Origin of the sequence: Nocardia sp. CA-135953 (genome assembly GCF_050955735.1) — a bacterium.
In the GTDB taxonomy this organism is placed as follows: Bacteria; Actinomycetota; Actinomycetes; order Mycobacteriales; family Mycobacteriaceae; genus Nocardia.
Genome location: NZ_CP192082.1, coordinates 745,356 through 800,188 on the forward strand (window position 1 = coordinate 745,356; position 54,833 = coordinate 800,188).

Annotated in this window: 58 protein-coding genes and 1 riboswitch (2 of these 59 cut by a window edge); of the genes, 35 read left to right on the forward strand and 23 right to left on the reverse strand. The window is 66.1% G+C overall.

Going from position 1 to position 54,833, the window contains the following annotated elements; genetic code table 11:
• From dmpG to ACQPXH_RS03495, 6 genes are all read left to right on the forward strand, one after another.
• Positions 1–50: the end of a 4-hydroxy-2-oxovalerate aldolase gene (dmpG, locus tag ACQPXH_RS03470; RefSeq protein ID WP_433600869.1), read on the forward strand. Its footprint begins 985 nt before the window's first position; the window shows 50 of its 1,035 coding nt (coding positions 986–1,035); its start codon lies beyond the left edge, outside the window; the stop codon is at positions 48–50.
• A 616-nt stretch (positions 51–666) separates the two neighbouring features.
• Entirely contained in the window at positions 667–1,647 is a 981-nt protein-coding gene (locus tag ACQPXH_RS03475; protein ID WP_433600870.1) for a hypothetical protein, read from the forward strand.
• A complete protein-coding gene (locus ACQPXH_RS03480) occupies positions 1,632–2,447 on the forward strand; it encodes a hypothetical protein (RefSeq protein ID WP_433600871.1) in 816 nt (271 codons plus the stop codon). The genes ACQPXH_RS03475 and ACQPXH_RS03480 overlap by 16 nt, the downstream gene beginning before the upstream one ends.
• 432 nt (positions 2,448–2,879) lie before the next feature.
• Entirely contained in the window at positions 2,880–3,365 is a 486-nt protein-coding gene (locus tag ACQPXH_RS03485) for a hypothetical protein (protein WP_433600872.1), read from the forward strand.
• 104 nt (positions 3,366–3,469) lie between these two features.
• Complete coding sequence (locus ACQPXH_RS03490) at positions 3,470–5,125, forward strand: asparagine synthetase B family protein (RefSeq protein WP_433600873.1); 1,656 nt, start codon at positions 3,470–3,472, stop codon at positions 5,123–5,125.
• A gap of 96 nt (positions 5,126–5,221) precedes the next feature.
• Positions 5,222–5,953 (forward strand): hypothetical protein, encoded by a 732-nt coding sequence (locus tag ACQPXH_RS03495; protein ID WP_433600874.1) that lies wholly within the window; start codon positions 5,222–5,224, stop codon positions 5,951–5,953.
• A gap of 205 nt (positions 5,954–6,158) precedes the next feature.
• On the opposite strand, the gene ACQPXH_RS03500 is transcribed toward ACQPXH_RS03495, so the two are convergent.
• Positions 6,159–6,701: a TetR family transcriptional regulator gene (locus ACQPXH_RS03500; protein WP_433600875.1), complete on the reverse strand. Its 543-nt coding sequence runs from the start codon at positions 6,699–6,701 to the stop codon at positions 6,159–6,161.
• 141 nt (positions 6,702–6,842) lie between these two features.
• Between ACQPXH_RS03500 and ACQPXH_RS03505 the strand changes: the two genes are divergently transcribed.
• Entirely contained in the window at positions 6,843–8,285 is a 1,443-nt protein-coding gene (locus tag ACQPXH_RS03505; RefSeq protein WP_433600876.1) for an MFS transporter, read from the forward strand.
• Positions 8,286–8,326: 41 nt separating this feature from the next.
• Here ACQPXH_RS03505 and hsaB read toward each other — a convergent pair whose 3' ends face one another.
• From hsaB to hsaA, 4 genes are read right to left on the reverse strand one after another with little or no spacing between them, the layout of a single operon-like run.
• A complete protein-coding gene (hsaB, locus tag ACQPXH_RS03510) occupies positions 8,327–8,902 on the reverse strand; it encodes a 3-hydroxy-9,10-secoandrosta-1,3,5(10)-triene-9,17-dione monooxygenase reductase subunit (RefSeq protein ID WP_433600877.1) in 576 nt (191 codons plus the stop codon).
• Between the two features lie 26 nt (positions 8,903–8,928).
• The gene (hsaC, locus tag ACQPXH_RS03515; protein ID WP_433600878.1) at positions 8,929–9,834 is read right to left on the reverse strand and encodes an iron-dependent extradiol dioxygenase HsaC; all 906 of its coding nucleotides are present in this window, start codon (positions 9,832–9,834) and stop codon (positions 8,929–8,931) included.
• Positions 9,834–10,712: a 4,5:9,10-diseco-3-hydroxy-5,9,17-trioxoandrosta-1(10),2-diene-4-oate hydrolase gene (hsaD, locus tag ACQPXH_RS03520; RefSeq protein WP_433600879.1), complete on the reverse strand. Its 879-nt coding sequence runs from the start codon at positions 10,710–10,712 to the stop codon at positions 9,834–9,836. The genes hsaC and hsaD overlap by 1 nt, the downstream gene beginning before the upstream one ends.
• Before the next feature lie 2 nt (positions 10,713–10,714).
• Positions 10,715–11,878 carry a 3-hydroxy-9,10-secoandrosta-1,3,5(10)-triene-9,17-dione monooxygenase oxygenase subunit gene (hsaA, locus tag ACQPXH_RS03525; RefSeq protein WP_433600880.1) on the reverse strand — a complete coding sequence of 388 codons (1,164 nt, stop codon included), beginning with the start codon at positions 11,876–11,878 and terminating at the stop codon, positions 10,715–10,717.
• Positions 11,879–12,076: 198 nt separating this feature from the next.
• Between hsaA and ACQPXH_RS03530 the strand changes: the two genes are divergently transcribed.
• Positions 12,077–13,417 (forward strand): Rieske 2Fe-2S domain-containing protein, encoded by a 1,341-nt coding sequence (locus ACQPXH_RS03530; RefSeq protein WP_433600881.1) that lies wholly within the window; start codon positions 12,077–12,079, stop codon positions 13,415–13,417.
• Positions 13,417–13,749 (forward strand): hypothetical protein, encoded by a 333-nt coding sequence (locus tag ACQPXH_RS03535; RefSeq protein ID WP_433600882.1) that lies wholly within the window; start codon positions 13,417–13,419, stop codon positions 13,747–13,749. Before ACQPXH_RS03530 ends, ACQPXH_RS03535 begins: the two co-directional genes overlap by 1 nt.
• A 30-nt stretch (positions 13,750–13,779) precedes the next feature.
• On the opposite strand, the gene ACQPXH_RS03540 is transcribed toward ACQPXH_RS03535, so the two are convergent.
• Genes ACQPXH_RS03540 through ACQPXH_RS03555 form a run of 4 tightly spaced genes read right to left on the reverse strand, consistent with a single transcriptional unit; the run spans position 13,780 to position 15,400 of the window.
• Positions 13,780–14,190: a cupin domain-containing protein gene (locus ACQPXH_RS03540; RefSeq protein ID WP_433600883.1), complete on the reverse strand. Its 411-nt coding sequence runs from the start codon at positions 14,188–14,190 to the stop codon at positions 13,780–13,782.
• Between the two features lie 7 nt (positions 14,191–14,197).
• Positions 14,198–14,446: a PIN domain-containing protein gene (locus ACQPXH_RS03545; RefSeq protein WP_433600884.1), complete on the reverse strand. Its 249-nt coding sequence runs from the start codon at positions 14,444–14,446 to the stop codon at positions 14,198–14,200.
• Positions 14,447–14,459: 13 nt separating this feature from the next.
• Positions 14,460–15,032, reverse strand: coding sequence for a methylated-DNA--[protein]-cysteine S-methyltransferase (locus ACQPXH_RS03550; protein ID WP_433600885.1), 573 nt, complete (start codon positions 15,030–15,032; stop codon positions 14,460–14,462).
• A gap of 53 nt (positions 15,033–15,085) precedes the next feature.
• Entirely contained in the window at positions 15,086–15,400 is a 315-nt protein-coding gene (locus tag ACQPXH_RS03555) for a hypothetical protein (protein WP_433600886.1), read from the reverse strand.
• Between the two features lie 62 nt (positions 15,401–15,462).
• On the opposite strand from ACQPXH_RS03555, the gene ACQPXH_RS03560 reads away from it, so the two are divergent.
• Both ACQPXH_RS03560 and ACQPXH_RS03565 read left to right on the forward strand, forming a co-directional pair.
• Positions 15,463–16,965 carry a PLP-dependent aminotransferase family protein gene (locus ACQPXH_RS03560; protein ID WP_433600887.1) on the forward strand — a complete coding sequence of 501 codons (1,503 nt, stop codon included), beginning with the start codon at positions 15,463–15,465 and terminating at the stop codon, positions 16,963–16,965.
• Positions 16,966–16,988: 23 nt separating this feature from the next.
• Positions 16,989–17,690, forward strand: a complete 702-nt coding sequence (locus ACQPXH_RS03565; protein WP_433600889.1) for an NUDIX hydrolase — start codon at positions 16,989–16,991, stop codon at positions 17,688–17,690.
• Between the two features lie 15 nt (positions 17,691–17,705).
• Here ACQPXH_RS03565 and ACQPXH_RS03570 read toward each other — a convergent pair whose 3' ends face one another.
• Both ACQPXH_RS03570 and ACQPXH_RS03575 read right to left on the reverse strand, forming a co-directional pair.
• The gene (locus ACQPXH_RS03570) at positions 17,706–18,806 is read right to left on the reverse strand and encodes a CaiB/BaiF CoA transferase family protein (protein ID WP_433600890.1); all 1,101 of its coding nucleotides are present in this window, start codon (positions 18,804–18,806) and stop codon (positions 17,706–17,708) included.
• Between the two features lie 140 nt (positions 18,807–18,946).
• Positions 18,947–19,435 carry a hypothetical protein gene (locus ACQPXH_RS03575; RefSeq protein ID WP_433600891.1) on the reverse strand — a complete coding sequence of 163 codons (489 nt, stop codon included), beginning with the start codon at positions 19,433–19,435 and terminating at the stop codon, positions 18,947–18,949.
• A 374-nt stretch (positions 19,436–19,809) separates the two neighbouring features.
• Here ACQPXH_RS03575 and ACQPXH_RS03580 point away from each other — a divergent pair, with 374 nt between their 5' ends.
• Positions 19,810–20,553, forward strand: coding sequence for a hypothetical protein (locus tag ACQPXH_RS03580; RefSeq protein ID WP_433600892.1), 744 nt, complete (start codon positions 19,810–19,812; stop codon positions 20,551–20,553).
• A gap of 169 nt (positions 20,554–20,722) precedes the next feature.
• Positions 20,723–21,379 (forward strand): hypothetical protein, encoded by a 657-nt coding sequence (locus ACQPXH_RS03585; RefSeq protein ID WP_433600893.1) that lies wholly within the window; start codon positions 20,723–20,725, stop codon positions 21,377–21,379.
• A 120-nt stretch (positions 21,380–21,499) separates the two neighbouring features.
• Here ACQPXH_RS03585 and ACQPXH_RS03590 read toward each other — a convergent pair whose 3' ends face one another.
• The 3 genes from ACQPXH_RS03590 to ACQPXH_RS03600 all read right to left on the reverse strand — a co-directional run bounded on the left by ACQPXH_RS03590 (position 21,500) and on the right by ACQPXH_RS03600 (position 23,779).
• Complete coding sequence (locus ACQPXH_RS03590) at positions 21,500–22,714, reverse strand: O-succinylhomoserine sulfhydrylase (RefSeq protein ID WP_433600894.1); 1,215 nt, start codon at positions 22,712–22,714, stop codon at positions 21,500–21,502.
• The gene (locus tag ACQPXH_RS03595; protein WP_433600895.1) at positions 22,711–23,127 is read right to left on the reverse strand and encodes a rhodanese-like domain-containing protein; all 417 of its coding nucleotides are present in this window, start codon (positions 23,125–23,127) and stop codon (positions 22,711–22,713) included. The genes ACQPXH_RS03590 and ACQPXH_RS03595 overlap by 4 nt, the downstream gene beginning before the upstream one ends.
• Positions 23,128–23,141: 14 nt before the next feature.
• Positions 23,142–23,258, reverse strand: a riboswitch (SAM riboswitch).
• Positions 23,259–23,323: 65 nt separating this feature from the next.
• Entirely contained in the window at positions 23,324–23,779 is a 456-nt protein-coding gene (locus ACQPXH_RS03600; RefSeq protein ID WP_433600896.1) for an Rv0361 family membrane protein, read from the reverse strand.
• Between the two features lie 305 nt (positions 23,780–24,084).
• Here ACQPXH_RS03600 and ACQPXH_RS03605 point away from each other — a divergent pair, with 305 nt between their 5' ends.
• Both ACQPXH_RS03605 and ACQPXH_RS03610 read left to right on the forward strand, forming a co-directional pair.
• Entirely contained in the window at positions 24,085–25,548 is a 1,464-nt protein-coding gene (locus ACQPXH_RS03605; RefSeq protein WP_433600898.1) for an FAD-dependent oxidoreductase, read from the forward strand.
• Positions 25,549–25,672: 124 nt separating this feature from the next.
• Positions 25,673–26,545, forward strand: a complete 873-nt coding sequence (locus tag ACQPXH_RS03610) for an amidohydrolase family protein (protein WP_433600899.1) — start codon at positions 25,673–25,675, stop codon at positions 26,543–26,545.
• A gap of 7 nt (positions 26,546–26,552) precedes the next feature.
• Here the strand turns inward: ACQPXH_RS03610 and ACQPXH_RS03615 are convergent, their stop codons facing one another.
• Positions 26,553–27,035, reverse strand: a complete 483-nt coding sequence (locus tag ACQPXH_RS03615; RefSeq protein ID WP_433600900.1) for a DUF456 domain-containing protein — start codon at positions 27,033–27,035, stop codon at positions 26,553–26,555.
• 205 nt (positions 27,036–27,240) lie between these two features.
• On the opposite strand from ACQPXH_RS03615, the gene ACQPXH_RS03620 reads away from it, so the two are divergent.
• The 4 genes from ACQPXH_RS03620 to ACQPXH_RS03635 all read left to right on the forward strand — a co-directional run bounded on the left by ACQPXH_RS03620 (position 27,241) and on the right by ACQPXH_RS03635 (position 29,030).
• The gene (locus tag ACQPXH_RS03620; protein ID WP_433600901.1) at positions 27,241–27,366 is read left to right on the forward strand and encodes a hypothetical protein; all 126 of its coding nucleotides are present in this window, start codon (positions 27,241–27,243) and stop codon (positions 27,364–27,366) included.
• Positions 27,367–27,455: 89 nt separating this feature from the next.
• A complete protein-coding gene (locus ACQPXH_RS03625) occupies positions 27,456–27,902 on the forward strand; it encodes an RpiB/LacA/LacB family sugar-phosphate isomerase (protein ID WP_433600902.1) in 447 nt (148 codons plus the stop codon).
• A 40-nt stretch (positions 27,903–27,942) separates the two neighbouring features.
• Entirely contained in the window at positions 27,943–28,581 is a 639-nt protein-coding gene (locus tag ACQPXH_RS03630) for a DJ-1/PfpI family protein (protein ID WP_433600903.1), read from the forward strand.
• Complete coding sequence (locus ACQPXH_RS03635; RefSeq protein ID WP_433600904.1) at positions 28,578–29,030, forward strand: MarR family winged helix-turn-helix transcriptional regulator; 453 nt, start codon at positions 28,578–28,580, stop codon at positions 29,028–29,030. The genes ACQPXH_RS03630 and ACQPXH_RS03635 overlap by 4 nt, the downstream gene beginning before the upstream one ends.
• Positions 29,031–29,056: 26 nt before the next feature.
• Here the strand turns inward: ACQPXH_RS03635 and ACQPXH_RS03640 are convergent, their stop codons facing one another.
• Positions 29,057–29,812, reverse strand: a complete 756-nt coding sequence (locus ACQPXH_RS03640) for an HAD-IIA family hydrolase (protein WP_433603291.1) — start codon at positions 29,810–29,812, stop codon at positions 29,057–29,059.
• Positions 29,813–30,189: 377 nt separating this feature from the next.
• Here ACQPXH_RS03640 and fgd point away from each other — a divergent pair, with 377 nt between their 5' ends.
• On the forward strand, positions 30,190–31,200 hold the full coding sequence (fgd, locus tag ACQPXH_RS03645; RefSeq protein ID WP_040696830.1) for a glucose-6-phosphate dehydrogenase (coenzyme-F420): 1,011 nt from the start codon (positions 30,190–30,192) through the stop codon (positions 31,198–31,200).
• A gap of 277 nt (positions 31,201–31,477) precedes the next feature.
• Here fgd and ACQPXH_RS03650 read toward each other — a convergent pair whose 3' ends face one another.
• Entirely contained in the window at positions 31,478–31,981 is a 504-nt protein-coding gene (locus tag ACQPXH_RS03650) for a nitroreductase family deazaflavin-dependent oxidoreductase (protein WP_433600905.1), read from the reverse strand.
• Positions 31,982–32,075: 94 nt separating this feature from the next.
• On the opposite strand from ACQPXH_RS03650, the gene pta reads away from it, so the two are divergent.
• On the forward strand, positions 32,076–34,148 hold the full coding sequence (gene pta / locus ACQPXH_RS03655) for a phosphate acetyltransferase (protein WP_433600906.1): 2,073 nt from the start codon (positions 32,076–32,078) through the stop codon (positions 34,146–34,148).
• A 117-nt stretch (positions 34,149–34,265) separates the two neighbouring features.
• On the forward strand, positions 34,266–35,501 hold the full coding sequence (locus ACQPXH_RS03660) for an acetate kinase (RefSeq protein WP_433603292.1): 1,236 nt from the start codon (positions 34,266–34,268) through the stop codon (positions 35,499–35,501).
• A 270-nt stretch (positions 35,502–35,771) separates the two neighbouring features.
• Here the strand turns inward: ACQPXH_RS03660 and ACQPXH_RS03665 are convergent, their stop codons facing one another.
• Genes ACQPXH_RS03665 through ACQPXH_RS03675 form a run of 3 tightly spaced genes read right to left on the reverse strand, consistent with a single transcriptional unit; the run spans position 35,772 to position 40,674 of the window.
• Positions 35,772–38,315, reverse strand: coding sequence for a tetratricopeptide repeat protein (locus ACQPXH_RS03665; RefSeq protein WP_433600907.1), 2,544 nt, complete (start codon positions 38,313–38,315; stop codon positions 35,772–35,774).
• A gap of 5 nt (positions 38,316–38,320) precedes the next feature.
• Positions 38,321–39,298 (reverse strand): glutamate ABC transporter substrate-binding protein, encoded by a 978-nt coding sequence (locus ACQPXH_RS03670; RefSeq protein WP_433600908.1) that lies wholly within the window; start codon positions 39,296–39,298, stop codon positions 38,321–38,323.
• Positions 39,295–40,674 carry a hypothetical protein gene (locus ACQPXH_RS03675; RefSeq protein ID WP_433600909.1) on the reverse strand — a complete coding sequence of 460 codons (1,380 nt, stop codon included), beginning with the start codon at positions 40,672–40,674 and terminating at the stop codon, positions 39,295–39,297. The genes ACQPXH_RS03670 and ACQPXH_RS03675 overlap by 4 nt, the downstream gene beginning before the upstream one ends.
• A 114-nt stretch (positions 40,675–40,788) precedes the next feature.
• On the opposite strand from ACQPXH_RS03675, the gene ACQPXH_RS03680 reads away from it, so the two are divergent.
• Positions 40,789–41,496 (forward strand): NUDIX hydrolase, encoded by a 708-nt coding sequence (locus ACQPXH_RS03680; protein WP_433600910.1) that lies wholly within the window; start codon positions 40,789–40,791, stop codon positions 41,494–41,496.
• 101 nt (positions 41,497–41,597) lie between these two features.
• Here the strand turns inward: ACQPXH_RS03680 and thiE are convergent, their stop codons facing one another.
• Positions 41,598–42,305 (reverse strand): thiamine phosphate synthase, encoded by a 708-nt coding sequence (thiE, locus tag ACQPXH_RS03685; RefSeq protein ID WP_433600911.1) that lies wholly within the window; start codon positions 42,303–42,305, stop codon positions 41,598–41,600.
• Positions 42,306–42,362: 57 nt separating this feature from the next.
• On the opposite strand from thiE, the gene thiO reads away from it, so the two are divergent.
• From thiO to ACQPXH_RS03705, 4 genes are all read left to right on the forward strand, one after another.
• Entirely contained in the window at positions 42,363–43,460 is a 1,098-nt protein-coding gene (gene thiO / locus ACQPXH_RS03690) for a glycine oxidase ThiO (protein ID WP_433600912.1), read from the forward strand.
• Positions 43,457–43,669 (forward strand): sulfur carrier protein ThiS, encoded by a 213-nt coding sequence (gene thiS, locus ACQPXH_RS03695; protein WP_433524411.1) that lies wholly within the window; start codon positions 43,457–43,459, stop codon positions 43,667–43,669. Before thiO ends, thiS begins: the two co-directional genes overlap by 4 nt.
• Positions 43,662–44,453: a thiazole synthase gene (locus ACQPXH_RS03700; RefSeq protein WP_433600913.1), complete on the forward strand. Its 792-nt coding sequence runs from the start codon at positions 43,662–43,664 to the stop codon at positions 44,451–44,453. Before thiS ends, ACQPXH_RS03700 begins: the two co-directional genes overlap by 8 nt.
• Positions 44,454–44,870: 417 nt before the next feature.
• Complete coding sequence (locus tag ACQPXH_RS03705) at positions 44,871–45,311, forward strand: hypothetical protein (protein WP_433600914.1); 441 nt, start codon at positions 44,871–44,873, stop codon at positions 45,309–45,311.
• Positions 45,312–45,368: 57 nt separating this feature from the next.
• Here ACQPXH_RS03705 and ACQPXH_RS03710 read toward each other — a convergent pair whose 3' ends face one another.
• Positions 45,369–46,556 carry a helix-turn-helix domain-containing protein gene (locus ACQPXH_RS03710; protein WP_433600915.1) on the reverse strand — a complete coding sequence of 396 codons (1,188 nt, stop codon included), beginning with the start codon at positions 46,554–46,556 and terminating at the stop codon, positions 45,369–45,371.
• 132 nt (positions 46,557–46,688) lie between these two features.
• Between ACQPXH_RS03710 and ACQPXH_RS03715 the strand changes: the two genes are divergently transcribed.
• The 5 genes from ACQPXH_RS03715 (at position 46,689) to ACQPXH_RS03735 (ending at position 50,797) form a co-directional block, all read left to right on the forward strand.
• A complete protein-coding gene (locus ACQPXH_RS03715; RefSeq protein WP_433600916.1) occupies positions 46,689–47,003 on the forward strand; it encodes a hypothetical protein in 315 nt (104 codons plus the stop codon).
• 249 nt (positions 47,004–47,252) lie between these two features.
• Positions 47,253–47,507, forward strand: a complete 255-nt coding sequence (locus ACQPXH_RS03720) for a hypothetical protein (protein WP_433600917.1) — start codon at positions 47,253–47,255, stop codon at positions 47,505–47,507.
• A gap of 231 nt (positions 47,508–47,738) precedes the next feature.
• Positions 47,739–48,746 (forward strand): ABC transporter ATP-binding protein, encoded by a 1,008-nt coding sequence (locus ACQPXH_RS03725; protein WP_433600918.1) that lies wholly within the window; start codon positions 47,739–47,741, stop codon positions 48,744–48,746.
• Positions 48,746–49,504: an ABC transporter permease gene (locus tag ACQPXH_RS03730; RefSeq protein WP_433600919.1), complete on the forward strand. Its 759-nt coding sequence runs from the start codon at positions 48,746–48,748 to the stop codon at positions 49,502–49,504. Before ACQPXH_RS03725 ends, ACQPXH_RS03730 begins: the two co-directional genes overlap by 1 nt.
• A 501-nt stretch (positions 49,505–50,005) precedes the next feature.
• Positions 50,006–50,797, forward strand: coding sequence for an adenylate/guanylate cyclase domain-containing protein (locus ACQPXH_RS03735; protein ID WP_433603293.1), 792 nt, complete (start codon positions 50,006–50,008; stop codon positions 50,795–50,797).
• A gap of 115 nt (positions 50,798–50,912) precedes the next feature.
• Here the strand turns inward: ACQPXH_RS03735 and ACQPXH_RS03740 are convergent, their stop codons facing one another.
• On the reverse strand, positions 50,913–51,056 hold the full coding sequence (locus ACQPXH_RS03740; RefSeq protein ID WP_433600920.1) for a hypothetical protein: 144 nt from the start codon (positions 51,054–51,056) through the stop codon (positions 50,913–50,915).
• 157 nt (positions 51,057–51,213) lie between these two features.
• Between ACQPXH_RS03740 and ACQPXH_RS03745 the strand changes: the two genes are divergently transcribed.
• The 3 genes in view from ACQPXH_RS03745 to ACQPXH_RS03755 are tightly spaced (each overlapping or abutting the next) and all read left to right on the forward strand, a layout consistent with a single transcriptional unit that may run on beyond the window.
• Positions 51,214–52,926 carry an acyclic terpene utilization AtuA family protein gene (locus ACQPXH_RS03745; protein ID WP_433600921.1) on the forward strand — a complete coding sequence of 571 codons (1,713 nt, stop codon included), beginning with the start codon at positions 51,214–51,216 and terminating at the stop codon, positions 52,924–52,926.
• On the forward strand, positions 52,923–54,071 hold the full coding sequence (locus ACQPXH_RS03750) for an acyl-CoA dehydrogenase family protein (RefSeq protein ID WP_433600922.1): 1,149 nt from the start codon (positions 52,923–52,925) through the stop codon (positions 54,069–54,071). Before ACQPXH_RS03745 ends, ACQPXH_RS03750 begins: the two co-directional genes overlap by 4 nt.
• On the forward strand, positions 54,068–54,833 hold the 5' end (the start) of the coding sequence (locus ACQPXH_RS03755) for an acyl-CoA carboxylase subunit beta (protein WP_433600923.1). The gene runs 833 nt beyond the window's last position; 766 of the gene's 1,599 nt are visible here — the first part of the coding sequence; the start codon lies at positions 54,068–54,070; its stop codon lies off the right edge, out of view. Before ACQPXH_RS03750 ends, ACQPXH_RS03755 begins: the two co-directional genes overlap by 4 nt.

Below are 54,833 nucleotides of genomic sequence, written 5' to 3' on the forward strand. Positions count from 1 at the left end.
TGATCGACATCGCGCTGGAGCTCCAGCGCGAGGCCTCCGTCTCCGCCTGACCCCCGGACCGCAAGGCCCCTTACCACCCGGTGCGCGGCCTTTGCGCGACGGTGTCGCACAGAGCTGGTGAGCGCCTCGCATAGGTTGCAGCTTGTGTGTGGCGCCCACTGGACCTGTGCGAGCCACGGGCCGCGGTGAATCCGGTACTGGGCAGCCGCGAAATGGCGGCGGCCGGAACTGCCAGCTGATCGATGGCGCTGGAGAGACCGCGCGGCCTCCGCGTTATCCATGGAAGGCCGCGATCGGGTTGGTCGCGGCCTCGAGAGGGCGGCGCATACCCGATGAACTCCTCGCGGGCTCTGCAGCTTGTGTGCGGCGCCCATTGGATGTGCGCGAGCCACGGGCCGCGGTGAATCCGGTACCGGGCAGCCGCGAAATGGTGGTGGCCGGAATGGCCAGCTGATCGAACGGGTACCGGGCAGCGGGGAAAAACGGCGGTGGCCGTGGGGGTGTCGCGTGCGCAATGTGTTCCGCGCACTGGCTTACAACGTGGGTTCGGTGCCCAATGGATATGCGCGAGCTACCGGCAAGTGAATATTGGAGTTCGGGGGTCGCGGATGGTGGGGGCATCGGCGATCATGAATTGTGATCTGTCCGCATTGCAATGCGAACCTGTTGCGCAAGGAGCGCGGCGGTCGGCGCTGTTCGACGTGTAAGCGGGAATTCGCGCTCGAACCGAAGGAAAGCCCGCTCGGGCTGCACGATATCCGGATGCGCAAGCTGGCCGAGCGGCTCGGTGACGGGCGCGGGCTGCGGTACACGCTGGTGCAGCTCTGGTATGCGGCCGGACGCAAGAAGGTTCCGGATGTGGCGCGCGTGTTCAAGCGGGTGCGTATCGGAGTCGGAGTGGCCATTGTGGTGGTCGCCTTTTTCCTGATGGTGAGCGGTGCGGCGCCGCCGGGTGTGGTGTTCCCGCTCGGTGCGCTGGTTTTTGCGCTGGCCATCGTCGGAATCGGCGCGGCGCGGCCGTGGTTCCTGAGCCGGGCGACAGTGCGAATGCCGGTGTCGTACGACATCTTCCGCCGGGATGTGGTCGGTCGGTGGACGCCGATTTACGGTGGCCAGCCGCCCGGCTCGGTCGACGAGGGGCTGGTGCGGCCACCGGCCGTGGACCGGCCTCGATTCGCGGTGTTGTGCCCGGATCGCAGCGTGCTCGCCTGCCTTGCCGCGAACAATGTGTCGCAGACCTGGGCCATGGCGTTGACCGACCGCATCGATCGGCTGCCGCCGGATGTGCCGGTGATCGTGCTGCACGATGCGAGCCTGCCCGGCATTGCCTTTGCCGGGAAGGCTCGCATCGCACTCGGGAACCGGGCGGTGGTGGTGGGCCTGTCACCGCGTGCGGTACTGGCCAATGCGTCGGCGCTGCGGTTGCGGGAGCCAAAGCCGCAGGACACCGCATTTCTGCATGGTGAACCGCTATCGGCGGCGGAGATCGAATGGCTCACCGAGGGTTGGTGGTCGCCGATCGCCGCGATTCCGCCCGCGAAACTGCTCATGGTGCTGGAACGGGCGGTCGAGCGGATCGAGGATGCGTCCGATCCGGATCGCCGCGCCGCCCGCGAGGTAGGTTTCCTCACGTGGCCGACCCGGTGAAGCAGCACATGCTAGATCGGCTGCTCCGCATCGCGGCCGATCGCGCCGCCGCCCCGAGCGGCATCCGATTCACCGAGCGTCAGCTCTATTACGAGGTCTGCCGCCTACTCACGCCGACGCATCGAGCGCCCCGCCGGTTCGCCTGCACGGTCCCAGCGCCGCTGAGCTACCACACATTCCGCGCCGCTCTCGACCGCCTGGAGATGCCCGGGCTACTGACACTCGCCCCACCCCGGACCAACCGCGCCGGACTCCACACCCCCGAGCCCGACCTCTTCGACTACGGCCTCCCGCGGCTGCTCGTCTGTGAATCGGACGCAATCGCACAAATGCTGCGCGCCAACGGATTACCGATGGAATCCGCCTGCCCGGTACTCAGCGCATCCGAACTGCCCCTCGACCCGGGCATCGCCGAAATGCTCTCCCGAGTCGACGGCACCATCTATCTCCTGCACGACGCGAGCCCCCACGGCCTCACCTTCCCGACACGGTTGGCGGACCTGACCGAGATCCCGGACAGCGTGCGAGTCGTCCCCCTGGGCTTGCGTCCGCGGCAAGCGGGCGCACTGCACCTGACCCACCTTCGCGGCCCGGTGCCGCGTGCTCAGGTCGCGCTGCTGGATCCGTGGGAATGCGCGTGGCTACGGCGCGGCCGGTTCGTCGAGGTCGAAGCGGTGCGCCCGGCAGCACTGCTACGCACCGTGCACCGTCTGGTCCGCGAGGTTCGCCCGACCCGCATCGGCCTGCCCGAGCTGCGCCGCGCCCGGACCACGGGCTTTCTGACCTGGCCCGCCGCATGAGGTCGCTCGCTGCCGTGTGGCAGCCGAGCGGTGTGATGGCCGAGGTCGGTCGCTCGAGCGCGGCTATCGCGTGGCGGTGGCGTCGAACTGGAAGCCGTCAGCCCGGCCTCGGTGTCGCGCAGCATGCGCCGCGTGGTCAGGCTAGTTCGCCGATCGCGAGTCGGTCTCAGGATCTCCGTGGTACGGGGAGGGTGCGTTCTCTGACTCGGCCCGTCGCGCGGAAATTCCAGCTCATTCCCTGGAATCCGGGCGTTCAGCGATCGAGGTCGACAGCAGGGACCATTGGGCTGCGGATCGAGGTGCCGTCGATCCAGCCTCGCTGTTGTGCGCCACCTGGCCGGCTCCTGAGGTATGCGCCGCGAGCGTTCGATCGAGCTGTGCTGTGCGCGGAATACGGGCCCTTCTCGGCCCGCTGCATGAAAGGGAATTGCTGTGCCGGAGCATCGGCAGATTACGTATACCGATGAGTTGCTTGCTGACGGGTCGGTGCATCGGCGGTATGCCGATGGCCGTCAGGAGTGGCGGACGCGTGGAGCACAGGGAGTGGTCTCCTGGCGCGATGATCGGGGTAACTCGGGGACCGATGAGGGGCTCGGGCCGAAGATCGTGAAGCGCACGTACCACAACGGATCCGTCGTTTATGGGCGAGAGGCGGGGTTCGGGCGGACGCTCTGGGGTGACGGAGCACTGACTGTCAATCGGTCTTCGTTCGGTGGTCGGCTCGGCGGCATTCTGGCTGCGGTGGCGGGCGGTGCGCTGCTCGGCGCGCTGGTCATGCCGCCGAGTGCGATGAGTGCCGAGGAAGAGGAGGAGTTGCGCCGCCACGCGGCCGCGCAGTCGTCCGGTTCCAGCGACGGGGACGGCGACTACGGCGGTTGGGACGATGACGGCGGCGATGACGGCGGCGATTTCGGCTGAGGGTAACTATGGCTCGTTGGTGTGCATTCTCGACGCCGGACGACCCGGCCGGTCAGGTACGGTCGGTCGGTGGCAACCCGGTGTCGGTAACCGATTGTGATGCATTGGGATTGCTCGATGGCCCAGGCTTCGCGGCGGGTCCTTTCGAGATGCCGGGTGGTGCCGCTCGGCCGTCGGACCGTGTGCTGACGGCGGTCGGTGAGGTCACGCTGTTCAACGCGGTTCAATTGCGCGCGCGACTCGGTGCCGACGCGCCGCCGCCGGACTGCCCCGACGGTGAACTGCTGTTGCACTGCTACGCCCGCCTCGGACTCGACGGAATCGCCGCCGCCGACGGCATGTTCGCACTCGCCATCGTCGACGGGGACGATCTGGTATTGATCCGCGATCACGTCGGCACCCGCACACTCTTCTACGCACGTGCGGACAATGGCTGGGCCGCATCCACATCGCTACGCGCGGTGCACCGGTGGCCCGCACTGCGAACCGGTTTACATCTACCCGCGGTCCGCTCCTTCCTGACCTTCGCCTACCTGCCGGGACGCGAGACACTGCTGCGTGGCATCAACGAGGTCCTGCCGGGACGCTGTGTCCGTCTGCGCCGTGACGGCTCGATGACCGAGAAAACCTATTGGGAGCCAATAGAAGTCGAGGACAGTCGAGCGGCGGCCGACCACGCACTCGAACTCCGCGAACTGCTCGAGGACGCGGTCGCCCGGCGACTGCCCGCGGGGGAACCGGTCGGCGTGCTGCTCTCCGGCGGCATCGACAGCAGTCTGGTCACCGCCCTCGCCGCCAAACTGCACGATCAGCGCGTGCACTCGTATTCCATCAGCTTCGGCGGGACCACCCCGAATGAACTCGCCTACTCCGGACTCGTCGCCACCCATTGCAATACCGAGCACCGGGTGCTCACGGTGCCCGGTGCGACGGTCGCGTCGCGACTGGCCGAGACGGTATCGCTGCTCGACTGCCCGGTCGGCGATCCACTCACCGTGCCCAACCTGATGCTCGCGGAAGCCGTTGCCGCAGAGGGTATTCGGGTGGTCCTCAATGGCGAGGGCGGCGATCCGGTCTTCGGTGGCCCGAAGAACCTGCCGATGCTGATCTTCGAATTATCTCGCGACGACCCGTCTCCGGACGCGAGAGCGCTGGCCTATCTGGACAGCTACCGCAAGTGCTACAGCGACCTGCCGGTGCTACTGACTCCCGATGCCCTGGCCGCGCTGGCAGACGCACCACCGCTGACCGATCTGATCGCGCCCTATCTGCGCCAGGACCGGATGACCGGCCTGCTCAACCAACTGTTGCACACCAACCTGCGCACCAAGGGCGCGCATCACATCCTCACGAAGGTCGAACGACTCACCGCGGCAAGCGGTTTGGAGGGCCGCGCGCCGTTGTTCGATCGCGCGGTCATCGACCACGCCTTCCGCGTACCAGGCCGGTACAAGCTGGCCGGTACCAGCGAAAAGTGGATCCTCAAACAGGCTGTGCGCGACCTACTTCCGGCGACGATCGTGGACCGCCCGAAGAGCGGTATGCGAGTCCCGGTGCAGCAGTGGCTGTCCGGGCCGCTGCGCGGGCTCGGACACGATCTGCTGCTCGGCTCGTCCGCACGTGCGCGCGGCCTGTTCCGCGAGGACACCATCCGCTCGTGGCTGCGCGGCGACGGTGCGCTGTTGCCGCGGCAAGGCGGCAAGTTGTGGCTGGTGCTGTCGTTGGAGCTGTGGTTGCGGTCCTTCGAAGTCGGGCCGTGAGCGAGTGACCCGGAGACACAGTTCGTCCGCGGCGCGCAGCGGACCCGAGTGCGGCGTGAGCAGCATTCGTACGTTCGAGCAGCACCGAGGAGCCGCATGACCGATCCCCGAATCAAGCAGCACGCGGACGATGAAAACGAGATCCACGATCTGGCCGAATTCGTCGACGCGGGAAGAAATGTCGTTACGCCCGTCGCGCAATTTCCGCCAGCGGTCGCCGCGGTGGTCGTCCAGGCCTTCGCCCAGATAGTCCGGAACGCGAAGGCAAGCCGCGCCGCGACCGTCCCCGACGCGGATGGCATCATCCGGTCCCAGACCTTCGAAGAGGGCGACGTCTACATGATCGAGTCCCCGTTCGACGGCTTCTTCGCCGACCGCTACATCATGGATTTCTACAATGCCGAGGAACGCGGCATCTGCTCGCGCATGCATCTGCACACCGGCCTGCGCTTTGTTCGCATGATGACCGGTCCGGACACCCACATCCGGGTGAGCAGCCTCTCGCCGTTCCGCGTAACCGACGTCGAAGGCGTTACGCCCTTCGCGCCCAACCAATTCGAGGACGATCTACCCGACACCCCGCCCGGTCTGCACCGCACCAGATACAACCTGATCGTCCCGCCCTGCTCTTTCGTCGATATGCAGATCCCCCGCGGCGTGAGCCATCAGTTCAATGCCATCGGTCCCCACGCTGTCATCGACTCGGTCCATCCGGAAGAATCCATCGAGGTCTTTCGCGAACAGATGTCCGGCTTCAAGATGATGGCCCAGACCGTTTTCCTGGCCGAGGAATTGCCGGACGCAGCTTCCTGTACGCCGCTCACGTAGCGACTCAACTCTGGGCGACTCGGTGCTGGGCGGCTCGGTGCTGGGCGGCTCGGGTGCTGGGCGGCTCGGGTGCTGGGCGACTCGGTGCTGGGCGACTCAACTCTGGGCGGCTCGGGCGCTGGGCCACTCAACTCTGGGCGACTCCGGCTGCTCCCGCAGAAACGCGCAACGATGAGAGCAGTGAAGCCGGCGTTGCAGGATGTCCTCAGTTCCGCGCGCGCATACCGTCCATCGTCACGTCGATCATGTGATCGGCGGCCTCGGGGACCGTCTCGCAGGCGACTCCGATGCCGTGGCCGAACCTGAGCAGATCGCGCGGTTCGATATCGCGACGGATATCGCCGGAATCCTGTGCCGCACGCAGCAGCACGGCCGCCGCGTCGGTGATCATCGACCGACACAGGGTGAAGGTCGGCGAGCCCTTGTCCATGCCGGCCTTCATGGTGGTCGCGAGACTGCGATTGTCCATCACCCACTGCACTTGCTCGCGCAACCATGTTTCGAAAGCCTCGGCAGCCGAATGGGTTTCGAGCAGTTCGTGCGCGCGGGCGCTCAATTGTTCGATGCTGGAACGGTATACGGTTTCGATCAGCACCTCGCGGCTCGGAAAGTGCCGGTAGAGCGTGCCGATGCCGACCCCGGCGCGGCGGGCGATCTCTTCCAGCGGGGCGTCGGGTCCCTGTTCGGTGAATGTCTCCTGAGCGGACGTGATGATCCGCTCGTAGTTGCGCCGGGCGTCCACGCGCATCGGCCGTCCCGTCGACGGTGCTGCCATATTCCCTCCAGTGGAAAACGGAAGGACCCTCCAGATAGGCTTGCGTAACTGGAGGAACCCTCCATATGATAGCTCTATCGGAAACGGAGGATCCCTCCGTTTGAGTCCCATTCGATGGAGCGTTCTTTGTCCACCACCATGTCCGCGGACACCCGTGTGCCCGCAATCTCCAGTGCCGGTCGGCTCCGATCCGGCATCGTGCTGGTCACGCTGCTGACCTGCCAATTGATGATCATCCTCGACATCACCGTGATGAATGTCGCGCTGCCGCGCATCCACACCGACCTGCACTTCAGCGCGACCAATCTGGCCTGGGTGATGAACGCCTACACCCTGGTCTTCGGCGGTCTACTGCTGCTCGGCGGCCGCGCCGGTGATCTGTTCGGCCGTCGCAACCTGTTCATCGCCGGAACGGCACTGTTCACCCTGGCCTCGCTGGCTGGCGGGCTGGCGCCATCGGCCACCTGGCTGCTCGTCGCCCGTGTCGTGCAGGGCATCGGCGGGGCCATGGCCGGTCCCAGCACCCTCGCGCTGCTGACCACCACATTCAGTGAACCCAAGGCCCGGATGCGGGTGCTCGCATTGTTTTCCGGCATGTCCAGTGCGGGCTTCGCGATCGGTCTGATCGTCGGCGGCCTGCTGACCGAATGGCTGACCTGGCGTTCCGTGCTGTTCATCAATGTGCCCTTCGGAATGGCCGTGGTAGCACTCGCGCTGCGGTATCTGCCGGATGGCGCGCGCCAGCCTGCCCGCCTCGACCTGCCCGGCGCGGTCACCGCGACCGGCGGCGTCGCCGCGCTGGTCTACGGGTTCATCAGCGCCGCATCGCACGGCTGGAGCGATGCGGGCACCGATATCTGGTTGGCTGTCGGCGCGGTATTGATCGCCGCCTTCCTGGCCATCGAGGCGCGCACGGCCCAGCCCCTGCTGCCGCTGCGACTGTTCGTCGATCGCAATCGCGCCGCGGCATACGCGAATATGTTCCTCGGGCCGATGGCCGGTATGTCGATGTTCTTCTTCCTCACCCAGTACCTGCAGGAAGTGCGCGGATTGAGCGCGCTGGCAACGGGTTTCGCCTTCATGCCGACCGCGCTGATGATGTTCACCATGATCCGGCTGATCCCGCGGCTGCTGCCGCGCTTCGGTCCGAAACCGGTGACGGTAGTCGGCACGCTGCTGATGGCGGCCGGTTTGGTGCTGCTGACCCGGCTGACGGTCGACACCGCCTACTTCCCGATGCTGTTCATCGCCATGATCCTGATGGGAAGCGGTATCGGCCTCGCCTTTTCACCGCTTAATGTGATCATCATGTCGAGCGTTGCGCCGACCGAAGCCGGTGCCGCGGGCGGCGCGCTGCAGACCCTGCAGCAGACCGGCGCCTCCCTCGGCCTCGCCATTCTGGTCACCATCTTCGGTACCGCCGCCCGCGATGCCGGAGGTTCGGCACACCACGCCCTGGTCAGCGGCATCACCACCGCCTTCGCCGGCGCCGTGGTCATCGCCGCGCTGACTTTCGTCGTCGCTCTCACCTTCCGCAGCACGCGTCCTGGGGAGTGAAATATGGCCCCGCCCAGGTGATTCCGGGCGGGGCCATATTCTCAGAGCCAGGTGTCCAGCGTTGTCGTGGTGAGGAAATGCTCCAGATCGTGCCGCCAGGGGGCCGGCACGGTCTTGTCCGGTTCGATGGCGGTGTACTGGCCGCGGTAGAACAACAGCGGCCTGCCGGAGCTGGTCGACTCCGAAAGCGCCAGCACCCGGCCGATCACAATGTAGTGATCGCCGCCGTCGACGACGCTGTCCACCTTGCACTGGATGGTGGCCAAGGCGTCGTCCAGGAGCGGGAGCTCCAGTTCGGAGGTGTGCCACTTGGTTTCGGCGAACTTATCGGGTTCGCGGGAACCGAAGCGGGCACACAGTTGCTGCTGTTCCTCGGCGAGGACGTTCACACAGAAGCCGCCGGACTGTTCGATGGCCGCCCAGGACCGGGAGGTCTTGGTCGGGCAGAACAGCACGAGGGGCGGGTCCAGTGACAGGGCGGCGAAAGATTGGCAGGCGAACCCGATCGGGGCGCCGTCGGCATCGAAGGTGGTGATCACTGTGATGCCGGTGCAGAACTGCCCCAATACATTTCGGAACTGTCGCCCGTCGATCGCCGGATACTCGTCGGTCGTCATCGTCTCCCCGCTCGCCCTGTCGTGCATTACGGCTGCCGCTGTCCGACCGTGAAGTCGTGACCCCACAGGCTGACCGCGGTGGATTCCCGTGCGATCCAGTCGGCGTCGTCGACTTCCAAACCTTCACAACCGAATTCGACGTCGAACCCGCCCGGTGTCTTCATATAGAACGACAGCATCTTGTCGTTGACGTGCCGGCCCAGCGTCGCCGACATCTTCACCTTCTTGCGCAGTGCCCGATCCAGGCAGAGCCCGACATCGTCGGAGCCCTCCACCTCGAGCATCAGGTGCACGATGCCGCTCGGGGTCGGCATGGGCAGGAAGGCCAGCGAGTGGTGGCGCGGGTTGCAGCCGAAAAAGCGCAGCCAGGCCGGTTCCCCGTCGGCGGGCCGCCCGACCATCTGCGGTGGCAGCCGCATCGAATCGCGCAGCCGGAAGCCGAGCACATCGCGGTAGAAGGTCAGCGCCGCCGCATCGTCCTTGGTGCTGAGCACCACATGGCCGAGTCCCTGTTCGCCGGTGACGAATCGGTGTCCGTAGGGACTGACCACGCGCCGATGTTCCAGTGCCGCACCGTGAAACGCCTCGAGGGTATTGCCCGAGGGATCCTCGAACGAGATCAGGTCGTAGACCCGGCGATCGGCCTTCTCCTGCGCGGTGCCCTCCTTGAACGGCACCCCCGCCGCATCCAGCCGGTCCCGAATATCCTGCAGCTCAGCGGCATTGGCAGTCTCCCAGCCGGAGACCCGCAGCTGATCCTTCTCGCCCGGCGAGATGACGAGCCGAGCCGGGAAGTCGTCCATGCGCAGATACAGCGCCTCGGGATTGCTGCCCTTGCCCTCGACCATGCCGAGCACCTCGAGCCCGTATTCGCGCCAGGCCGCCATATCGGTGGCCTCGATGCGCAGATACGCCAGTGATCGAATGCCCATCACTTCTCCTTCACACCGGCAAGGAAATCCGTTGCCAGCCGGTTGAATTCGTCGAACTTCTCCAGCTGGGCCCAGTGCCCGCAACCACCGAAGACGTGCAGCTGCGCCCGTGGAATCATCTTCGTCGCGACCAGCGCGCCGTCGAGTGGATTCACCCGATCTTCCCGGCCCCAGATGAGCAACACCGGCTGGCGCAGCTTATAGGCGTCGCGCCAGATCATGCCCTGCTCGAAATCGGCTCCGGCGAAGGACTTTCCCATCGCCCTGGTCGCGGCCAGCGCCTCGGGCGTGCTCGCCGACGCGAAGCGCTCATCGATCAGCTCGTCGGTGATCAGCGACTGATCGAAGACCATGATCCGAAGGAATGCCTCCAGGTTTTCCCTGGTCGGCTCGTAATTGAACTTCGCGAGGTGCTTCACGCCCTCGGTCGGGTCCGGCGCGAACAGGTTGACGCTCAACCCGCCCGGACCCATCAGCACCAGCTTGCCCGCCCGATCCGGGTAGTCCAGCGCGAATCGCACCGCGGTACCGCCGCCGAGTGAATTGCCCAGCAGATGCACGCGTCCGGTGATCTCCAGCGCATCGAGCAGATCCTTCAGCGCGGAGGCGCTGTGTGCGAAGTACTGCGGGTGGTCGGTCGGCTTGTCCGAGAGCCCGAATCCTGGCTGATCCACCGCGAGCACGTGGAACTCGCGGGCCAGCACCGGGATGTTGCGGGCGAAGTTCGACCACGACGAGGCGCCGGGCCCGCCGCCGTGCAACAGTACGATCGTCGGGCCGTTGCCGACTCCGGCCTCGTGATAGTGCAGGCGCAGATCGGGCCGCGCCTGCGCGTATCGCGAGGTCGATTCGAAGGTGAGTTCGGTTGTCGCAGTCACGGCTAGACCATGCCGTCGGTAACCGGAAGCCCGAATTCGTGCGTGCCGTACATGACGTAGGCGCGCTCGGGATCATTGGCGGCGTGCACCCGACCGGCGTGCGCATCGCGCCAGAAGCGTTGCAGCGGAGTGCCGTTCGCGAGTGCGGTGGCGCCGGAGGCTTCGAAGAGTTTATCGATCGAGGCGATCGCCCGCCCGGTCGCGCGCACCTGGTCGCGGCGTGCCCGCACGCGCAGATCGAACGGAATCTCTTTGCCCGCCACCAGCAGTGCGTATTCGTCGGCGACATTGCCCGACAGTTGACGCCATGCGGCATCGATATCGCTGGCGGCCTCGGCGACCCGCACCTTGGTGAACGGATCTTCCTTGGCCTTCTCGCCTGCATAGGCCGCGCGCACCCGCTTGCCCTGGTGCTCGACGTGGGCGGCATACGCGCCGTACGCCATACCGACGATCGGTGCGGAGATGGTCGTGGGATGGATTGTGCCCCAGGGCATCTGGTACACCGGATCAGTGTTCTGTGCCAGGCCGGGGGACTTCAGCTCACTCATCGCCCGGAAGCTCAGGAACCGATGCTTCGGCACGAAAACATCCTCCACCACAACGGTATTGGAGCCGGTGCCGCGCAGGCCGACCACATTCCACACATCATCGATGCGATAGTCGGTGCGCGGGATCAGGAAGCTGCCGAAGTCGACCGGCTTGCCGTCCTTGATCACCGGACCGCCGAGCACGGCCCAGGTGGCGTGATCCGAGCCCGAGGACCAGGCCCACGCGCCCTTGACGATGTAGCCGCCGTCGACGACCGTGCCCGCGCCCATCGGTGCGTACGACGAGGAGATCCGGACCTCGTTGTCCTCGCCCCACACATCTTCCTGCGCCTGCTGGTCGAACAATGCGAGGTGCCAGTTGTGCACACCGACGATGCCCGCCACCCAGCCGGTGGAGCCGCATGCGCTGGCCAGTTTGCGAACCGTGTCGTAGAACACGACCGGATCTGCCGCATGGCCGCCCCACTGCTTGGGCTGCAGCAGGCGGAAGAAGCCGGTCTCCTGCAGTGCCTTCATCGATTCGTCGGGGATGCGCCGCAGGTCCTCGGCTTCCTGTGTGCGCTCGCGCAGCGTCGGCAACAGTGCTTCGACCCGTTCGGTCACTTCTTGCGTCATCGCGGGACCTGCTCCTGCCTGGTCGGATTGGTAACCGGTACTCATTTGCCTCTGAGACTAGAACAGGTTCTTATTTCTGTCGAGAACGGGCGACCATAAGGGGCGTTCGTCACCGATTCGCAGGTGGTCGACGGAATCGCTGGCGTGGAACGCGACATTTTTGTAACGTGTTCTAGTACAGAAGGAGGAGGAATCGCGATGGCAGTTACCCCACCGCCGCCGAGCGACGGGCCCGCAGGCGGCAGCGTGCGTAACCCCGGAGGGACCCGGGAGGCGGCACATTCGACACCGCCGCCGAGCGACGGGCCCGCAGGCGGCAGCGTGCGTAACCCCGGAGGGACCCGGGAGGCGGCACATTCGACACCGCGGGGCGGTGCGAAGGTTCGCGAGCTCGATGTGGGCGCCGCGCCCACCCGATACGCGCGGGGATGGCATTGCCTCGGGCTGGCGAAGTCGTTCCGCGACGGCAAGCCGCACGCGGTCGAGGTGTTCGGAACCAAGCTCGTCGTCTGGGTCGACAGCAATGACGAACTCCGAGTGCTGGACGCCTACTGCAGACATATGGGTGGCGACCTGAGCATGGGCGAGGTCAAGGACGGCGATATCGCCTGCCCGTTCCACGACTGGCGCTGGTCCGGCACGAGTGGCAAATGTACCGCGATTCCCTATGCGCGGCGCGTGCCGCCGCTGGCGCGGACCCGCAAGTGGACCACGCTCGAGCGCAATGGTCAGCTGTTCGTCTGGCACGACGTCGAGGGCAGCCAGCCGCCGCCGGAGGTGACCATTCCGCACATCGTCGGGCCCTATACCGACGCGGATGGCGATCCGAGCGAAGAACTCGACAGCGGGTGGACCGAATGGACCTGGAACTCGCTGCTGATCGAGGGCGCGAACTGCCGCGAGATCATCGACAACGTGGTGGATATGGCCCACTTCTTCTATATCCACTTCGCCTTCCCGACGTACTTCAAGAATGTCTTCGAGGGGCATATCGCCACCCAGTTCCTGGAGACCAAGGGTCGTCCCGATATCGGCATGGCCTCCAAGTACGGCGGCGACACCCTGCTCGAGTCGGAGGCGTCGTACTTCGGGCCCTCTTACATGATCAACCCGCTGGTCAATATCTACAGCGGATACGAGGTCAAGAGCGTCCTGATCAACTGCCACTACCCGGTGACGCAGGATTCGTTCGTGCTGCAGTGGGGCGTCTCGCTGGAGAAGCCGAAGGGCGTCGACGGTGAGATGGCCGACAAGCTGGCCGCGAAGATGACCGAAGGCATCAGCGTCGGGTTCCTGCAGGATGTCGAGATCTGGAAGCACAAGTCCAAGGTCGAGAATCCGCTGCTCTGCGAGGAAGACGGTCCGGTCTACCAGCTGCGCCGGTGGTACGACCAGTTCTATGTGGATCTGGCCGATGTAACCGACAAGATGACCCAGCGCTTCGAATTCGAGGTGGATACCACCAAGGCGAACGAGGCGTGGGAGGCCGAGGTCGCCGAGAACCTGCGGCGCGAGCGGGAAACGGAAGCAGGCGTCTGATGGCGGCAAGCTGGGCGAAAGCACCCGACTTCGCCGACCAACCGGCGCGGCGGGCCGCGGTGCAGGCCCAGACCGCGGTCGACAAGCAGCGCTATCTGGAAGAGGGGCTGACCTTGCTGCGGTGTCAGTCATGCCAGAGCGAGGTGCTGGTGCGCAAGAGTTCGTCGCACCAGACCTCGGTGCAGTGGACCGAGAATCCGGCCGCGCGCTGCCCGGTCTTCGCCAGGCTCAGCGCACAGGGCTACGGGCCGGGACGTCCGGAAACCTGTGCGCAACTGGAGAAGACGATCAAATGGGCCGTCGACGAGGGTGTGCTCGAGGTTCGCGAGTAGCACCGGATCGCGGGTGTGCCGCCGGCCGAATCAGTCGAGGCGGAAATCCGCGAAGTCGAACCCCGGCGCGACTACGCAGCTGACCAGCACATACTCATCATCCGCGGGTCGCGCGGCCTGACTGACCCCGCCGGGCACCACCGCCTGCAACACCTGCCCGTGCTCGGCATCGGGTCCGAGGACAACCTCCTCGCCCCCGATGTCGAGCGCCAGCGCCCCACCCCGATGCCACAACCACACCTCATCCGATCGCACCGTATGCGGCGCCGACTTCTCACCCGGCATCAACAAGAAGTAGATCGCGGTAGCGCTCGCTCGCGGCCCCGGATACCCCTCCGGCGTGAATTCCGCCGCACTACGCCAGGTTTGCCGATACCACCCACCCTCCGGATGCGGCTCCAAACCCAGTGCGACAGCCAGCGCCGGTCGGTCATTACTCATGTCCCGACTATGCCCGATCGACGGTTTTCCGGTGGCTCAGCCACTGATGCCGCTGACCGGTCACGGCGGCGATGCGGTCGAAGTCGTGATCCCGATGCAGCAAAGTCGGCCCGCGCAACTGGTAGGTGGCTGCGAGGACGAGGTCGACCGGGCCCGCACTGCGATGCCGTCCCCGCTTGGTGAACTCGGCCTGAATCTCCCAGGCGCGGGCGTAGGCCCGATCATCGACGGGGTTCCAGCCGAGCAGCATCCGCATGTCGTCGACGGTCTCAGAACAGGGTGGGTTCGCCGAAGCCGGGGGTGCGTTCGATTTCCAGGAGGCGTTGTTTGGTGGTGATGCCGCCGGGGGCGGAAAAGCCGGTGAGGGCATGGTCGGCGGCCAGGACTCGGTGGCAGGGGATGATCAGGGGGATCGGGTTGCGGCCGAGGGCCTGTCCGACGGCTTGGGCCGAGCCGGGCGCGCCGATACGGTCGGCGACCTGGCCATAGCTGAGGGTGTGGCCGGGATCGATGGCGCGGGTCACTTCGTAGACGGCGCGGTGGAATTCCGGAATTCCACTGGTGCTCACGGGAATCCAGCGCAGATCGTCGAGTTCGCCGACGAGGTGGGCCTGGATGCGGGCAATGGCTTCGGCGATCGGGCCGGTGGGGTTCGCCTCCGGAATTTCCTCGGCGTCCGGAATTCGGCTGCTGCGACGCATGATCCTGGTCCGCGTCGCAGCGGGGCTCGCCTCGGGCAGTCCGAATCGGAATACGCGGTCGTCGGCCCAGGCGATCGCGCAGGTGCCGATCGCGGTTTCGAACAGCGCCGACCCGGTGACCGGGCGAGCGGAAGTACTCATACGGTCAGTGTGCACGCCGGGTCCGACATTCTTCGAGCAGACCAGTCCAGTTCTCAGAAACTGGCCTGGATGCCACCGACGGTCGGCTTCACCGCTGCGCAACTCGGGTTCGAGATCCGGCGCTGCGCGGTCCGCTCGGCATGTGTGAAGGCCGAAGCGTCCGGATCGGGCACGTCGTAGCGGCCGTAGATCACGGTGAGATCCGCGTATTGGCGCTGGTTTTCGTAGTAGGAAGGCGACCGGTCGGTCAATGGTCCCGGCGCGTGGAACCGTTCGAGGCGGAAGACCTCGCTCGGGCGCCGCGGGGCGAACCGGTGGATGAGATAGGCGAAGGCGGCGATGACGAGCAGGGTGGCGAGGGCGGTCATAGCAACAATGGTGCGCGCACTGGCCTTGTCATTGAATATCCACTTCGCTAATACTGGACTTTATGTCGACGAGAGTTATCGGTGCCGCCAGCCTTGCCCGTGATCTGGGGAGTTGGCGCAGTGCGGACGAGAACGGCGAACCAGGGGAGCGCCGGTCGACGCGCCCGGCCTATCTGGCTCTCGCCGAAGGCATCCGCCTGCTCATCCACGACGGCCGCGCACCGCTCGGCGTCGCACTGCCCAGTGAGCGCGACCTCGCCACCACGCTCGGCGTCAGTCGCACGACCATCACCTCCACCTACAGCCTGCTGCGCGAACACGGCTACCTGATCAGTCGTCAGGGTTCGCGCAGTACCGTCGCCCTCCCGCGCGACGTGCAGCACGACGGCACCAAACCGGCACGCAGCATCGTGGCGATGATGGCGCAACCGGAACTGCCGACCATCGATATGACCTACGCCGCGATGGCCGCGCCCATGGAGATGCAGGAGGCATATTCCGTTGCGCTGCAAGGCCTTCCGGCCTACCTCGGCACGCACGGTATGGATCCGGTCGGTGTGCTCGCGCTGCGCGAGGCACTGGCCCGCCGCTACACCGAGCGCGGCTTGCCCACCGAACCGGATCAGATCCTGGTCACCCTGGGCGCCCAGCACGGCCTGCGCCTGCTGCTCAATGTGCTCACCGCGCCGGCGGCCCGGGTGCTCATCGACCACCCGACCTATCCGAATGCCATCGAGGCGATCCGCGATGTCGGCGCCCGCCCCGTGCCGGTGCCGTTGCGCCCCGAAACCCCGGAATCCGGCTGGGATCTCGACGGAATCCGCAGTGCCGCAAGGCAAACCGCGGCCACCCTGGCCTACCTGGTGCCGGACTTCAACAACCCGACCGGCCTGCTGCTCGACGCCGACGGCCGCGCCGAACTGACCGCCATCGCCCGCGAGACCCGGATGACCGTGGTGATCGACGAGTCGATGGTGGACCTCAGCCTGACCGACCGGACCGCGCCCCCGCCGGTCGCGGCCTTCGCCAAGGGCAGCGAGATCATCACCATCGGCTCGGCCTCGAAATCCTTCTGGGGTGGTCTGCGCGTCGGCTGGATCCGCACCAACCAGTCGCTGATCACCAAACTGCTCGGCATCCGCTCCACCGTCGACCTCGGCACGCCCGTCATGGACCAGTTGGCCACCATCCACCTGCTGGAGAATGCCGGCACCATCCTCACCCGCCGTCGCGATCAACTCCGTGCCCAGCGTGCGGCGCTGCTCGCCACGCTCGGCGAGGAGCTTCCGGACTGGCGCACGATCGTCGGCGACGGTGGCATGTCGGTCTGGGCGCAGCTACCGGCTCCGGTCTCGACGGCACTGGCCGCCACCGCCCCCAACCACGGTGTATTGCTCGCCGCCGGACCGAGATTCGGTGTTCAGGGCGCGTTCGAACGCTTCATCCGCCTGCCCTTCACCCACCCCGAACCCGAACTTCGTTTGGCGGTGAAGTCCATTGCCACCGCCTACGAAGCCCTCACCCCCCGCGCCGCCGACCCCCTCCAACCCCTCACCTGCTACTGACCGGGTAGTGCAATATCGAAGGTATGGATGTCATTTCGGGACCGCGTGTCCCCGATAGTGTCGACGGCTTCCGTGAGTTGGCGGGCGCGCGGTTGGGCGGATTTCCACGTACGGAGGTTGCCGACGCACCGGGTCTTCGCCGGGCGGCGGTGCTGCTGTGCGTGGTGGCAATAGACGGTCCGCCGTCGGTGATGGTCATCAAACGCGCGTATCGCGGGCGCAATGCCGGGCAATGGGCGCTGCCAGGTGGCCGGGTCGACGACGGGGAAACCGTTGAGCAGACGGCGATACGTGAATTGCACGAGGAACTCGGACTGACCGCGAGCCCGGCCGATCTGCTCGGCAGGCTCGACGACTTTCCCGCCGCATCGGGTTTCGTCATCACGCCGATCGTGGCCGCTCTCGCCGACGTGTCCGAGTTGCGGCCCAATCCAGACGAGGTCCACTCGGTCCATCAAGTGGATCTCGCCCGGCTGGCCGCCGACGATGTCCCGCATTGGGTGCATCCGAACGAGGCGGTGCGACAACAGGATCTGCGGCCCGATGCCCCCGCGGTCCCCAACGACGGCCCCGGTCTACTGCAGATGCGCCTCGCTGAGAACATGACCATCCACGCACCGACCGGTGCCATGCTCTGGCAGTTCCGTGAAGTCATCCTGCTCGGCCGAGACCCCGATGCCGCCCGGATCGCGCATTTCGCCCAGCCGACATGGACGCGGAACTAGCTCAGAAGGCCATAGTTATCGATCCACCCAAACGGATTCGATCGGCGTCGCCTCGCTGGGCGGCGGGGTGGGCGTACCGGCAGGGGTGCGCGAGAAGCGCGGAGCCGGCGCGTGTTGGACGACACCGTCGATCTCGATCAACCCGGTGCGCGCGGCAATGTGTGGATTCTGTTCTGCCTCGGTGAAAGTCAGCACCGGTGTCGTGCACGCGTCGGTGCCGTCGAAGATCGCGGCCCACTCGTCCCGTGTCTTGGTCTTGAACTTCTCCGTGAACAGCTTCTTCAGCTGATCCTGACCATTCGGATCGAGCTGCATCGGCAGGCCCTCGGGGTCGATTTCCAAGCCCTGCAACAGTTCCGCGTAGAACTGCGCCTCGATCGCCCCGACGGCCATGTACTTGCCGTCCGAGGTCTCGTACGTGTCGTAGAACGACATACCGGTATCGAGCAGATTGGTGCCGCGCTCGTCCGACCACATGCCCATGCCGCGCATGCCCCAGATCATGTGCGAAAGAGCAAGCGCCCCATCGATCATCGCCGAATCGATGACCTGCCCCTTACCGGAATTCTGCCGCTCCACAAGGGCCGCGAGAATGCCGAATACCAGGAACATCGAGCCGCCACCGAAGTCGCCGACCATATTCAGCGGCGGCACCGGCCGCTCGCCCTTGCGGCCGATGGCGTGCAGCACGCCGGTCAGCGAAATGTAGTTGATGTCGTGTCCGGCGCGTTCGGCCAGCGGACCGTCCTGACCCCAGCCGGTCATCCGGCCGTAGACCAACCGCGGATTGCGTGCGAGCACCGCATCCGGGCCGAGGCCCATGCGCTCGGTGACGCCGGGCCGGAAGCCCTCGATCAGCACATCGGCCTTCTCGGCGAGTGCGAGCACCTTCTCGATATCCGCCGGATCCTTCAGATTGGCCTCGACGATGGTGCGCCCGCGCCACTGCGGCCGCTCCATGAAGCCGGGCAGCATACCGGGCCGCTGTACCCGCACCACATCGGCGCCGAGGTCGGCCAGCAGCAGCGCTGCATGCGGACCGGGGCCGATGCCGGCCAGTTCGATGACCTTGATGCCCGCGAGCGGGCCCTGTGCGGCGGTGGATGGTGTGCTCACGCCTTACCTCGGTTCGTCGTTGATCCAGCGCTCCCGGTGCGACCCGAGGCTGTATTGACAGTATGACAATAACGCCGAAGCTATATGCGAGACGGGTTCGCGAGCCCCAGGGGGAGTTGAGTCGATGCAACATGAAATATCTACGGCGTCCACGAACTGCCGGTCATTTGGTGACCTTGCCTCGGAAGTCGCTCGAGTCCGTCGGGGGTGTACAGCCGTACCGCTCGAACGGCGGCGGCGACCGCTACCAGCGGAGGTATGCGGTGGCCGTATCCGCCGTCCGCCGACCATGCGAGGCCGAGCCCCGAAACCGGGGGCAACGGCCATACGGCGCGGCCGACGTGGAGCACCGCCCCGCAGTGCTGGAGGTACTCGATGGCCCGTTCGGCTTTGCTGATGCCGGTAACGAGCCGGATATGGCGCCCGACCGGACCACCGATGGCGATGGTGGGTCCCGACAGGCCGTTGTCCTGAAAGAACAACTCCACCCCGATTCGCAGCGGAGCGGGTAGCTCGATTCCGGCCCGCTCCGCTCCGAACGTCACCACGAGCGTGTCGTCGGCGTGGCTGATCGACCAGTCGAACCGGTTGGCCATGACGGCGGGTTCGGCGGCGGCCGTGGATGTCATCGGATTCGTCGGCGGCGCAATCAGTGTGTACTCCCTTTTTCGAGCATCGACAGTTGTTCGGGGAACGCACATATGCCCAAACGTCGTTGGTGGGATGCCATATCGTTACGCTGGCCGATCGGTTGGGGGAGGGCATCGGGCATTCATCTCGCCCAAGGTCTGCTATCCGGGGTCCAGGTTTTATTCGAGCCGATGTCGTGGACCGGAGGACCGTTTCGGTTGGGGTCTTCGAGATCGAGCAATACGCAGAAACGAACCAATCGTTCGGCTTGTAGCGAATGCATAGCTATCAGAAGATGGTTGGAGAAAATTTAATTAAGATCGATCCGGCAAATCTGTGAACTGGGTGTATCTCCCAGCTAGAGTCCATGGCTATGACCGATGTACAAGTAGACGGCGGGTATGCTTTTTCGCGGGATATGTGGGCAACTGAACGGTTATGGCTGTCACGGTCCGTGCGGACCATCCTCGTCGGACTCGCCGGCCAACTGAGCGGGCTCGGGCCACAGGCCTGGACTCGCTATGAAGACGGTGAGCTGGAATTCGTGCAGGCGCGTGAGTTCCAACTAGCCCTGTTGCGAGTGCACAGTGTGCTCGCGAACGAGATCGACGCCGGGATGTTGGAAGCTGCCGCCGCCGCCCTCGACCATACGGCGGGGCTGGGCGACGTCGCCTCCGTCACGGGCCTGGACCGGGCGCATACCTATCAGCGCTGGGGCACCCTCACCGCGGTCGGTGAACGTATTGCGCTCATCATCTCGCAGCCGTGGCCGGATGCCGGGCCGTCTGCCATCCGGTCTCCCGACGCGCTCTACGAGCGAGATCGGCGATGGTGGCGGGTGAGCAGCGCCGCGAGACGCAACGCCCATTACGCCATCGTTGTCGTCGACCGACTGGTCCAGCGGGTATACGCGATCGATCCGGACGGTTGGCAACCGGATTCCACCGAAACGCGGTGGGAATTCCGAGCACTCGGTTCCGAACCGCTATCGCAGAACCACGTGGACCGCGCATACCGGAAGGGCCACCTGCCGGTCCGATTGGGCGACCCGTATCCCGCCCGGCTCGATCGCGCGTGCGTCCCCAGCTACTTCTCGGATGGGCACGATGGCGACTGACGCGCCTACATCGATGCCATCCCCCGTTTCGAGCTGATCGAGGCTTTTCCCAACCTCTTCGGTACCGAACCCAATTGGCTCGGGACCGGAATGCCCTGCAATGAAACGACGATCGGGCTGCGCGGGCACGTCTCGCATGCCTGATCCATGAAATAGAGAAGGACATTTCGTGATCGAAACCTCGCGCATCGCGGCGATCGGTATCGCATGCGTTGCAGCAATCGTGCCGGTAACCGCCCACGCGGAAGCGTCCGCCGAACATGACATCGAGTACAAGGTCACCTCGGTGGAACGTGTCGTGACAACCACGCTATCGGGCGGGACCTTCGTACTCGACCACGAGCACAGCTCGTTCACGATTCGCGATGAGAGCGGCGCACCCGTGCTGGTCGTGCCAACGCGAATCACGGTGGGCGACAAGGTGCTCACAGTCGACTCCGCTCTCGGCAAAGACGCGAAGGAGCTGCGGTTGACGCCCGGTGAGCTGCGACCCGCCGCCACGCCGGTCGCATCGCCCGTCGAGAACCAGGCTGCGATGGCGGAGTTCTCGACCCGATTGGGGCTCGCCGCCACGCTCGGCACATTCGTCGGCACCGTGATCGGCCTGGTCGCCGGGGGCGTTACCGGCTGCATTGTGGGTTTGCCGCTGTTCGCGGTCGGCTGCATACCTGCCGCGATCGCCGGTGCGGGGATCGGCGGCATTCTGGGGACAATCGTTGCCGGGGGACCGGTCCTGATGCTTTCGGCCGTGGAGCTGATCGACACGCTCAACGCGCCCGACGGTACGACCAAGTGGGCGCAGAACTCTCTGAAACCTGCGAATTAGGTAATCAGAAATGCGGCGCGAAAGAGCGCGCCGCATCCCCGATCTCGGCGGCCGGCCGGAAACCACCCACCGGCCAGCCGACTCCACACCGGCGTCACCGACAGCACGGCCGCGTACCGTCTAGCTCAGCGCATGGTCCAGATCGCTCAGCAAATCCTCGACATCCTCCAGCCCAACCGAGATGCGGACGACACCGTCGGACAGGCCGATGGTGGCGCGGCCTTCGGGGCCCATGGCGCGGTGGGTTGTGGTGGCGGGGTGGGTGATGAGGGTTTTGGAATCGCCGAGGTTGTTGGAGACATCGATGATGCGCAGGCGGTTGAGGACCTCGAAGGCCCGCTTCTTGGCCTCGGCCTCCGGCGCGTTCAGTTCGAAGGTGACCACGGTGCCGCCGCCACTCATCTGGCTGGTCGCCAGGTCGTACTGCGGATGCGATTCCAGGTACGGATAGCGCACCCACGAGACGGATTTGTTGCCCTCGAGGAAGCGGGCGATGCGCAGCGCGGATTCGGTCGAGTGACGCACGCGCAGCGGCATCGTCTCCAAACCCTTGAGCAGAGTCCATGCGTTGAACGGGCTCAGCGCCGGACCGGTATGGCGCATAAGGTTTTTCACCGGACCATCGATGTAGTCCTCGGCGCCGAGGATCGCACCACCGAGCACCCGACCCTGACCATCGATGTGCTTGGTGCCCGAATACACCAGCACATCCGCACCGAGTTCGAAACCGCGCTGCAGCAGCGGCGTGGCGAAGACGTTGTCCAGCACCACTTTCGCGCCCGCGGCATGCGCGAGTTCGGTCACCCGGCGCACGTCGACCAGGGTCTGCATCGGATTGGCCGGTGTCTCGAAGAACACGGCCTGGGTCGGCACCGAAAGCGCCTGCTCCCACTGATCCAGATCATCGCCGTCGACGAAGACCGTCTCCACACCCCAGCGCGGCAGAATCTCGTTGCAGACCACGAAGCACGAGCCGAACAGGCTGCGCGCGGCGACAAGTCGATCGCCCGCCCCCAAAAGCGCACCGAGCGAGGTGAATACGGCCGACATGCCGCTCGCGGTAGCGAAACACGCTTCGGCGCCGTCGATCAGACGCAGCCGCTCCTCGAACATGGCGACCGTCGGGTTGCCGTAGCGGGAGTAGACGAAATGCTCGATATCGCCGGTGAACGCGGCCTCGGCCGCCTCGGCGCTCTCATAGACGAAACCGGAGGACAGGTACAGCGCCTCCGCGGTTTCCTCGAATCCCGAGCGACGCAGGCCACCTCGCACGCCGAGCGTCGCGGGACCGACGCCTTCGGGCAGCGGCTTGTCGAACGAACCGCCGGTGATCATGACTGCCGCCAGGGCAGGCCGATGGCGCGCCAGCCGGAGCCACCGCGATGTCCGAGCTCATCGATCGGGCCTTCGAAGCCCTCCAGCACATTGAACGACGGGGCGATGCCTGCCCCGGTCGCGGCGACCGCCGCACCGATGGAACGCTGTCCGGAGCGACAGAGGAAGACGACGGGCGCAGCCGGATCGCGCCCCGCCAGCGCCTTGGTCAGCTGCTCGACGAACTCACCGTTGCGGGCGCCGTTGCTGTCCACCCATTCGATCAGCACCGTCGGCCGTTCGATCGAGGTCGTATCCGGCACACCGACGAAACGCCATTCGGCCTCGGTGCGCACGTCTACCAAGACAGCTTCGGGGTTGTCCTGCAACAACTCCCACGCCTGCTGTGGGGTGATGTCACCGGCATATGTCATGCGATCCTCCTGTGAATCCACGCTTGCCGCACCTGGGTTTCGGTGCGCGGCCAGGTCGTCACCCGGAGCACCCCACCGCGGAGGAGGGTTGCCGACCAGCGAGCCGGGGCTTGGCGCTGGTACTCATGACCCGAAAATGAGATTGCCTGGGTAGGGGGCGCCATGTCAAACCCCAGTTCGCACCGCGCACAGGGAATCAACGGCAGACGATCCATCGGTCTTGCGAGCGGGTCAGATTCCAGGTTGCCGGGGTCTCCCGGCCCTCGACCGCGATGGTCACCGTCGCCTTGGCGTTATCGCCGTCGACCATCGCATTCTCAATCTTGGTGACCTTGATCGACTTTCCGGCCGCGGCCCCGCCGAACTGACCAGCGAGCGGCGTCTTGCTCTCGTCGAAGTCCGGACAGGCCACGCCCGGCGGCGGTGTGTTGTCGGTGGTGGCGCGGGCCTCCGCGTAGCGCTGCACCGCGGCCGCGATCTTGTCCGATTCTGTGACATTTTTCTCAGCGGGCGAAAGCACCGCACCGAGCACGATCGCGACCAGCACGACAGCGGCGAATACGGCCGCCGCGATGAACGGCGCGATGGAGCGACGATCGGTCTGATCGACCTCGATTACCGGTTCTTCATCGGTGCCCTGCTGCTCTGTCATGGGTCGATCATCCCTGGTGGACGGCGGTATCCGGCATTCGGCCCCGGAACCTGCGTCGCGCGGATTTGATAGATGTGCCCAGAGCGGGTAGTCACGGTAGGTGGGCCGGGCAGCGAACACCCGGTGTACGCACCGCCGCAGGGTGCGCGCTGTGCCACCGATAGAATCGCGGGATTGCGGCGCGGCTTCATAGCCGAGATGGCCGCCTGTTCGCATCAGCAGATGCGACCGAGAGGGTGCGTCAAGTTAGCCTAAGCTAAGACTGACGCCGTTAATTGTTTCGACCATAAGGGTGCGCGTAAAAGATGACCGAACAGAGTGCTGAGTCGACTAGCGGAGCGCACGGGCCCTCCGTTGTTACGCAAGCTGCCTCCTCCGGGCCTGACGCGCACACCGCGGGGCCTCGCCCGCTTCGCATCGCGATCGTGGGCGCGGGACCGGCCGGAATCTACGCCGCCGACGCGTTGATGAAGTCCGATGCCGAGGTGAGTATCGACCTGTACGAGCGCATGCCCGCGCCGTTCGGGTTGATCCGCTACGGCGTCGCGCCGGACCATCCGCGCATCAAGGGCATTATCACCGCCCTGCACAAGGTGCTGGACAAGCCGCAGGTCCGCCTGCTCGGCAATATCGACTACGGCACCGACATCACCCTCGACGATCTGCGCACGTTCTATGACGCGGTGATCTTCTCCACCGGCGCCAACGCCGACCGCGCGCTGCCCGTCCCCGGCATCGACCTGGACGGCAGCTACGGCGCCGCGGACTTCGTCTCCTGGTACGACGGCCATCCGGACGTGCCGCGCACCTGGCCGCTGGAGGCGGAGAAGGTCGCGGTCCTCGGTGTCGGCAATGTCGCACTCGACGTGGCGCGCGTGCTGGCAAAGACCGGCGACGAGCTGCTGCCGACCGAGATCCCGCCGAACGTCTACAGCGGTCTCCAGGCCAATAAGGCCGTCGAGGTGCACGTCTTCGGCCGCCGCGGCCCGGCGCAGGCCAAGTTCACCCCGCTCGAGCTGCGCGAACTCGACCATTCCCCGACCATCGAGGTCATCGTCGATCCCGAGGACATCGACTACGACGAGGGCTCCGAGGCCGCGCGCCGCCACTCCAAGCAGGTCGACATGATCGCCAACACCCTCGAGCAGTGGGCCATCCGCGATGTCGGCAACCGCCCGCACAAGCTGTTCCTGCACTTCTTCGAATCCCCGGCCGAAATCCTCGGCGAGGACGGCAAGGTCGCGGGCCTGCGCACCGAGCGCACCCAGCTCGACGGCACCGGCAATGTCAAGGGCACCGGCGTGTTCAAGGACTGGGACGTCCAGGCCGTCTACCGCGCCGTGGGCTATCTGTCGCAGAACCTGACCAACCTGCCGTTCGACGATCAGGCCGGTGTCGTTCCGAACGAGGCCGGACGCGTCCTGGTCGACGAGGACGCCGACGGTGCGGATCGCTATCTGCCCGCCACCTACGTCACCGGCTGGATCAAGCGCGGTCCGGTCGGCCTCATCGGCCACACCAAGGGCGATGCCAACGAGACCGTTGCCTGCCTGCTCGACGACAGCGTGAACTTCACCCCGGCCGCGAAGCCGGAACTGGATGCGGTCACCGAATTCCTCGAGAACAAGGGCATCCCGTTCACCACCTGGCAGGGCTGGTACCGCCTCGACGCGCACGAACGCGCCCTCGGCGAGCCGGAGGGCCGTGAGCGCGTCAAGGTCGTCGAGCGCGAGGACATGCTGCGCGCCAGCGAGCCGCACAAGGTCTAGTGCGAACGCCACAGGGGGTGACAGTCACCTCCTGTGGTTCTCGACAATCCGACACGGCTGCGGCAGCACAAAATCTGTCGGGTCTGCCGCAGCGGAAATTCCGTCTCTGAGGCATTCTGTACAAGTGTTCGATGCCCATCTCCACATCTTCGACCCGCGGTTCCCGCTGGCCGAGAACGAGGGCTACCTGCCCGACCCGTTCACCATCGCCGATTATCGAAAGCGTATGTCGCGCTTCGATGTCAGCGGCGGCGCCGTGGTCAGCGGATCCTTCCAAGGCACCGATCAGACCTATCTGAAAGCGGCGCTGGCCGAGCTCGGCGAAGGGTGGGTCGGCGTCACCGCGCTGGACCCCGACGCCACCGACGAAGAGATCAACGAACTCGACCGAATCGGTGTGCGTGCGCTGCGGTTCAACGTCAAGCGCGCGGCCCCGGATATCACCGCGATGACGCTGCAGGCGTTGCGCGCGCACGACCTCGTCGGCTGGCATGTCGAGGTGTATATCGACGGCAATATGCTCACCTCGATGCAGCCGGTGATCTCGAAGCTGCCGGTTTTCTCCATCGACCATCTCGGCATGTCCGAGGAGGGGCTGCCCTATCTGCTGGATCTGGTGGATCGCGGGGCGCGGGTGAAGGCGACCGGCTTCGGTCGGGTGCATATGAAGGTGGCCGATACGCTGCGCCGGATCCACGCGGTCAATCCCGAGGCGCTGATGTTCGGCACCGATCTGCCCGGCACCCGCGCGGGGCGACCGTTCCGGGATTCCGATGTCGATCTGATCTGCGATGTGGTGGGCACCGATATGTTCAAGGTGCTGGAAGACAACGCGCGCGTGTTCTATCGTCTGCCCGCCCGCGAACGGGCGATCCAGGCCGATCCGACGCCGACCCTGCCGATCCACCGCACCGAGCAGCCGACCCTGCCGCTGCGGCGCGATGAACTACCGAAACTCGAACCGGCCGATACGATTCCGTTCCCCGCCATCGAGTGAGTGCGACTCAGCTCACGATGGCACCGATGACCCATACCCCGGTCGCCAGCAGCGCACCGAAGAGTTCGACGAGCATCGACAGACCCACACCTTTGAGCGCGTGAACTGTTGCCTGCCAAGCGGGTTGGTTGTCGCGGAGTCGCTGCAGCTCCGAAAGATACACGCCCAGAACGAATCCCACGAACAATCCGACCACCGGGATGATGAAGAAGCCGACGATGCCGAAGATCGCGCCGATGAACAGGGCGCGATTGGATACGCCCGCATCCTTCATCTTCCGGCCCGGCCAGGTGTATTTGATGACGCCGGACAGCACCAGGAACGCTGTGCTGATTGCGAATACGGTCCACGCCGTCGCGCCCCCGGTCATGAACGCCCATGCGGCAATGGCGCCGAAGATCAAAATGGCTCCCGGCAGTATCGGGACGATGATCCCGACCAGCCCGACCAGAATTACCAGGCCGACAACGACCTCACCCCAAGCTGACATTGCCGGTCCCTCCGCTTTCCGCGTCTAGTCACGCTGCCAGGATTCTGGCCTATTCGCCGGGTCGGTGCACAGTGTCGATTCCCGGTGTGTGTGAGGCCGCTCACAGGTTGTCACAGCGCGAGCGGGCGGGTGCGTGTCAGTGGGTACGACGAACACGGTTCAACGCCGCGACCCCCGGTGAAATCGTAAATTCGCGGCCACCGATATGAACAATCACACCGGTCAGCTGACGGTCACCGAGGGCACCGACTCGATCCTCGAATTCGCGACTATCGACGCCGACGGGCCGACCGGGATCTTCATCGATCGCCTCGCCCCCGTCGGCTGGTGACTGGTGTGGTGGTGGCCTGTCCTCGGGACCGAGGCCAGGCCGCTCGCCGTTTCGCGGCTGTGCGGTGGGGGCATTATTACGCTTGGGGTATGCGAATTTCGGTTGCGGCGGATGAGCGGGTCGGGGTGGCCGAGGAGCTGGTGGTTGAGCTCGGGCGGCGGGGGTTCGAGACATTGGTGCATGGGGCGCTGGCGGATAGTGAGCGCAACGACTGGGCTTGGGCCAGTGAGGCGGCGGCGCGGGATGTGGCAGCGGGGCGGGCGGAGCAGGGGGTGGTGTGCTGTTGGACGGGGACCGGGGCTTCTATTGCCGCCAACAAGGTGGCGGGGATCCGGGCCGCGCTGTGTGGTGATGCGGTGACGGCGGCTGGTGCGCGGAAGTGGAATGACGCGAATGTGCTTGCGCTGAGCCTGCGTTCGACTTCCCGGGCCGAGCTGACGGAGATCCTGGATGCGTGGTTCGGCGGTGAACCGAGTGCTGATGTGCGGGACCACGCCAATATCGCGCATCTGGCGAAGATCGAACGCGGACACTGAGTTATTGACAGCATGCTGTCAAATATGACAGCATGCTGTCATGCTCCTGAGGACAGTTCACACGGCCGTTTACGACACGCTCGCCGACTGGGAGGTCGGTGCGGCGACCGCGCATATCAATCGGCCCAGTTGGCAGAAAGCACCGGGAACGTTCCGGGTGCAGACAGTTGGACTCACCGCCGATCCGATCATCACGACGGGCGGGATGCGGATCGTGCCGGATATGGTGCTCGCCGACCTCACGCCCGCCGCAAGCGCGATGCTGATCCTGCCCGGCGCCGACACCTGGGAGACCGGCGAACTCGTGCCCTTCGTGCACAAAGCGCGGGAGTTTCTGGCTGCGGGAGTTCCGGTCGCGGCGATCTGCGGTGCCACCTTCGGATTGGCGAAGGAAGGGCTTCTCGATAACCACGCCCATACCGGTGCGGCCGCGGAATACCTTGCCTACAGCGGATATTCGGGCGGCGATCGTTATCTGGACCAGGCGGCGGTACTGGACGGCGATCTCATCACCGCGGGCCCGACCGCGCCCTTCGAATTCGCCCGCGAGGTGCTGCGCAGGCTCGATGTCTATGAACCGCATGTGCTGGACGCGTGGTACCGCTTGTACGGCCACAGCGATCCGGCGGGCTTTGCCGCACTTTCCGAGTACGAGGCACAGCGGGTCGCCACGGTATGAGTGACACGCCCGAGCAGAACCTCTTCGCGACGGTCGCGATCACCTCGTTCCAGCTGAACGGTCAATTTCTCGCCATCGCAGAGGAATTGGCCGCACCCGGCGGAATCACGGCGGCGTGGTGGCAGGTGCTCGGCGCGGTGCTGCGCGAACCGCTGCCGGTGGCCGGAATCGCCCGAGCCATGGGGATCACCAGGCAGAGTGTGCAACGCATCGCGGATCTATTGGTGGACAAGGGACTTGCCGAGTATCAGCCGAATCCGGCGCACCGCCGGGCCAAACTCGTTGCGGTCACCGACGCGGGTCGCGAGGCGATCAAGCGCATCAATCCGCAGCACAGGGTCATGGCGAAACGGCTCGCCGATGAACTGGGTGCCGAGCAATTCGCTCTGACCGCTCAGGTCATGACGCGACTTTCCGCAGCGCTCGACGCCATTACCGACCAGACCTGATGACCTGCTGACCGATTCCGCGCGCGTCAGACGAAGGGCTTGTCGGTTCGACCGACCAGGTCGGCAACCGAATCGACGACCAGGGTCGGGCGATAGGGGAACTGCTCGACGGACTCGCGAGTGGAGATGCCGGTGGTGACCAGTACGGTCCGCATGCCCGCCTCGAGACCCGAGACGATATCGGTGTCCATCCGGTCGCCGATCATCACCGTCGACTGTGAATGTGCGCCGATCCGGCGCAGTGCCGAGCGCATCATCAGTGGGTTCGGCTTGCCGACGTAGTACGGCTCCTTGCCGGTCGCGCGGGTGATCAGCGCGGCCACCGAGCCGGTGGCCGGGAGCAGACCCTCGCGGGACGGTCCGGTCGCGTCCGGGTTGGTGGCGATGAAGCGCGCACCCCGGTCTACCAGGCGGATCGCGGTGGTGATCGCTTCGAAGGAGTAGGTGCGGGTTTCGCCGAGCACCACGTAGTCCGGATCGCTATCGGTCAGCACATAGCCGATTTCGTGCAGCGCGGTGGTGAGTCCGGATTCGCCGACCACGTAGGCGGTTCCATTGGGGCGCTGGTCGTTGAGGAAGGTCGCGGTGGCCAGCGCCGAGGTCCAGATCGCCTCCTCCGGAATATCGAGTCCGGTGTGGCGCAGGCGGGCCTGCAGATCGCGCGGCGTGCGGATCGAGTTATTGGTGAGCACCAGGAACGGGATCTCATTGCCGCGCAGCTCGGCCAGAAACTTGTCGGCACCGGGCACCAGATGGTCTTCGTGTACCAGCACCCCATCCATGTCGGTGAGGTAGGACAGGATCGGTTCATCTGGTGTGCTCACAAGCCAATTGTCGGCTATCCGCCCACCCACCGCGCGAATACCGGTCCGATGCGACCATCCCCACATACGGTGGGCATCCCGCGGACGGTATGCGATGCCCACCGGCTATGCGATGGCCCAGGTGCGACCCGGCACACCTCGTCGGATGGCGCTGACTATGGTCGAGGGGAGGCCGTGTGAGAACCGATCGCGCAGCGCTCAGGTAGGCCGATGGGCTCGGGAACTCCCGTGTCGCCCTTGCGGTTGTACCGGGATGCGGTCGCGGGATTCAGGCGGCCGACGGTGCGCGGAACCTCCCGCACGGACCGTTGAGCGAAGCGACAGGAGTGGCGCATATGGGTGATCTCAAGCTCGGATACAAGGCGTCGGCGGAACAGTTCGGACCGCGGGAATTGGTGGAAATCGCGGTGGCGGCCGAGGAACACGGCCTCGACAGCGCAACGGTGAGCGACCATTTCCAGCCGTGGCGGCACAAGGGCGGGCATGCGCCGTTCTCGCTGGCATGGATGGCCGCGGTCGGTGAGCGCACCAAACGCATCCAACTCGGCACCTCGGTGCTCACTCCGACCTTCCGCTACAACCCCGCCGTGATCGCGCAGGCCTTCGCGACCATGGGTTGTCTGTACCCGGACCGCATCATGCTCGGTGTCGGCAGCGGTGAGGCGCTCAATGAGATCGCCACCGGCTACACCGGCGAATGGCCGGAATTCAAGGAGCGTTTCGCTCGACTGCGCGAATCCGTCGACCTCATGCGCGCGCTGTGGACCGGTGAGCGCACCGACTTCGACGGCGAGTACTACAAGACCGTCGGCGCCTCGATCTACGACGTGCCCAAGGGCGGCATCCCGATCTACATCGCCGCGGGCGGACCGCTGGTCGCGCGCTACGCGGGCCGTGCCGGTGACGGTTTCATCTGCACCTCCGGCAAGGGCATGGACCTCTACACCGAGAAGCTGATGCCCGCCGTCGCGGAGGGCGCCGCCAAGGCCGGACGCGCCGTCGAGCAGATCGACCGGATGATCGAGATCAAGATCTCCTACGACACCGATCCCGAACTGGCACTGGAGAATACGCGCTTCTGGGCCCCGCTCTCGCTGACCGCCGAACAGAAGCACTCCATTACCGACCCGATCGAAATGGAGGCCGCCGCCGACGCCCTCCCGATCGAGCAGATCGCCAAGCGCTGGATCGTCGCCAACGATCCGGACCAGGCCGTCGAACAGATCAAGCCGTACCTCGACGCCGGCCTCAACCACCTGGTCTTCCACGCCCCCGGCCACGACCAGTCCCGCTTCCTCGACCTGTTCCAGCGCGACCTGGCCCCCCGCCTCCGCGCCCTGGGCTGAGCCGCAACCGCACCGGCCGCGCATCGACGGGCTCACCCGCCGATGCGCGGCCGGACATGGGGCAACGCGGCGGGTTCGGCTTCCTCTAGCTCTTCCGCCCGACCTGGGTCGAGCCGCCGTGCTCTCGGCTGAGCCCAGACTGGTCCGCGAAGCTCGGCCAGCTCAGGCGAAATGCTCGATCGAGGCGAGTCGGATGACGGCCGCGATGAGTCCTGCAGCGACCATTCGAGACCCGCTCCGGCGCGCTGAGCCGATGCCCGCATTCGGAACGGGTTGGTCAGGCGCGGGTGAGGGCGAAAATGCGGAGGTCTCGGGCAGTGCGGGTGCGGTAGACGCGGTAGGCGCTGGTGATCTCGACGAACCGGGCGAACAGGGCGTCCTTGTCGGATTCGACCAGGGTGGCGCGGACGGGGATGCGTTGGCCTGCGATGGCGACGGTGGCATTCGGGTTCGCCAGCAGGTTGGTGGTCCAGGCCGGATGATGCTGCAGGCCGAAGTTGCTGCCGATCACATAGATGGTGTCGCCGTCGTGCAGGCAGAGCAATGGTTGGGTGCGCGGCTCACCGGATTTGCGGCCGGTGGTGGTCAGCAGCATGACCGGGGCGCCGATCGGGCCGAGGAGGGTGAACTTGGCGTCGGTGCGCTCGAGGATGGCCCGATCCAGCGGGGTGACCTTCCGAATCAGCCACGACCCGGGTTTGGTAGATGCGAGCTCGGTCGCCAGGCGGGCAAGCAAATTGGTGTTCGAACCCCACTGCCGCTTCGGAAACTGCTCAGCCATGCCCGGACTATATCCGGATCGGTGCGAATAGGAATTCGTGATCGCCGTCTCGCCGTACGGCCTGGGTAGCCGCGGGTTCACTAAGCTCACGGACATGGCCGATACCGCTCCATCCGCTGTGTACATCGCATCTCCGGAGGGTGACACCGGAAAATCGACGGTGGCCCTCGGAATGCTTCAGATGCTGTGCGCTACCACCGCCCGGGTCGGCGTATTCCGGCCGATCACCCGCTCGACCACCGAGCCGGATTACATCCTGGAACTGCTGCTCGAGCACAGCACCGCCGATATCGACTACACGCAGGCCATCGGCGTCACCTACGAGCAGGTACACGCCGATCCGGATGCCGCGATCAGCGAGATCGTGATGCGGTTCCACGAGGTCGCGAAGCTGTGTGACGCGGTGGTGATCGTCGGCAGCGACTACACCGATGTGGCCAGCCCGAGCGAACTGCGCTTCAATGCCCGCATCGCGGTGAACCTCGGCGCGCCCGTACTGCTGGTCGTGCGCGGTTCCGGCCGAACTCCGGACGAGGTCGAGCAGCTGGCCGAGCTGTGCGCACACGAGCTGTCCCTCGAACACGCGCACTTGATGGCGATCATCGCGAACCGTTGCGATCCAGCGCAATTGGACGAAGTCGGCGTTGCCCTCAACGGCTTCGATGTCCCGTCCTGGGCGTTACCTGAAGTGCCGCTGCTGATTTCGCCCACAATGGCCGAGCTGTGCACCGCGATCGGCGGTGAAATGTACAGCGGCGATGTGGAATTGCTGCAGCGTGAGGCATTGCAGGTCATGGTCGGCGGCATGACGGCCGAACATATTCTGGAGCGATTGGTCGACGGTGTCGTGGTCATCGCGCCGGGCGATCGCTCCGACGTGTTGCTCAGCGTCGTGAACGCGCATGAGGCGGAAGGCTTTCCGTCGCTGTCGGGCATCATCATGAACGGCGGCATGCTGCCGCACCCGGCCATCGCCAGGCTGATGAACGGCCTCAAACCCAAACTGCCGATCCTCACCACCGAACTGGGCACCTACGACGCGGCGAGCGCCGCCTACCGCACCCGCGGCCGCATGTCGGCGGGCAGCCCGCGCAAGGTCGACACCGCGCTGGCCCTGATGGAACAGCATGTCGACGCGTCGGAGTTATTGCAGCGCATCGAAATTCCGGATACCTCTGTGGTGACGCCGCAGATGTTCGAGTATCAGCTGATCGAACGCGCCAGGTCCGACCGCAAGACCATTGTGCTGCCCGAGGGCGACGACGACCGCATCCTGCGCGCGGCAGGGCGGGTGCTGCGGCGCAAGATCGCGGATCTGGTCATTCTCGGTGACGAGGCGGCAGTGCGCGCCCGCGCCGCGGAACTCGGCGTCGATATCTCGGCCGCACGGGTACTCGACCCGCGCACCTCCGGTTACCTTGACGAATTCGCCGCGGAGTACACCGAATTGCGCAAGCACAAGGGCATGACACTGGAGCGCGCCCGCGAAACCATGGCCGACATCTCGTATTTCGGCACCATGATGGTGCACAAGGGCATCGCCGACGGCATGGTCTCCGGCGCCGCGCACACCACGGCGCACACCATCCGGCCGTCCTTCGAGATCATCAAGACCGTGCCGGGCGTCTCCACCGTCTCGAGTGTGTTCCTCATGTGTCTGGCCGATCGGGTGCTCGCCTACGGTGACTGCGCCGTCGTGCCCGATCCGAGCTCGGAGCAGCTGGCCGATATCGCGATCTCCTCGGCGCAGACCGCGGCCCGCTTCGGCATCGACCCGCGCGTCGCGATGCTGTCCTACTCGACCGGTGAATCCGGCAGCGGCGCCGATGTGGACAAGGTGCGCGTCGCGACCAAGCTGGTTCGCGAGCGCGAGCCGGAACTGCTGGTGGAGGGCCCGATCCAGTACGACGCCGCGATCGAACCCACCGTTGCCACCACCAAGCTCCCGGATTCCGAAGTGGCCGGGCGCGCGACGGTCTTCGTGTTTCCCGACCTCAACACCGGTAACAACACCTACAAGGCGGTCCAGCGCAGCGCCGGTGCGATCGCGATCGGTCCGGTGCTGCAGGGGCTGCGCAAACCGGTCAACGACCTGTCCCGCGGTGCGCTCGTCGCCGACATCGTCAATACGGTTGCTATCACTGCGATCCAAGCGCAGGAAGGCTGATGTGCGGTGTGACATACGGCGGAACAATGCGGCCGGGTTCGCGGTTGCCGACCGAGTGCGGGGCACGCGCGTGATGCAGGAGGTGCGGAAATGAACGCGGTATCGCGTAGCGATTCGATGAGGGGTGGTGGTCGGGCGACGGATGGGCCGAATGACCGGGTGCTGGTGATCAATTCCGGCTCGTCGTCGATCAAATACCAACTGCTGGACCCGGAGTCGGGTGTCGTCGCCGCGTCCGGCATGGTCGATCGGATCGGCGAGGAGCAGGCCGGGATCGAGCACAAGGTCGATGGCCGAACCATCGAACGTCGCGAGCCGATCGCCGATCACACGGCGGGGCTGCGGCTGGTCTTCGATGTATTCGCCGAATCCGGCCACGATCTGGCCACGGCGGGGGTGCGGGCGGTCGGGCACCGCGTGGTGCACGGGGGCCAAGTGTTCTATCGGCCGACGCTCATCGACGACGACGTGGTAGTGGCCATATCCGACTTGTCTTCGCTTGCACCGCTGCACAATCCGGCGAATGTCGCCGGCATCGAAAGTGCGCGTGCGCTGCTGCCCGGTGTACCGCAGGTCGCGGTGTTCGATACCGCCTTCTTCCATGGCCTGCCCGATGCCGCCAAGACCTACGCCATCGACGCGAAACTCGCTGCCGCACATGGCATCCGGAAGTACGGCTTCCATGGCACGTCGCACGAGTACGTTTCGGGCCGGGTCGCTGCGCTACTCGATCGAGATCCCGCGGACCTGAATCAGATCATCTTCCACCTCGGCAACGGCGCATCGGCGTCGGCCATCCGTGGCGGACACCCGATCGACACCACCATGGGCCTCACCCCGTTGGAGGGACTGGTGATGGGCACCAGGGGCGGCGATCTCGATCCCGGGATCTTCGCGCATCTGGTCCGTGCGGCCCACATGGATGTCGACCAGATCGATGAAATGCTGAACCGCAATGCCGGACTCGAGGGACTATCCGGCGTCAACGACTTCCGTGAGTTGCAGCGGCTCATCGATGCGGGCGACGCCGCGGCCCGCCTGGCCTACGACGTGTACATCCACCGCCTGCGCCGCTATCTCGGCGCGTATCTGATCGAGCTCGGCGGTGTCGATGCCATTACCTTCACCGCGGGCGTCGGCGAGAACAGCCCGCAGGTCCGCGCCGACGCACTAGCCGGGCTGTCCCGCTTCGGCATCCAAGTCGATCCCGACCGCAATACCGCCGAAGACCGCGCGGCCCGGCACATCTCCGCACCGGACGCGGAGGTCGCCGTGCTCGTCGTGCCGACCAATGAGGAACTGGCGATCGCCCAGGCTGTGCTCCGCGTTGTCGCAGCTCAGCATGCTGATTGAGCGGCTCGAGAAAACCTCACGGAATCCTCACACTCGCTGCGGCAGTATTGGTATCGGATCAGGTTCGCGCCGGACGCCGTAACCGGGGCCGGACCTCCGCCGCTATCGGGTCCGCGATGCCCTCGCCGCTCCCGATGTGCCCGCTCCGGCTGCCCCCGGGGCGGGCAGGAAGGGCGGAACCCCAGGGATCATCGGCGTGCCGACTGCTCCGCGAATCGAGATCCGAGCCCGGCCGGCGTTCCCTCCCGGCCGGGTTTTGCTTTGCGGCGATCAGATCCAGGTCTTGGCTCGGATGGAATTCGCCAGGTCGACCAGCGCATAGCGGTGATTGCGGCCGGGGGCGCTGCGGGCCAGGGCGCGCAGCCCGGCCTCGGTGCCCGCACGCAGCTCGCGCTCGGTGAACGGCGCGCCGAAGAGGAGCGTCCCGTCGCTCCTGGGCGTATTGCCCGATTGCAGCCAGGCCAGCGCGGCACCGAGGACGAGCACGCGCATCTGGGTCGCGCGGCTCTCCCCACTTGGCAGGCCGACGACGCGCGAGGCCGAAAGGCGCAGGGTGGATTCGGGGATTTCGGCGATCGGGGCGGCGGTGAGCAATAGCCACACCGCGGTCATCCGGGCCGTTGTGTAGTGCCGGGAGGCGGCGGGCACCTCGTCGAGCGCGCGCACGGCCTCGTCCACCTTACCCGCCTCGGCCGACTGTCTGGCCAGGCCGAATGCGGCGCTCACCACGGCGCGATCGGTGCGCCAGACAGTGGCGTAGAACTTCTCCGCATAAGCCCGCCACTGTTCGTGGTCGTCCGAATCCCAATGCTGCAGAACGAGTTCCGCGGTCGCCGCGAGTGCGAGCTTGGGCGCGATCTCGCCGGGCAGCACTCGCAGCACCGCATCGAAGCTGTTGTAGGCCTGCTCGTAATCCAACTCGAGCAGCTGGGCCTGGCCCAGGTACCAGTCGATGCGCCAATCGTGATCGCCGGGCAGCGGTGACAGCATCTGGCGCACCGCCGCGGGTTCACCGAGTTCGAGCCGGAGCTTGGCCTCGGCCAGCGTCAGTTCCAGATCCCATGTCTCCTGGGTTTTTTCGGGATCGGCCACGGCGCGCTCGTGTGCCTCCTGCAACGCCGCGAGCGCATCGTTCGGTTCCGGATGTGCCACGGCGGCGAGCACCGGCACCGACGCGTCCGTCGGATCGATGAGCGGAACCGGAAGCGCCGCAGCCACTTCGACGGCGCGCAGCAGATTGCTTCTGGCGATGCCGTCGGCATAGGCGTCGGTTTGGCTGATCAACTCCTCGGTGCCGAAGCTGCCGCGCTGTGGACTGAAAACTGTGGACAGCTGTGGATGTTCGGCGCCGGTCTCCATGGACAGGATCTCGCGCAGTACCCCGGCCAGCTGCGCCGACATGACGCGCGCGGAGGGGAAGCGGCGCTCGGGATCGGGATCGGTCGCGCACAGCAGCAGGCGATGGAAGAATTCGTAGCGTTCGAGCACCGGATGGTCGGCGGGGTCGGGAATGCCGTCGAGATAGCGTCCCTGCTCCATCGGCATGCTCAGCGTCAGCACGGCCAGCGTCCGCCCGACCGTGTAGATGTCCGAGGCCACCGTCGGACCGGTCCTGGCGATCTCGGGTGCCTGAAAACCCCTGGTGCCGTATAGGTTTCCGTAGGCATCGATGGTGGCGACGGCGCCGAGGTCGATGAGTTTGACCTGATCCTCGGTGACCATGATGTTGTCGGGTTTGAGGTCGTTGTAGGTCAACCCGATCGAATGCAGATACTCCAGCGCGGGCAGGATCTCCAGCAGATATGCGATCGCCTCGGGGACCGGCATCCGCTCCGGCCGCGCATAGGTGTCGAGCATATCGCGCAGCGAGCGGCCGCCGACGTACTCCATGACGATGTAGCCGACCGACTCGCCGTCCGGTCCGGTGTGCTCGACGAAGTTGTGGATCTTGACGATGCTGGGATGTGCCACCTCGGCCAGGAATTGGCGTTCGGCGACGGCCACCGCCTGCGCCTCGGCATCGCCCGCGTGCAGCAGGCCCTTCAGGACGACCCAGCGGTCGCTGACATTGCGGTCGATCGCGAGATAGATCCAGCCGAGTCCACCGTGCGCGATACAGCCCTGGATCTCGTACTGGCTCGACACCATATCGCCGTCGTGCAGTGACGGGCGGAAATCATATGGCGCACCGCAGGTTTCGCAGGTGCCCGCGGTTGTCGCGGGTCGGGTCGCGGTGGCGCGGCCGACCGGATTGCCGCAGCGCCAACAGAAGCGCCTGCCCTCGGAGACGACGGGATCGGCGAGCACCGCGGTGCGTGGATCGGCGGGCGGGATATTCGGAATCGTGACCAGTCCAGCGCCGAGTTTGCGCGTAGTTGGTCGCGAGCGCGCGGTGCGGACACTGCGTCCGGAGGTGCGCATGGTCGCGGCGGAGGTCGGCTCCGGGGCGTTCCATGCGCCTACGGTGAACTCGGCGGCCATATTGTCGCGGCGGACGGTTTCGCCGGACGCGGGCTGGTAGCCGATGGCCTTGTAGGAGGCGCGGTGGTCACGGATCGTTTCGGCGGCGGCGGGCTGGTGACGAACGGTCTCACCGGAAGCGGCATTTTCGCCCTCGGTGCCGGAAGTGGCCTCGGGACGCAGGTTTTCGGCCTCGGGGCCGGTACCCGGTGACCACCTGATCGTCTCGATGGCCGCGGAGCCCGGTCCGGCCGGTTCGAAAAATGCGGTTGCCCTGGTGCTTTCTCCGGATTCCTCGGCGGGTTCCTTCGGCTCGCCCTCGGTCGAATCGGTGGCATCGTGCGGTGGTGTCATCGCCGTCAGTCCTGATAGGTCGCGACGGGCGGCGCTGGGACCGGCCCTAATGCGATGAGGTATTGCTGGTACAGCCGGGCCCAGGTGCCGTCATTGCGGATGCGCTCCAGCGTGCCGTTGACGAAGCGGACGAGATCGTCGTTGCCCTTGGGGATTCCGATGCCGTAGGGCTCGACGCTGATGCTGGGGCCGACCAACTCGGTGTACGACGAGTCCTGCGTGGCCAGACCAGCGAGAATGGCGTCGTCGGTGCTGATCGCGTCGACTTGACGCTGCTGCAGCACAACCAAACAGTCGGCCCAGGTCGGCACGGTGAGGATGGTCGCGCCGGGCTGCTCGCGGCGCATGTGATCCAGCGAGGTGGTGCCGGATACGATGCACACCCGCTTACCGGCCAAATCGGCCAGACTTCGGATACCGGAGTTCTTCACCGCGAGCACGCGCTGATTCGCGTGCAGGTAGACGGTCGAGAAGCTGACTTTCTGCCGCCGCTCGCAGTTGATCGTCATCGTCTTGGCGACAATATCGACGACATGATTCTGCAGCGCGGACTCGCGCTCGGCGGACCCGAGACTGCGGTACTCGATCTGCTCCGGACTACCGAACAGATCGCGCGCGACCTCCCTGGCGATATCGGCATCGAACCCGACAATAGTGCCGCTCACCGGATCACGGAAGCTGAAAAGGTTGCTGCCGGTATCCAAGCCGACCACCAGCCGGCCGCGGGCCCGAATCGCATCGATCGTCGGGCCGCGGGCGGCCGCACCTGCTCCGGTGGGCCGCAGACTCGCGGTCGGATCGCCGCACTGCTCGTCGCGTTCGGCTGGAATCGGTGAGTCCGTCGGTATCGAAACGGCTTTGGCGGGCAGCGGCGGTTCGGTGTATTCGGTGGTCTTCGTATCGATCGTGTCCGAGCCCGCCGCGCACCCGGCGAGCAGGGCGATTGCGGCGAGCGCGGCGAGTAGCCCGCGCACGCGGTTCACCGGTACTCCCGAAGTCGCGGCCAGATACCGAGGCCGACATAGCCTGCGGCGAGTATTCCCAACACCATCGCGCCCGGTGCCAGGAAGTCCAGTGATCGGGCCGCGCCGGAGATGTTGTCGCGCAACGTATTGCGCGTCGCGTCCAGGGCCAGGCCCAATGCGTCGTCCAGTGATTCCACCTGTGCCGCGGCATCCGCCGAGCCCGGCCCGGTCGCCACAGTCGCCGCCCCGATGAAATCGCCGCGGGCGAGAGTGTCGTTCATGCGCTGATGGGCCGCTCGCCAACGGGTAAGCGCCGCACGGGCCTTCGCGATCTCATCGGCCGCGGGCGCATCGGACGGATAGCCGCTGAGTAGTTCGTTGAGCCGGGTGACACTGGACTCGTAGGTCCGGTCGTAATCGCCGGTGGCGTCGCGGCGCACGAGCTTCAGCGTCTCCGCCGAACGCGCCTGCTGGGTCAGGATGCGGCTCTCGGTCAGCCGGGAACTCGGTACCGCGCCGTGGTCTCGGCCACCGATCATCTCCGCGGCCGAGACCGATCCGACGACCACCGTCCACGCCAACAGGATCAGCATCCCGGTGGAGGCGAGCAGCAATCCCGGATTGAGCACGCGATGCCAGCGCTTCGACAGATCGAACTGCGCCCAGACCAGCGCTCCGAGCGCCAAGATCAGCACACCGATCGCGGGCCATGGCGGCTGCACGTGATGGCGCTGGGCCGCGCTCACGGCGTCGGAGCGATGGCTCTGCAGTTGTGCGGCCATCGGCAGCAGGACGGTCTGCATCTGATTCGATGCCTCGCTCAAATACGCGGCGCCGACCGGGTACCCGTTGCGATTGTTCGCGCGGGCGGTTTCGACCAGACCAGAGTAGACCGGCAGGCCGGTTGCGATGCCCGTACGCAGTCGGGTATCCGGGTCGTCGTCGGTGGCCTGTCCGGCCGCGTGACCTGATTGCGTCACCAACTCCGCGGACGCCTCGCCCAGCGCCTGGCTGTAGCGATCGCGCACGGTCTCCGGTTCCAGGCCGCCCGCGATGAATGCGGTACTCGCCGCGGCGTCCGCGATGGACAGCGACGTGTAGAGGTGGTGGGAGGCGTTCGCATCCGGCTCGGTGTCGTCGAGCAGGATCTCCAGTGCCTGCTGGCGATCGCTCACCGTCGAGGCGGTCATCATGCCCGCGGCCAGGCACAGGCCGATGAGCAGCAGACCGATGGCGATGAGCCGGCCCGGGGTCGATAGTGCGAAGGACCGTAGGTTGGCCGGGTCCAAATGGGCGCGTAGCCCGGCCTCGCGCGGCACGTCCAGCCGCTCGGGCCCGACATCGGCCGTGACCGACGGCGGCCGCGGGGCCGTCGTCGAGTCGAGCGCTGCCATCTCCACCTCCCCGGTTGGTGCGCACATGTGCTCCTGCTGGGAGCTTATTGTGGTCTTACCGGCGCCGTGGCGTGTGAAACAACCGCGCGACGGCTAGATGAGGATGGTAACCAGATGCGTGGTGACGGTGACGGTTGGTCACGCGACCCAGACGGATTGCGGCATTGGGGGCGATTCGGCGCCGCCGGACTTCTGCTGCGCGCCCCGCTAGCGGGCGGCGGTTCTGCGGTGTTGTTGCAGCACCGCGCGCCGTGGAGTCATCAGGGCGGCACCTGGGCGCTGCCCGGCGGCGCCCGCGACAGCCACGAGACCCCGGTGCACGCGGCGGTCCGCGAGGCATGGGAGGAAGCGGGCATCGATCCCGCCGATGTTCGAGTGCGCGGCGAGCGAATCACCGCGACGGCATTGAGCGGTTGGACGTACACCACCGTTGTCGCCGATGCGGTGATGACCCTGCCGACCAGTCGCAATCAGGAGAGCAGTGCGTTGGCGTGGGTCCCCGAGGACGAGGTCGACAGCCATCCGCTACACCCCGGCTTCGCCGCCTCCTGGCCTGCGTTGCGGGCTGCTCCGGCGCGCGTCCGCCTCGACGACATCGATGTGGACGACGCCGGTACGGTCGCGGCCGCGCTGCCTCGTACCGTCGATCTCGCCGATCAGGGCTTCGTCTGGTTGCACGCGGATCCCGAAGGCCCCGGCGCCCACGCCCGCATCGTCGACGCGAATATCGATGCGACGGACGCCCTGCGGACGGACGGGAATTCGGAGACCGCCCCACCCGATTCGGTCTTTTCGCTCACCCGGGTTCAGGTCCTGTCCTGAAGCTGTGGTTGCGTTCTCGAAGGTAGTCGAATGGTGGTTGACGGCGAGGGTTTGGGCCGCCATTCGACTGCGCTCGACGAGCTCGAGCCGCGCTGCGAGTGTCAGGTGAGTTGAGTGTTGTGTAGCAGCGCTGTTTTCAGGTGCCGGGCCGCCGCTTCGGGGTCGCGTGCCTCGGTGATCGCGCGCACCACGACGATGCGCTCGGCTCCCGCCGCCAGCACCTCGGGTAGTCGTTCGGCATCGATGCCGCCGATCGCGAACCACGGACGGGTCGGATGGGCGTCGGTGGTGGAACGCACCAGGTCCAGGCCCGCCGCCTGACGTCCCGGCTTCGTCGGCGTGGCCCATACCGGCCCGGTGCAGAAATAGTCGATGTTCTCGTCGACCGCCGCGAGCCCGGCCTGCGCGCGGTTGGTGGTGGAACGCCCGATCACCACATCAGGTCCGAGAATGCGTCGCGCGTACCACGGCGGCAGATCGTTCTGTCCGAGGTGCAGCACATCGGCCCCGGCGGCGAGCGCGATATCGGCACGGTCGTTCACCCCGACCAGTGCGCCGTGCCTGCGGGCCGCGGCCTTCAATTCGGCGAGTGCGCCGATCTCGGCCTTGGCCTCGAGCGGGCCGAACTTCGCCTCGCCGGGCGACCCCTTATCCCTGAGCTGAATGATGTCGACACCGCCCGCGAACGCGGCCTCGGCGAACCTGGCCAGGTCGCCCTTCTCCCTGCGTGCGTCCGTGCAGAGATACAGCCGGGCGGTAGCCAAACGCTCCCTGGGCGGTAGGGACCGGAACTGGTGGGAGGGTTGCACGTGCTCGACCGTAGTCGCGCTACCGTGGGGATGCGAATAGTGAGGCAGGTGGATCGAATGCGGACTCTGGCCGTCGTCGGTGGCGGTGCCATCGGACTCGCCGCCGCCTGGCGGGCGGCCGAGGCGGGATGGTCGGTCACCATATTCGATCCCGCCGTCGGCTCCGGCGCATCCTGGGTTGCCGGGGGGATGCTCGCACCACTGTCCGAGGGCTGGCCGGGGGAGGACCTGGTCCTGGAATTCGGCGCCGCCTCGCTGGCCCGCTGGCCCGACTTCGCCGCCCGGCTGGAATCGACTACCGGTGTATCGGTATTCGTCGCCGATGAAACCCTGACCGTCGCGCTGGACGGTGCGGATGCCGCCGATCTGCGCACCGTGGCCGAATGGGTCGGCGGCCGAGGCCATGAGCTCCAGGTTCTCGACCGAGCCGGTGTGCGCGCGCTGGAACCCGCGCTGGCGCGCACCGTGCGCGCCGGCCTGCGCGCCGCCGCCGAACCCGCAATCGACAACCGACTACTGCTGGATGGCCTCCAAAAAGCTTGCGGCGCAGCCAGAGTCGAGGTGAGAGCCGAGACGGTGGACGCAGTGGAAGCGCTGCCGCACGACCAAATCGTGCTCGCCGCGGGCGCGGCGTCGTCGCTGCTGTGGCCCGGGCTCCCGGTCCGCCCGGTGAAGGGCGAGATCCTGCGGCTGCGCCATCGTCCGGGCGCGACACCCCCGCCGCAGCGCGTGATTCGCGCGCGCGTGCACGGCAGGCAGGTCTACCTGGTCCCGCGCGCGGGTGGAATCGTCGTCGGCGCAACACAATACGAGGCGGGCTACGACACGACGGTGACCGTCGCCGGAGTCCGTGATCTGATCGCCGACGCCGAGGCGGTGCTGCCCGGTATCGGCGAGTACGAATTGGCCGAGGCCAGTGCCGGATCCAGGCCGGGGACCCCCGACAACCTACCCCTGATCGGACGGCTCACCGACCGGATCGTGGTGGCTACCGGCCACGGCCGCAACGGCATGCTCGCGGTGCCGCTCACCGTCGACGCGGTGCTGAGCCTGCTCGACGGCGCACCGCTCGCTGACGCGAAAGCCGCCGACCCCCAACGTTTTTCGACGGCGAATCCGCCGTCACTCGCTACATCTGCAGGAGGAGTTCGATGACCTCGGTCCCCATCGGTGTCACCGTGAACGGGCAGGACCACGAATTCGACGGATCCCTGACGGTGCGTGAACTGCTCGATCGTCTCGGGCTGCCGTGCCAGGGCGTCGCACTCGCGGTGGACGGTGCGGTTTTCCCGAAGTCCCGCTGGGACGAGCCGGTCGGCCGCGGCTGGGAGATCGAAGTGCTTACGGCGGTTCAGGGTGGCTGACGCACTGGAAACCCCTGACGCACTGGAAACCCCTGACGCACTGGAGATTGCGGGCAAGCGGTTCGGCTCGCGCCTCATCATGGGCACCGGCGGCGCCGAGAATCTCGCCGTGCTGGAGGAGGCGCTCATCGCCTCGGGCACCGAGCTCACCACGGTCGCCATGCGCCGGGTCGACGCCGTCGGCGGCACCGGCGTCCTCGACCTGCTCAAACGCCTCGAGATCATGCCCCTGCCCAATACCGCGGGTTGCCGCACCGCCGCCGAGGCCGTGCTCACAGCGCAACTGGCCGCCGAGGCGCTCGACACCAACTGGGTCAAACTCGAGGTGATCGCCGACGAGCGCACCCTGCTCCCCGACCCGATCGAATTGCTCACCGCCGCAGAACAATTGGTCGACGCCGGATTCGTCGTGCTGCCGTACACCACCGACGACCCGATCCTGGCCCGCCGACTCGAGGACGCGGGCTGCGCCGCAGTCATGCCCCTCGGCGCCCCGATCGGCACCGGCCTCGGCATCGGCAATCCGCACAATATCGAGATGATCGTGGCGGCTGCGGGCGTCCCGGTCATCCTCGACGCGGGCATCGGCACCGCGAGCGACGCCACGCTGGCCATGGAACTCGGCTGCTCGGCGGTATTGCTCGCCACGGCTGTCACCCGCGCCCAGCACCCCGCCCTCATGGCGGCGGCCATGCGCTCCGCCGTCGACGCAGGCCATCTCGCCCGCCGTGCGGGTCGCATTCCCAAGCGCTTCTGGGCACAGGCTTCATCACCGGCGCGCTGAGTCAGGGGCGACCCTCGTCGCCCGAATTCGGCGCTCGCGCCGGTATTTGCAACTCAGGCGTGTGAAGCGAGCGCCGAAAGTCGCGCATACTTGGTGAGTGGTCATGAAACCGCCTCGGCGCGAGGTGCTTTCAAGCGACCATTGAATGCGACCGACCGGGCCACGATCAGGAGAGGGGCAGGAGATGGAAACCGGCATAGTCTGGCGCTGGAAACCGCGTAACGGTACCGGCGTGATCAAACTCGATGACGCCGACAGCACGCTCGTTTGGTTCCACCTGTCAGACGCTCGCGGAGATCTCGATATAGCTACGATCGCCGAGGGGCTACCGGTCGACGTCGATGTCGATCCGATTCCGCAGGGGGAGTACACATGTCGCGCAAAGTCGGTGCACCGAAGAGACTGATCCTTGCGGCGTTGGCCGCCGCCGCGAGCATCCTCGCCGCGCCGGTGGGCGCAGCGAATGCCGTCCCCGGCCATGCCGACTTTCGGCCCGGTGCGCAGAGTTATCGGTACGACGGCGAACATGGCACGTTCACGGGGGACGCCGTCTACTCCAGCCAGCAACCCGACGGCGGTAACCGGCTCATCTGGTCGTTGCAGCTGTCGCCGTATGTGCAGGGGTTAATCGTCGGTAACACGATGGCGTGCGGCGCTTACGTCGAGGGCAAGACTGGATACTCGGACAACCACAGCGCCATCCCCGCAGATTATCGGTGGCATTCGGTGGTGCCGAATCTCCAACTCGACAAACAATACAAACTCGTGATGAGCTGCGCGTTCACTGCACAGAATGGCCACACCACCGCGCCCGGTCACGCAGACTTTCAGATGGTATTCACCATCCATTCGAGATGAGTCCAGGTGTCGCCTCGATGTTCGGCGCACGCAAAGCGGACAGCTCTGAAGCCGAGCTCAGATCTTGACGTTCGCCCATCGGGCGAAACGCGCGAGTGTGTCCGTGCCGCGCCGGGCGCGGGCGATCACGCGCACGGTTTCGTGAACTTGGGGGTGGTTGCGCGTCAGTTCCGGAGCCACCATCCGCGCTTGCTCGAGGCTGCCGAGTGCTCGCTGCTTGTCGCCGTGCAATAGCCATGCCCGCGATACGTCGATGAGGTGGTGCCCCGCGCGCGAGGGTGCCACCGAGGCAGGTAGGCGGATGCGTTCGGCCCGTGACACAGCGGTGGTCCCATCGGACAACTCGACCGGTACGGCGACGGAGTGGATGGCGATGTTCGAGGGCCGGAATCCGGTCCCGTAGTTGCGGTACCGGTCTTCGCCGATCGCCTCGGCGATCCCGCGGGCTTCCTGTATGTGCGACTCTGCGGCGTCGCCGTCGAGTGCGCGGGCCGACAGGATCGATCCACGCAGGTGCAGCGCGCCCCGCACTGCGAGCAGATCCGGTGTCGTGTCCAGTTGCTCGCTGGCGGTGTAGGCGCGTTCGATGGTTTTCGAGCCCGCGACATAGGCGCCGGAGTACAGCAGGATCAACGCCCGGTTGTACTCGGCGGCGAGCGGCCAGATCGGGTCGCCGCTGCGTTCGGCTGCCCAACCACAGCGGTCCGCGGCCAGCCCCGCCAGGTCGAGATAGCCGTGCTGATAGGCGAACAGCATGGCCTTGCTGTAGGCGTAGGCCAACGTTGAGTAAATGGCTTCCAGTTGGTGGCCGGGGTTCTCGTCGTCGGCGAGCATGTGCAGGCCACGGATGACGTCCGGGAGATCTGTGGTCAGATCGGTGTAGCGTGCGCGGCGCATACCCTCGCGCACACGATCGAGTGCGGCCGTCAGATCCTCGAATGTGGTTGGCCCCGTGAGGGGTTCGTCGTTGAATGCCACGATCGCGCGCCGCAGCTCGGGGATGGTGGCGTGTGCCGCCGTGTCAGCGTGGTCGGGCATGTACGGCTGACCGGTCAAGTCGCCGATGCTCACTCCCAGCACGCGGGCGATTGCGGCGATGAACGCGGGTGAGGCGGGCCGATCGCCCTGTTCGACTTTGCGTAGCAGCGACAGCGAGACGTTGGCCTTCTGCGCGAGCTGGATCTGCGTCAGCCGCGCGAGCTTGCGTGCCCTGGAGGTGCGGGCACCGACCCCCATCTCATCCATACCCCAACAGTGCCACACGCTGTGGCGCTTTGCAGGCGCTCGGAGGGCGACGCTACTGGTCAACCCCGCCGTCGGGCCGACCTTTCCGGACCCCCGCGGCGGGTGCCGATCATGCGAACGAGGGGGTATGCGATGCGAGAAGAGCCGACCGCGTTGGGTTGGGTCGACCTCGATATCAGTTCGGCGGCGGACTGGGAGGCCGCGCAGGTGCGGCGGCTGGCCCAGCGGCTCGGGTATGCGCTGATCTGGCAGCCTGAGTCATCGCCGCTACCGCTGGTCGACCAAGTGCGTTGCGCTGATGTGGATGCGGTGATCGCGCCGTCGCTCGAACACCTGAATGTGCTTGCGGTGAACGCGATCATGAGTGTGGCCGACGTGGAGATCGTGTTGCCGCGGCTGTCGTTCCATCGGTGGGCGCCGGTCGCGCCTTTCGGGCGGTTGCGGTGAGCGGGACGGTTGTGTTCGGGTTGGCTATGGCGGCGGGGTTGCCGTTGGCGGTGCTTGTCGGGTCGGTGTGCTGGCCGACCCATGACGGCAATGACGAGGACGATGAGTAGACCGGATGTCGACTCGGTATGAGTGCGGACCGGGAAGCGGAGGTCAGGTTGCGGCTGGCGGATGCTCGCGCCCGCCTCCTTGCGACCGGCGAGACGTACACACGCAGCGAAAGGTGGTCGTGCCCCGGAGAGGTCGGAGATGTTCCGGCAGGCTCAGAACGATATCCACGCGGCCGAGCAGGCACGTAACCGTTTGCTTGTCGAGTTGGTCGGGGATGCCGACAAGGTGCCGGTTGAGCTGGCGGAGCGCCTCGGCCTCACCGGTCGCGAAGCCGTGCATATTGTGACGACGGCGCGCACTGGTTCGAGGCGGATGAGAGTGCATGTACTGGGGGAACAGTCCGACACCGAGGCCGCTCGTGTCTGGACCAGCGAGACGGATCCGGAGCGGTAGACAGTAGCGGTACACAGTGCAGGCCGACTCATGATCGCAATGAGTAAGGATGACGAGTAGATGTTCGCTCATATTCGACGACGAGCCGCTAGGGAGCCTGGCTCGTTAACGGGGGCATGGCTCAGGGTGATTCCCTGATGCGGCCCCAGGGCCTTCGTCATCCTCGAGGATGATTGAACTCGGCACTATTTAATGACGCGCGAGGCCGCGCAATGAGGAAAGCTGGTCACCATGATCGAGCTGAGGGGCCTGACCAAGCATTACGGGCAGACCGTCGCGGTTCAAGATCTCTCCTTCACCGTTCGACCCGGACAGGTGACGGGCTTTCTTGGGCCGAATGGCGCCGGTAAATCCACCACTATGCGGATGATCCTCGGCCTGGACAAGCCCACCGCGGGCACCGCATTGATCCAGGGCAAGCCGTACCACGAGCTGGACCATCCGCTGCGTGCCGTCGGTGCGCTGCTGGATGCCAAGTGGGTGCATCCGAACCGTTCGGCCCGCGCGCATCTGCAGTGGATGGCCGCCTCCAACGAGATCGCCATGTCCCGCGTGGACGAGGTGCTGCGGCTGGTCGGCCTGTCCGAGGTGGCGGGTAAGAACGCCGGTGGCTTCTCCCTCGGTATGTCGCAGCGGCTCGGTCTGGCCGGGGCGCTGCTCGGCGATCCGCCGGTACTGCTGTTCGATGAGCCGGTGAACGGCCTGGACCCCGAGGGCATCCTCTGGATTCGCCGCTTCATGCAGCGGCTCGCGGCAGAGGGGCGGACTGTGCTGGTATCCAGCCATCTGCTCTCCGAAATGGCCCAGACCGCAGAGCATTTGGTCGTGATCGGACGCGGTCAGCTGATTTCCGATTCGACCACCCAGGAATTCATCGAGCGTGCCTCGGAACAGTCGGTGCGCGTGCGCAGTCCGCAGCTCGAGCAGTTGCGCAGCCTGCTCACCTCCAATGGCATGACCGTCCGCGAGGACGGCTCGGGCCAGGACGCCGCCGCATTGGTCGTGGCCGGGGTGACCAGCGACGCGGTCGGCAAGCTGGCCGGTTCGAACGACATCACCCTGTACGAATTGGCGCCGCAGCGAGCCTCGCTGGAGGAGGCATTCATGCGGATGACCGGCGGCGCCGTGCAGTACCACGGCGAAGGCTTCGACCCGGCGGGAGCGTCAGGTCCGGAGGCGGCAGCTCGTGTAACCACGCAGGGCCCCGCGCCCTACACAGCGATGGGAGGTGCGCTCTGATGGGCGTGCTGGCAGCGGAACGCATCAAGCTCACCTCGACCAGGTCGCCGTGGTGGTGCTCGGCGATCGTGGTGGTGCTCGCTCTCGGCCTGGCCGCGCTGTTCGCGGCGGTGGCCCGCTCGTCGTCGGGCAAGGAGAACGCGCTCGACCTGACCGTCGCCACCGCGGTCGGCGGGATCAGCGGATTCGGCGTGATGGTTCTGATGATCATGGCCACCTTGACCGTGACCAGCGAATACCGCTTCGGCATCATCCGGACCACCTACCAGGCGACACCGCATCGCGCCAAGGTGATCGCCACCAAGGCGGGGCTGGTCGGCGTGTACGGTGCGGTGCTCACCATCGTGCTGGCCTTCGCCGCCTTCGCGATCGCCAAGGCGATCGGTGGCGATGCGAGTAACAACCTGACGCTCTCGGGCGGCGATGCCTGGCGCGAGATCTACGGTATTCCGATCTATGCCCTGCTCAGCGTGATCCTGGCGGTCGGCATCGGGGTGCTGGTCCGGCAGTCGGCTGCGGCGATTTCGCTGATCGTGCTCTGGCCTCTGCTCATCGAGCCGCTGCTCGGCGCGTTCGGCAGTTTCGGGCGCAATGTGCAGCCGTTCCTGCCCTTCGCGAATGCGGGCCGCTTCTACAGCGCGTCGGAATCGACGGCGAACTGGCACTGGGGACCGTGGGGCGGCTTGCTCTACTTCGCGGTTTTCGTCGCAATTGTCTTCGGCGCTGCACTGGTCGTGGTCAACCAACGAGATGCATGATTGAACTACCCGAGTTGCCCTCCCTCGCCGCTCGGGTGACGGGTGCCGACCTTGTCGGGAGGTCCGAGCACCCCGCGCACTGTCCGCCACTGCCCGGCGGACTATGCGAACATCGGCCCGGTGTGTGAATCCCCTTCCACACCGGGTCGGTGTATGTATTCGGGCAATCCAGGCAGTATGTGAACATCCCGGAAACTAAGCCCGGCACCGCTTCCATCCAGAATCGATGCTGGCTACCCTCGGAGTCAGCAACCAGTGAGTTACCCATTGGCGGACCCGGCGTTGTGCCCGCTCAGTCTGATCGAGGGGGCGCAGGTGGCGACAATAAGTAACCCGCCGACGGTTGGTCGGCTGAGATACGCCCGGGGCGTGACCGAAACACCTTCCGGCGGTGCTGATCCGGGGACGGAACCGGAAGGCAACAGGGGCGTTCCGTCCGAGGTGACGACACCGTTGGTACCCACCGATGAGGGCCGATCCGCTCGTCGTCCCGGCTCGGGAATGCGACGCGGGCAGTTCTCCGCCTTGATGAATGCCGCTAACCAGCGGCCCGACATCATCGGCGTACTGCGCAAGGCGCGCGAACAGCTGCCCGGTGACCCGGCTTTCGGTGACCCACTGTCGGTTTCGGGTCCGGGCGGTGCCCGCGCGGTGGCACGCGCCGCGGATAAGTTGGTCGGCGATACGCCGAGCGCGGCCCGGGAAATCGGGTTCGGCGCGCTGCAGGTCTGGCAGGCCGTGTTAGAGCACGTCGGCCATGGTCGAGGTAGCGAAGAAATAACTGTGATGTTCACCGATCTGGTGGCGTTCTCCAGTTGGTCGCTCTCGGCTGGCGATGAGGCGACCCTCGAACTGTTGCGCGGGGTTGCCAAGGCCATCGAGCCGCCGATCGCCGACCGCGGCGGTCAAGTGGTCAAGCGCATGGGTGACGGCATGATGGCCGTCTTCACCTCGGCCGATCGTGCGGTGCGTGCCGCTGTGCAGGCCAAGCGGAACTTGGCCGATGTCAGCGTGCGTGGTTATCGCCCGCAGATGCGGATCGGTCTGCACACCGGCTCGCCGCGCGAGATCGGCGGCGACTGGCTCGGCGTGGACGTGACGATCGCCGCTCGTGTGATGGAGGCCGGCGGCAACGGCAACACCATGCTTTCGCACCCGACATTGCAGTCCGTCGAACCGAAGACACTCGAGGAACTCCGTCTCTCGGTCAAGCCGTATAAGCGCAGTCTCTTCGCCACCCCACTGACCGGCGTGCCAGAAGATCTTCAAATCGTCCGCCTGTCCCCGACCTAACCCGCATCCGCCCCCGCAGCTGGACAGATGATCACGTGGACACCATGGCAAAACGCGAGAAGCCCCGCCCCGCCACCAGTCCCACCTGATCATCTGTCCAGGGCGGGTGAGGTGTCTAGATCAACCAGGCGAGCGCGCCGGCGGTGGCGAGTGCGGCCAGTACTACCAGTGCGATTGCGAGTGGGCGGGCAGTTTTCCAGGTGGAGTAGGCCCCGCCCAGGAGGAATCCGGCCAGCGCGAACAGGATGACGGATGACATCTGGTCATTCTGCCTCGCGTGCGCTGCTCGATTAACAAGCACGCGTGCTTGCTTTTTTCTGGACCGGATGTGATGCTGGACTCCGGAACGCGGACTCCACCGGCGGCGCAACGCGGCGCGCCGGGACGGTTCGCCGCACAGGAGGGCCTTCCAGCTGATGAGTATGCTGGCCGCCGATCCGGAGCTGATCCGAATCGGCAACTGTTCCGGGTTCTACGGTGATCGGCTCAGCGCCATGCGGGAGATGCTCGAGGGCGGGCAGCTCGATGTGCTCACCGGGGACTATCTCGCCGAGTTGACCATGCTGATCCTCGGCCGGGACCGCATGAAGGATCCCAGCCTCGGCTATGCCAAGACCTTCGTCCGGCAGATCGAGGACTGCCTCGGACTGGCGCTGGAACGCAATGTTCAGATCGTCACCAATGCGGGCGGTCTCAACCCGGCCGGGTTGGCCGAGAAGCTACGCAAGGTTGCGGCGGATCTGGGACTGGATGCCAAGGTCGCGCACGTCGAGGGTGACGACCTGCTCAGTCGAGCGGGCGAGCTCGGCCTCGGGTCACCATTGACCGCGAATGCCTATCTCGGCGCCTGGGGCATCGTCGAATGCTTGAATGCGGGCGCGGATATCGTGGTCACCGGCCGCGTCACCGATGCTTCGGTGATCGTCGGCCCCGCAGCCGCTCACTTCGGTTGGGGGCGAACCGATTACGACCAGCTGGCCGGTGCGGTGGTGGCCGGACATGTCATCGAGTGCGGTACACAGGCCACGGGCGGTAACTTCGCATTCTTCACCGAGCTGGCCGATCTCGGACGGCCCGGCTTCCCGATCGCCGAAGTGCGCAGGGATGGCAGCAGCGTCATTACGAAGCATCAGGGCACCGGCGGCGCTGTCACGGTGGATACCGTTGCGGCACAGCTGATGTACGAGATCCAGGGTGCGCGCTACGCGGGGCCGGATGTCACCACGCGGCTGGACACGATCGAGCTGAGTCGAGAAGGCCCGGATCGCGTGTTGATCAGCGGTGTGGCCGGCGAAGCGCCGCCGCCGCAGCTCAAGGTTTCGCTCAATACTCTCGGCGGTTTCCGCAATGAGATGGAGTTCGTGCTCACCGGACTCGATATCGAAGCGAAAGCCGAACTGGCGCAACGACAACTGGAGTCCTGGCTGCCGGTGCGGCCCGCGGAGCTGACCTGGACGCTCGCGCGTCTCGACCGGCCCGATGCCGAAACCGAGGAGCAGGCAAGCGCTTTACTGCGCTGCGTGGTTCGCGATCCGGATCCGAACAAGGTCGGCCGCTCGTTCTCCAATGTCGCGGTCGAGCTGGCATTGGCCAGTTATCCGGGTACCAACTTCACCAGCCTGCCCGGCAATGGTTCGCCGTACGGCGTGTACACGCCGGGATTCGTCGATGCCGCCGAGGTGCCGCATGCGGCGGTGCTGCCGCAGGGCACGCGTGTCGATATCGCACCCGCGTCGGACACGCTGGAGTTGGCGAATGTGGCCGAGCCGGAACTGCCGGAGCCATTGTCCACCAACGGAACTCGCCGAGCACCGCTGGGCACGATTGCGCTGGCCCGCAGCGGCGATAAGGGCGGCAATGCCAATATCGGCGTCTGGGTCCGCACCGATGAGCAGTGGCGCTGGCTGGCGCATACGCTGACGGTGGAGCGGATCAAGGAACTGCTGCCCGAGGCCGCACCGCTGACCGTCACCCGGCACGTACTGCCGAATCTGCGTGCCGTGAACTTCATCATCGAGGGTCTGCTCGGACAGGGGGTGGCCTACCGGGCCCGCTTCGATCCGCAGGCCAAGGGGCTCGGCGAATGGCTGCGCTCGCGTCATGTCGATATCCCATTGGAGTTGCCATGAGTCCGTGGAATACGCCGGAACGGCGCGAATTGCGCGCCACCGTAAGGGGTTTCGCCGAGCGCGAGGTTCTTCCGTACCTCGACGCCTGGGAGCGCGACGGCGAGATCCCGCGCGAACTGCACAAGAAGGCCGGAGCGCTCGGACTGCTCGGCATCCAATTCCCGGAATCCGCAGGCGGTTCCGGCGGTGACGGTATCGACGCCATGATCGTCTGCGAGGAAATGCATCAGGCCGGTTGTTCCGGCGGCCTGTTCGCCTCGCTGTTCACCTGCGGTATCGCGGTGCCGCACATTATCGCCTCGGGCAATGCAGACCTGATCGAGCGCTTCGCACGCCCGACACTGGCCGGGGAGAAGATCGGCTCGCTCGCCATTACCGAACCCGGCGGCGGCTCCGATGTCGGCCATCTCACCACCACCGCGCGCCGCGATGGCGACCTCTACATCGTCAATGGAGCCAAGACCTACATCACCTCGGGTGTGCGGGCTGATTTCGTGGTGACCGCCGTGCGGACGGGCGGGCCCGGCTCCGGCGGCATTTCGCTGCTGGTGGTGGAGAAGGGTACGCCGGGCTTCACGGTCAGCCGCAAGCTCGACAAGATGGGCTGGCTGGCCTCCGATACCGCCGAACTGTCCTATGTGGATGTCCGGGTGCCGGTGGAGAATCTGGTCGGACCGGAGAATTCCGGCTTCTATCAGATCGCCGGTGCGTTCGTCAGCGAGCGGGTCGGGCTCGCGGTGCAGGCGTATTCGCAGGCCCAGCGCTGCCTGGACCTGACCTTGGACTGGGTGCGCAACCGCGAGACCTTCGGCCGCCCGCTGATCAGCAGGCAGGCCGTGCAGAACACCGTGACCGAAATGGCCCGCCGCATCGACGTGGCCCGCGTCTACACCCGAGATGTGGTTGAGCGCAGCGCCGATGGCGAAACCGATCTGATCGCCGAGGTGTGCTTCGCCAAGAACACCGCCGTGGAGGCGGGCGAATGGGTGGCCAATCAGGCCGTGCAGCTGTTCGGCGGCCTCGGCTATATGCGCGAATCCGAGGTCGAGCGGCAGTACCGCGATATCCGCATTCTCGGCATCGGCGGTGGCACAACGGAAATCCTGACCGGACTGGCGGCGAAACGATTGGGGTACCAGTCTTGACGACACTACGCACCACACTCGATACCGCATCGCCGGAGTACACGGCCGCGGCCGAGGCCATGAGCAGCAAACTCGCGGAGGTAGCGGCCGAATTCGCCAAGGCCATCGCGGGCGGTGGCCCGGACAAACTGGCCCGGCATCGCAAGCGCGGCAAGCTGACCGCGCGCGAGCGCATCGAACTGCTCATCGACGAGGATTCGCCATTCCTGGAACTGTGCCCACTTGCCGCGTGGGGCAGCGACTTCCACGTCGGGGCGAGCGTGGTGTGCGGTATCGGCATTGTCGAGGGCGTCGAATGCATGATCGTCGCGCCGGATCCCACGGTGCGCGGCGGCACCTCGAATCCGTGGACGCTGCGCAAGAACCTGCGCATGAACGACATCGTCATGCAGAACCGACTACCGGTGATCGGACTCGTCGAATCCGGCGGCGCGGATCTGCCGACGCAGAAGGAAGTCTTCGTACCCGGCGGACGGATGTTCCGCGACCTCACCCGGGCATCGGCGGCCGGAATCCCCACCATCGCTTTGGTTTTCGGCAATTCGACCGCGGGCGGTGCCTACATCCCCGGCATGTCCGACTACACGGTGATGATCAAGGAACGCTCCAAGGTATTCCTCGGCGGACCGCCACTGGTCAAGATGGCCACCGGTGAGGAATCCGATGACGAATCGCTCGGCGGCGCGGATATGCACGCGCGCGTCTCGGGTCTGGCCGATTATCTGGCGGTCGACGAGCAGGACGCCATCCGCATCGGCCGCT

Coding starts and splice junctions, on each gene's coding strand:
- ACQPXH_RS03595 (WP_433600895.1), bottom strand. CDS start 23,127: ATGACATATGCCGGTGACATCACCCCACAGCAGGCGTGGGAGTTGTTG.
- thiO (WP_433600912.1), top strand. CDS start 42,363: ATGCGGACTCTGGCCGTCGTCGGTGGCGGTGCCATCGGACTCGCCGCC.
- ACQPXH_RS03630 (WP_433600903.1), top strand. CDS start 27,943: ATGCTCCTGAGGACAGTTCACACGGCCGTTTACGACACGCTCGCCGAC.
- ACQPXH_RS03535 (WP_433600882.1), top strand. CDS start 13,417: ATGGCGGCAAGCTGGGCGAAAGCACCCGACTTCGCCGACCAACCGGCG.
- ACQPXH_RS03715 (WP_433600916.1), top strand. CDS start 46,689: ATGCGAGAAGAGCCGACCGCGTTGGGTTGGGTCGACCTCGATATCAGT.
- ACQPXH_RS03615 (WP_433600900.1), bottom strand. CDS start 27,035: ATGTCAGCTTGGGGTGAGGTCGTTGTCGGCCTGGTAATTCTGGTCGGG.
- pta (WP_433600906.1), top strand. CDS start 32,076: ATGGCCGATACCGCTCCATCCGCTGTGTACATCGCATCTCCGGAGGGT.
- ACQPXH_RS03680 (WP_433600910.1), top strand. CDS start 40,789: ATGCGTGGTGACGGTGACGGTTGGTCACGCGACCCAGACGGATTGCGG.
- ACQPXH_RS03745 (WP_433600921.1), top strand. CDS start 51,214: ATGAGTATGCTGGCCGCCGATCCGGAGCTGATCCGAATCGGCAACTGT.
- ACQPXH_RS03565 (WP_433600889.1), top strand. CDS start 16,989: ATGGATGTCATTTCGGGACCGCGTGTCCCCGATAGTGTCGACGGCTTC.
- hsaA (WP_433600880.1), bottom strand. CDS start 11,878: ATGACGCAAGAAGTGACCGAACGGGTCGAAGCACTGTTGCCGACGCTG.
- ACQPXH_RS03625 (WP_433600902.1), top strand. CDS start 27,456: ATGCGAATTTCGGTTGCGGCGGATGAGCGGGTCGGGGTGGCCGAGGAG.
- ACQPXH_RS03545 (WP_433600884.1), bottom strand. CDS start 14,446: ATGCGGATGCTGCTCGGCTGGAACCCCGTCGATGATCGGGCCTACGCC.
- ACQPXH_RS03495 (WP_433600874.1), top strand. CDS start 5,222: ATGACCGATCCCCGAATCAAGCAGCACGCGGACGATGAAAACGAGATC.
- ACQPXH_RS03560 (WP_433600887.1), top strand. CDS start 15,463: ATGTCGACGAGAGTTATCGGTGCCGCCAGCCTTGCCCGTGATCTGGGG.
- ACQPXH_RS03650 (WP_433600905.1), bottom strand. CDS start 31,981: ATGGCTGAGCAGTTTCCGAAGCGGCAGTGGGGTTCGAACACCAATTTG.
- ACQPXH_RS03735 (WP_433603293.1), top strand. CDS start 50,006: ATGCGACGCGGGCAGTTCTCCGCCTTGATGAATGCCGCTAACCAGCGG.
- ACQPXH_RS03620 (WP_433600901.1), top strand. CDS start 27,241: ATGAACAATCACACCGGTCAGCTGACGGTCACCGAGGGCACCGACTCG.
- ACQPXH_RS03725 (WP_433600918.1), top strand. CDS start 47,739: ATGATCGAGCTGAGGGGCCTGACCAAGCATTACGGGCAGACCGTCGCG.
- hsaC (WP_433600878.1), bottom strand. CDS start 9,834: ATGGGCATTCGATCACTGGCGTATCTGCGCATCGAGGCCACCGATATG.
- fgd (WP_040696830.1), top strand. CDS start 30,190: ATGGGTGATCTCAAGCTCGGATACAAGGCGTCGGCGGAACAGTTCGGA.
- ACQPXH_RS03635 (WP_433600904.1), top strand. CDS start 28,578: ATGAGTGACACGCCCGAGCAGAACCTCTTCGCGACGGTCGCGATCACC.
- ACQPXH_RS03500 (WP_433600875.1), bottom strand. CDS start 6,701: ATGCGCGTGGACGCCCGGCGCAACTACGAGCGGATCATCACGTCCGCT.
- ACQPXH_RS03530 (WP_433600881.1), top strand. CDS start 12,077: ATGGCAGTTACCCCACCGCCGCCGAGCGACGGGCCCGCAGGCGGCAGC.
- ACQPXH_RS03730 (WP_433600919.1), top strand. CDS start 48,746: ATGGGCGTGCTGGCAGCGGAACGCATCAAGCTCACCTCGACCAGGTCG.
- ACQPXH_RS03660 (WP_433603292.1), top strand. CDS start 34,266: ATGAGGGGTGGTGGTCGGGCGACGGATGGGCCGAATGACCGGGTGCTG.
- thiS (WP_433524411.1), top strand. CDS start 43,457: ATGACCTCGGTCCCCATCGGTGTCACCGTGAACGGGCAGGACCACGAA.
- ACQPXH_RS03590 (WP_433600894.1), bottom strand. CDS start 22,714: ATGATCACCGGCGGTTCGTTCGACAAGCCGCTGCCCGAAGGCGTCGGT.
- ACQPXH_RS03505 (WP_433600876.1), top strand. CDS start 6,843: ATGGAGCGTTCTTTGTCCACCACCATGTCCGCGGACACCCGTGTGCCC.
- ACQPXH_RS03555 (WP_433600886.1), bottom strand. CDS start 15,400: ATGACCGCCCTCGCCACCCTGCTCGTCATCGCCGCCTTCGCCTATCTC.
- ACQPXH_RS03605 (WP_433600898.1), top strand. CDS start 24,085: ATGACCGAACAGAGTGCTGAGTCGACTAGCGGAGCGCACGGGCCCTCC.
- hsaB (WP_433600877.1), bottom strand. CDS start 8,902: ATGACGACCGACGAGTATCCGGCGATCGACGGGCGACAGTTCCGAAAT.
- ACQPXH_RS03550 (WP_433600885.1), bottom strand. CDS start 15,032: ATGAGTACTTCCGCTCGCCCGGTCACCGGGTCGGCGCTGTTCGAAACC.
- ACQPXH_RS03750 (WP_433600922.1), top strand. CDS start 52,923: ATGAGTCCGTGGAATACGCCGGAACGGCGCGAATTGCGCGCCACCGTA.
- ACQPXH_RS03640 (WP_433603291.1), bottom strand. CDS start 29,812: ATGGATGGGGTGCTGGTACACGAAGACCATCTGGTGCCCGGTGCCGAC.
- ACQPXH_RS03720 (WP_433600917.1), top strand. CDS start 47,253: ATGTTCCGGCAGGCTCAGAACGATATCCACGCGGCCGAGCAGGCACGT.
- ACQPXH_RS03575 (WP_433600891.1), bottom strand. CDS start 19,435: ATGACATCCACGGCCGCCGCCGAACCCGCCGTCATGGCCAACCGGTTC.
- ACQPXH_RS03580 (WP_433600892.1), top strand. CDS start 19,810: ATGACCGATGTACAAGTAGACGGCGGGTATGCTTTTTCGCGGGATATG.
- ACQPXH_RS03600 (WP_433600896.1), bottom strand. CDS start 23,779: ATGACAGAGCAGCAGGGCACCGATGAAGAACCGGTAATCGAGGTCGAT.
- ACQPXH_RS03540 (WP_433600883.1), bottom strand. CDS start 14,190: ATGAGTAATGACCGACCGGCGCTGGCTGTCGCACTGGGTTTGGAGCCG.
- ACQPXH_RS03740 (WP_433600920.1), bottom strand. CDS start 51,056: ATGTCATCCGTCATCCTGTTCGCGCTGGCCGGATTCCTCCTGGGCGGG.
- ACQPXH_RS03710 (WP_433600915.1), bottom strand. CDS start 46,556: ATGGATGAGATGGGGGTCGGTGCCCGCACCTCCAGGGCACGCAAGCTC.
- ACQPXH_RS03675 (WP_433600909.1), bottom strand. CDS start 40,674: ATGGCAGCGCTCGACTCGACGACGGCCCCGCGGCCGCCGTCGGTCACG.
- ACQPXH_RS03665 (WP_433600907.1), bottom strand. CDS start 38,315: ATGACACCACCGCACGATGCCACCGATTCGACCGAGGGCGAGCCGAAG.